General features: G+C 64.0%; 58 protein-coding genes, 2 tRNA genes, 1 other RNA gene and 1 pseudogene (2 of these 62 running past the window's edge). 41 read left to right on the top strand and 21 right to left on the bottom strand.

The genetic code is table 11. The features are described from left to right. On the top strand, positions 1-176 hold the final stretch of the coding sequence (locus CH286_RS24690; protein ID WP_032403099.1) for a YlbL family protein. Its footprint begins 850 nt before the window's first position; only the last 176 of its 1,026 coding nucleotides appear in the window; its start codon lies beyond the left edge, outside the window; its stop codon occupies positions 174-176. A 6-nt stretch (positions 177-182) separates the two neighbouring features. On the opposite strand, the gene CH286_RS24685 is transcribed toward CH286_RS24690, so the two are convergent. Beyond that, the gene (locus CH286_RS24685) at positions 183-761 is read right to left on the bottom strand and encodes a PPA1309 family protein (protein WP_094610664.1); all 579 of its coding nucleotides are present in this window, start codon (positions 759-761) and stop codon (positions 183-185) included. 276 nt (positions 762-1,037) lie between these two features. On the opposite strand from CH286_RS24685, the gene CH286_RS24680 reads away from it, so the two are divergent. Further along, positions 1,038-3,998, top strand: coding sequence for a UPF0182 family protein (locus tag CH286_RS24680; protein WP_176457632.1), 2,961 nt, complete (start codon positions 1,038-1,040; stop codon positions 3,996-3,998). Between the two features lie 104 nt (positions 3,999-4,102). On the opposite strand, the gene CH286_RS24675 is transcribed toward CH286_RS24680, so the two are convergent. Continuing rightward, positions 4,103-4,660: a transglycosylase family protein gene (locus CH286_RS24675; RefSeq protein WP_032376935.1), complete on the bottom strand. Its 558-nt coding sequence runs from the start codon at positions 4,658-4,660 to the stop codon at positions 4,103-4,105. Between the two features lie 502 nt (positions 4,661-5,162). Between CH286_RS24675 and CH286_RS24670 the strand changes: the two genes are divergently transcribed. Continuing rightward, positions 5,163-5,239, top strand: a tRNA-Met gene (locus CH286_RS24670). A 56-nt stretch (positions 5,240-5,295) separates the two neighbouring features. Next, the gene (locus CH286_RS24665) at positions 5,296-5,811 is read left to right on the top strand and encodes a putative immunity protein (RefSeq protein ID WP_094610593.1); all 516 of its coding nucleotides are present in this window, start codon (positions 5,296-5,298) and stop codon (positions 5,809-5,811) included. Positions 5,812-5,819: 8 nt separating this feature from the next. On the opposite strand, the gene CH286_RS24660 is transcribed toward CH286_RS24665, so the two are convergent. Then, on the bottom strand, positions 5,820-6,425 hold the full coding sequence (locus CH286_RS24660) for a hypothetical protein (protein WP_217902949.1): 606 nt from the start codon (positions 6,423-6,425) through the stop codon (positions 5,820-5,822). A 7-nt stretch (positions 6,426-6,432) separates the two neighbouring features. After that, a complete protein-coding gene (locus CH286_RS27935) occupies positions 6,433-6,603 on the bottom strand; it encodes a hypothetical protein (RefSeq protein WP_165430209.1) in 171 nt (56 codons plus the stop codon). A gap of 69 nt (positions 6,604-6,672) precedes the next feature. Between CH286_RS27935 and CH286_RS24650 the strand changes: the two genes are divergently transcribed. After that, positions 6,673-7,218: a GNAT family N-acetyltransferase gene (locus CH286_RS24650; protein WP_094610591.1), complete on the top strand. Its 546-nt coding sequence runs from the start codon at positions 6,673-6,675 to the stop codon at positions 7,216-7,218. On the opposite strand, the gene CH286_RS24645 is transcribed toward CH286_RS24650, so the two are convergent. The 4 genes from CH286_RS24645 to CH286_RS24630 form a co-directional block, all read right to left on the bottom strand. After that, positions 7,191-8,468: an RNA polymerase sigma factor gene (locus CH286_RS24645; RefSeq protein ID WP_255182759.1), complete on the bottom strand. Its 1,278-nt coding sequence runs from the start codon at positions 8,466-8,468 to the stop codon at positions 7,191-7,193. The two genes, CH286_RS24650 and CH286_RS24645, sit on opposite strands and share 28 nt — an antisense overlap. 16 nt (positions 8,469-8,484) lie before the next feature. Next, a complete protein-coding gene (locus CH286_RS24640) occupies positions 8,485-8,829 on the bottom strand; it encodes a YciI family protein (RefSeq protein WP_032376940.1) in 345 nt (114 codons plus the stop codon). Positions 8,830-9,014: 185 nt separating this feature from the next. Further along, the gene (locus CH286_RS24635; RefSeq protein WP_032403106.1) at positions 9,015-10,238 is read right to left on the bottom strand and encodes an acyl-CoA dehydrogenase family protein; all 1,224 of its coding nucleotides are present in this window, start codon (positions 10,236-10,238) and stop codon (positions 9,015-9,017) included. Positions 10,239-10,282: 44 nt separating this feature from the next. After that, positions 10,283-11,692 carry an acyl-CoA dehydrogenase family protein gene (locus CH286_RS24630; RefSeq protein WP_094610662.1) on the bottom strand — a complete coding sequence of 470 codons (1,410 nt, stop codon included), beginning with the start codon at positions 11,690-11,692 and terminating at the stop codon, positions 10,283-10,285. 142 nt (positions 11,693-11,834) lie between these two features. Here CH286_RS24630 and CH286_RS24625 point away from each other — a divergent pair, with 142 nt between their 5' ends. Further along, on the top strand, positions 11,835-12,203 hold the full coding sequence (locus CH286_RS24625) for a DUF1304 domain-containing protein (RefSeq protein WP_037155706.1): 369 nt from the start codon (positions 11,835-11,837) through the stop codon (positions 12,201-12,203). Positions 12,204-12,210: 7 nt separating this feature from the next. Here CH286_RS24625 and hisN read toward each other — a convergent pair whose 3' ends face one another. Together hisN and CH286_RS24615 are read right to left on the bottom strand one after the other, a co-directional pair. Continuing rightward, complete coding sequence (hisN, locus tag CH286_RS24620; protein ID WP_094610590.1) at positions 12,211-13,002, bottom strand: histidinol-phosphatase; 792 nt, start codon at positions 13,000-13,002, stop codon at positions 12,211-12,213. A 59-nt stretch (positions 13,003-13,061) separates the two neighbouring features. Beyond that, positions 13,062-13,553 (bottom strand): beta-class carbonic anhydrase, encoded by a 492-nt coding sequence (locus CH286_RS24615; protein ID WP_094610589.1) that lies wholly within the window; start codon positions 13,551-13,553, stop codon positions 13,062-13,064. A gap of 226 nt (positions 13,554-13,779) precedes the next feature. On the opposite strand from CH286_RS24615, the gene prfB reads away from it, so the two are divergent. The 19 genes from prfB (at position 13,780) to CH286_RS24520 (ending at position 31,504) form a co-directional block, all read left to right on the top strand. After that, complete coding sequence (gene prfB / locus CH286_RS24610) at positions 13,780-14,892, top strand: peptide chain release factor 2 (RefSeq protein ID WP_027496571.1); 1,113 nt, start codon at positions 13,780-13,782, stop codon at positions 14,890-14,892. A 5-nt stretch (positions 14,893-14,897) separates the two neighbouring features. Further along, positions 14,898-15,797 (top strand): mechanosensitive ion channel family protein, encoded by a 900-nt coding sequence (locus CH286_RS24605; RefSeq protein WP_032403110.1) that lies wholly within the window; start codon positions 14,898-14,900, stop codon positions 15,795-15,797. Continuing rightward, positions 15,794-16,240: a hypothetical protein gene (locus tag CH286_RS24600; RefSeq protein WP_032403111.1), complete on the top strand. Its 447-nt coding sequence runs from the start codon at positions 15,794-15,796 to the stop codon at positions 16,238-16,240. Before CH286_RS24605 ends, CH286_RS24600 begins: the two co-directional genes overlap by 4 nt. A gap of 86 nt (positions 16,241-16,326) precedes the next feature. Further along, positions 16,327-17,016 (top strand): cell division ATP-binding protein FtsE, encoded by a 690-nt coding sequence (ftsE, locus tag CH286_RS24595; RefSeq protein WP_027496574.1) that lies wholly within the window; start codon positions 16,327-16,329, stop codon positions 17,014-17,016. A gap of 63 nt (positions 17,017-17,079) precedes the next feature. Continuing rightward, complete coding sequence (gene ftsX, locus CH286_RS24590) at positions 17,080-17,985, top strand: permease-like cell division protein FtsX (protein ID WP_032403112.1); 906 nt, start codon at positions 17,080-17,082, stop codon at positions 17,983-17,985. Between the two features lie 83 nt (positions 17,986-18,068). After that, positions 18,069-18,542 carry an SsrA-binding protein SmpB gene (gene smpB, locus CH286_RS24585; RefSeq protein WP_032397704.1) on the top strand — a complete coding sequence of 158 codons (474 nt, stop codon included), beginning with the start codon at positions 18,069-18,071 and terminating at the stop codon, positions 18,540-18,542. Positions 18,543-18,550: 8 nt separating this feature from the next. Beyond that, positions 18,551-19,405 carry a DMT family transporter gene (locus CH286_RS24580; RefSeq protein ID WP_080737240.1) on the top strand — a complete coding sequence of 285 codons (855 nt, stop codon included), beginning with the start codon at positions 18,551-18,553 and terminating at the stop codon, positions 19,403-19,405. A gap of 31 nt (positions 19,406-19,436) precedes the next feature. Further along, entirely contained in the window at positions 19,437-20,897 is a 1,461-nt protein-coding gene (locus CH286_RS24575; protein ID WP_094610588.1) for an SDR family NAD(P)-dependent oxidoreductase, read from the top strand. 65 nt (positions 20,898-20,962) lie between these two features. Continuing rightward, positions 20,963-21,333, top strand: a transfer-messenger RNA (tmRNA) gene (ssrA, locus tag CH286_RS24570). Between the two features lie 119 nt (positions 21,334-21,452). Next, the gene (locus CH286_RS24565; protein WP_094610587.1) at positions 21,453-22,112 is read left to right on the top strand and encodes an alpha/beta hydrolase family protein; all 660 of its coding nucleotides are present in this window, start codon (positions 21,453-21,455) and stop codon (positions 22,110-22,112) included. Further along, a complete protein-coding gene (locus tag CH286_RS24560; protein WP_441347142.1) occupies positions 22,091-23,380 on the top strand; it encodes an NAD(P)/FAD-dependent oxidoreductase in 1,290 nt (429 codons plus the stop codon). The genes CH286_RS24565 and CH286_RS24560 overlap by 22 nt, the downstream gene beginning before the upstream one ends. Continuing rightward, positions 23,371-24,150, top strand: coding sequence for a DUF1365 domain-containing protein (locus CH286_RS24555; RefSeq protein ID WP_052058837.1), 780 nt, complete (start codon positions 23,371-23,373; stop codon positions 24,148-24,150). The genes CH286_RS24560 and CH286_RS24555 overlap by 10 nt, the downstream gene beginning before the upstream one ends. Beyond that, complete coding sequence (locus tag CH286_RS24550) at positions 24,147-25,460, top strand: SAM-dependent methyltransferase (RefSeq protein WP_255182758.1); 1,314 nt, start codon at positions 24,147-24,149, stop codon at positions 25,458-25,460. The genes CH286_RS24555 and CH286_RS24550 overlap by 4 nt, the downstream gene beginning before the upstream one ends. Next, the gene (locus CH286_RS24545; RefSeq protein ID WP_052077617.1) at positions 25,457-26,782 is read left to right on the top strand and encodes an SAM-dependent methyltransferase; all 1,326 of its coding nucleotides are present in this window, start codon (positions 25,457-25,459) and stop codon (positions 26,780-26,782) included. The genes CH286_RS24550 and CH286_RS24545 overlap by 4 nt, the downstream gene beginning before the upstream one ends. Further along, entirely contained in the window at positions 26,779-27,570 is a 792-nt protein-coding gene (locus CH286_RS24540) for a DUF1295 domain-containing protein (RefSeq protein ID WP_032403114.1), read from the top strand. The genes CH286_RS24545 and CH286_RS24540 overlap by 4 nt, the downstream gene beginning before the upstream one ends. Positions 27,571-27,656: 86 nt before the next feature. Next, entirely contained in the window at positions 27,657-29,297 is a 1,641-nt protein-coding gene (gene pgm, locus CH286_RS24535; protein WP_094610586.1) for a phosphoglucomutase (alpha-D-glucose-1,6-bisphosphate-dependent), read from the top strand. A gap of 77 nt (positions 29,298-29,374) precedes the next feature. Further along, positions 29,375-30,532 (top strand): MFS transporter, encoded by a 1,158-nt coding sequence (locus CH286_RS24530; protein ID WP_094610659.1) that lies wholly within the window; start codon positions 29,375-29,377, stop codon positions 30,530-30,532. A 25-nt stretch (positions 30,533-30,557) separates the two neighbouring features. Beyond that, positions 30,558-31,304, top strand: coding sequence for a DsbA family protein (locus CH286_RS24525; RefSeq protein ID WP_094610585.1), 747 nt, complete (start codon positions 30,558-30,560; stop codon positions 31,302-31,304). Positions 31,305-31,431: 127 nt separating this feature from the next. Further along, positions 31,432-31,504: transfer RNA gene (locus CH286_RS24520), tRNA-Ala, on the top strand. A 102-nt stretch (positions 31,505-31,606) separates the two neighbouring features. Here the strand turns inward: CH286_RS24520 and CH286_RS24515 are convergent. Beyond that, on the bottom strand, positions 31,607-31,951 hold the full coding sequence (locus CH286_RS24515; protein ID WP_094610658.1) for a histone-like nucleoid-structuring protein Lsr2: 345 nt from the start codon (positions 31,949-31,951) through the stop codon (positions 31,607-31,609). 519 nt (positions 31,952-32,470) lie between these two features. Between CH286_RS24515 and CH286_RS24510 the strand changes: the two genes are divergently transcribed. Both CH286_RS24510 and CH286_RS24505 read left to right on the top strand, forming a co-directional pair. Further along, positions 32,471-33,568, top strand: a complete 1,098-nt coding sequence (locus CH286_RS24510) for an N-acetylmuramoyl-L-alanine amidase (protein WP_094610584.1) — start codon at positions 32,471-32,473, stop codon at positions 33,566-33,568. An 11-nt stretch (positions 33,569-33,579) separates the two neighbouring features. Beyond that, a complete protein-coding gene (locus CH286_RS24505) occupies positions 33,580-34,623 on the top strand; it encodes a CobW family GTP-binding protein (protein WP_094610583.1) in 1,044 nt (347 codons plus the stop codon). 5 nt (positions 34,624-34,628) lie between these two features. Here CH286_RS24505 and CH286_RS24500 read toward each other — a convergent pair whose 3' ends face one another. Genes CH286_RS24500 through CH286_RS24490 form a run of 3 tightly spaced genes read right to left on the bottom strand, consistent with a single transcriptional unit; the run spans position 34,629 to position 37,232 of the window. Beyond that, positions 34,629-35,042, bottom strand: coding sequence for a molybdenum cofactor biosynthesis protein MoaE (locus CH286_RS24500; protein WP_094610582.1), 414 nt, complete (start codon positions 35,040-35,042; stop codon positions 34,629-34,631). Further along, positions 35,035-36,054, bottom strand: a complete 1,020-nt coding sequence (gene moaCB, locus CH286_RS24495) for a bifunctional molybdenum cofactor biosynthesis protein MoaC/MoaB (RefSeq protein WP_094610581.1) — start codon at positions 36,052-36,054, stop codon at positions 35,035-35,037. The genes CH286_RS24500 and moaCB overlap by 8 nt, the downstream gene beginning before the upstream one ends. Continuing rightward, positions 36,042-37,232 carry a molybdopterin molybdotransferase MoeA gene (locus CH286_RS24490; protein WP_094610580.1) on the bottom strand — a complete coding sequence of 397 codons (1,191 nt, stop codon included), beginning with the start codon at positions 37,230-37,232 and terminating at the stop codon, positions 36,042-36,044. The genes moaCB and CH286_RS24490 overlap by 13 nt, the downstream gene beginning before the upstream one ends. 180 nt (positions 37,233-37,412) lie before the next feature. Between CH286_RS24490 and moaA the strand changes: the two genes are divergently transcribed. Together moaA and CH286_RS24480 are read left to right on the top strand one after the other, a co-directional pair. Further along, entirely contained in the window at positions 37,413-38,474 is a 1,062-nt protein-coding gene (moaA, locus tag CH286_RS24485; RefSeq protein ID WP_373454586.1) for a GTP 3',8-cyclase MoaA, read from the top strand. Then, a complete protein-coding gene (locus CH286_RS24480; RefSeq protein ID WP_080730459.1) occupies positions 38,467-38,751 on the top strand; it encodes a MoaD/ThiS family protein in 285 nt (94 codons plus the stop codon). The genes moaA and CH286_RS24480 overlap by 8 nt, the downstream gene beginning before the upstream one ends. Positions 38,752-38,785: 34 nt before the next feature. Here the strand turns inward: CH286_RS24480 and nadE are convergent, their stop codons facing one another. After that, positions 38,786-39,631 carry an ammonia-dependent NAD(+) synthetase gene (gene nadE, locus CH286_RS24475; RefSeq protein ID WP_032403119.1) on the bottom strand — a complete coding sequence of 282 codons (846 nt, stop codon included), beginning with the start codon at positions 39,629-39,631 and terminating at the stop codon, positions 38,786-38,788. Between the two features lie 61 nt (positions 39,632-39,692). On the opposite strand from nadE, the gene CH286_RS24470 reads away from it, so the two are divergent. Then, the gene (locus CH286_RS24470; RefSeq protein ID WP_094610579.1) at positions 39,693-40,481 is read left to right on the top strand and encodes a fructosamine kinase family protein; all 789 of its coding nucleotides are present in this window, start codon (positions 39,693-39,695) and stop codon (positions 40,479-40,481) included. Positions 40,482-40,491: 10 nt separating this feature from the next. Here the strand turns inward: CH286_RS24470 and CH286_RS24465 are convergent, their stop codons facing one another. Further along, positions 40,492-41,091 carry a TetR/AcrR family transcriptional regulator gene (locus CH286_RS24465; protein ID WP_032376961.1) on the bottom strand — a complete coding sequence of 200 codons (600 nt, stop codon included), beginning with the start codon at positions 41,089-41,091 and terminating at the stop codon, positions 40,492-40,494. Between the two features lie 105 nt (positions 41,092-41,196). Between CH286_RS24465 and CH286_RS24460 the strand changes: the two genes are divergently transcribed. The 7 genes from CH286_RS24460 to nrdF all read left to right on the top strand — a co-directional run bounded on the left by CH286_RS24460 (position 41,197) and on the right by nrdF (position 47,876). Further along, entirely contained in the window at positions 41,197-41,763 is a 567-nt protein-coding gene (locus CH286_RS24460) for an NAD(P)H-dependent oxidoreductase (RefSeq protein WP_094610656.1), read from the top strand. Positions 41,764-41,806: 43 nt separating this feature from the next. Then, positions 41,807-41,929 (top strand): type B 50S ribosomal protein L36, encoded by a 123-nt coding sequence (ykgO, locus tag CH286_RS24455; RefSeq protein WP_027496600.1) that lies wholly within the window; start codon positions 41,807-41,809, stop codon positions 41,927-41,929. Between the two features lie 410 nt (positions 41,930-42,339). Then, the gene (locus tag CH286_RS24450; RefSeq protein ID WP_032403121.1) at positions 42,340-42,573 is read left to right on the top strand and encodes a redoxin NrdH; all 234 of its coding nucleotides are present in this window, start codon (positions 42,340-42,342) and stop codon (positions 42,571-42,573) included. 24 nt (positions 42,574-42,597) lie between these two features. Continuing rightward, the gene (gene nrdI, locus CH286_RS24445; RefSeq protein ID WP_032376963.1) at positions 42,598-43,059 is read left to right on the top strand and encodes a class Ib ribonucleoside-diphosphate reductase assembly flavoprotein NrdI; all 462 of its coding nucleotides are present in this window, start codon (positions 42,598-42,600) and stop codon (positions 43,057-43,059) included. A gap of 35 nt (positions 43,060-43,094) precedes the next feature. Continuing rightward, a complete protein-coding gene (gene nrdE, locus CH286_RS24440; RefSeq protein WP_032403122.1) occupies positions 43,095-45,260 on the top strand; it encodes a class 1b ribonucleoside-diphosphate reductase subunit alpha in 2,166 nt (721 codons plus the stop codon). A 66-nt stretch (positions 45,261-45,326) separates the two neighbouring features. Further along, positions 45,327-46,751, top strand: coding sequence for a DUF2252 domain-containing protein (locus CH286_RS24435; RefSeq protein ID WP_441347139.1), 1,425 nt, complete (start codon positions 45,327-45,329; stop codon positions 46,749-46,751). Positions 46,752-46,910: 159 nt separating this feature from the next. Then, on the top strand, positions 46,911-47,876 hold the full coding sequence (gene nrdF / locus CH286_RS24430; RefSeq protein WP_008717549.1) for a class 1b ribonucleoside-diphosphate reductase subunit beta: 966 nt from the start codon (positions 46,911-46,913) through the stop codon (positions 47,874-47,876). A gap of 24 nt (positions 47,877-47,900) precedes the next feature. On the opposite strand, the gene CH286_RS24425 is transcribed toward nrdF, so the two are convergent. The 4 genes from CH286_RS24425 to CH286_RS24410 form a co-directional block, all read right to left on the bottom strand. Then, positions 47,901-48,098, bottom strand: a complete 198-nt coding sequence (locus CH286_RS24425) for a hypothetical protein (protein WP_032376966.1) — start codon at positions 48,096-48,098, stop codon at positions 47,901-47,903. Between the two features lie 3 nt (positions 48,099-48,101). Further along, positions 48,102-49,019, bottom strand: coding sequence for an SPFH domain-containing protein (locus tag CH286_RS24420; RefSeq protein WP_176458335.1), 918 nt, complete (start codon positions 49,017-49,019; stop codon positions 48,102-48,104). 111 nt (positions 49,020-49,130) lie between these two features. Then, positions 49,131-49,604 carry an NUDIX hydrolase gene (locus CH286_RS24415; RefSeq protein ID WP_032403124.1) on the bottom strand — a complete coding sequence of 158 codons (474 nt, stop codon included), beginning with the start codon at positions 49,602-49,604 and terminating at the stop codon, positions 49,131-49,133. Between the two features lie 4 nt (positions 49,605-49,608). After that, on the bottom strand, positions 49,609-50,682 hold the full coding sequence (locus CH286_RS24410) for an iron-siderophore ABC transporter substrate-binding protein (RefSeq protein WP_094610653.1): 1,074 nt from the start codon (positions 50,680-50,682) through the stop codon (positions 49,609-49,611). A 313-nt stretch (positions 50,683-50,995) separates the two neighbouring features. Between CH286_RS24410 and ctaD the strand changes: the two genes are divergently transcribed. The 4 genes and pseudogenes from ctaD to yczE all read left to right on the top strand — a co-directional run. Beyond that, complete coding sequence (ctaD, locus tag CH286_RS24405) at positions 50,996-52,786, top strand: aa3-type cytochrome oxidase subunit I (protein WP_032403125.1); 1,791 nt, start codon at positions 50,996-50,998, stop codon at positions 52,784-52,786. Positions 52,787-52,928: 142 nt separating this feature from the next. After that, the gene (serB, locus tag CH286_RS24400) at positions 52,929-54,155 is read left to right on the top strand and encodes a phosphoserine phosphatase SerB (RefSeq protein ID WP_032403126.1); all 1,227 of its coding nucleotides are present in this window, start codon (positions 52,929-52,931) and stop codon (positions 54,153-54,155) included. Next, on the top strand, positions 54,152-54,973 hold the full coding sequence (locus tag CH286_RS24395) for a peptidyl-tRNA hydrolase (protein WP_080734607.1): 822 nt from the start codon (positions 54,152-54,154) through the stop codon (positions 54,971-54,973). The genes serB and CH286_RS24395 overlap by 4 nt, the downstream gene beginning before the upstream one ends. A gap of 80 nt (positions 54,974-55,053) precedes the next feature. Then, positions 55,054-55,635: pseudogene (yczE, locus tag CH286_RS28290) on the top strand (membrane protein YczE); the annotation flags it as partial. A gap of 11 nt (positions 55,636-55,646) precedes the next feature. Here yczE and glgX read toward each other — a convergent pair. After that, on the bottom strand, positions 55,647-57,671 hold the 3' portion of the coding sequence (glgX, locus tag CH286_RS24385) for a glycogen debranching protein GlgX (protein ID WP_037156182.1). It continues 123 nt past the right edge of the window; the window shows 2,025 of its 2,148 coding nt (coding positions 124-2,148); its start codon lies off the right edge, out of view; its stop codon occupies positions 55,647-55,649.

Genomic DNA, 57,671 nt, shown 5'->3' with positions numbered 1-57,671 from the left:
TGATCGCCGCCCGTGAAGCGGGAGCCACCACGTTCCTGGTTCCGGACGCGAACTGCGGTGAGGCGCTACAGAACGTTCCCGACGGACTCCGCCTGGTGCGCGTCGAATCACTGGACAGTGCTGTCGAGGCGTTGCAGGCGATCGGCTCAGGTGCCGACGCGCCGTCCTGCAGCTGACCCGGCTCAGTCGTCTTCGACGGTGTCGAAGGTGGCGTAGAGCCCGTGTACGACGTTCGGTGCCAGATTTTCTGCGACGCGAAGGTCGATCGGCGCGAAGGGGTCTGCGTCCTCGTCCGGGTGCAACTGCAGCAGTGTCAGCGATGGGCCGTCCTTGAGGACCGCGACGATCAACCGGGCATCCCGCTTCTCGGGATGGTTCTCGGCGGCCGAGCGCGCCGCTCGGTCCGCTGCGTCGGGATCGGCGAGCAACGGCATCAAGGCATCGTCGAGGGTCGACTCGGCGGCCGGGGGAAGTACGACGATCTCTTGCACCAGAGCGCATCCGACGACACCCTCGGGCCACGTCGAGGTGGCGAGGAATTCGTCCAGGGCCGGGGAGCCGCCGGTGATGTCCTCGGGGAGTGAGTGCTGCTGAATCGGAGTCAGAGCTGCGCCGTCGGCCAAGTCGTCGAGCAGACCGGGTTCCGCTGCTGCAAGAGTCGCTGTGGGTACCAAGGCGAACATCTGAGGCGCCTGGTGCCATCCGCCTGCGTCGACGAAGTCCGCCACTTCACGCGCGCACCGGGCCAAAGCCTGCGCCACATCCTGTCCACCCGACTCGGGGTCGAACTCGTCACCGAAATCGTCTCGGCCGGGCAGTCCGTCGCTGTCGTTGCTCACGGCACTATCCTCGCATCCGGATGGTTCTATGGATGCCGACCCTCCTGACCTGCGGTCGACAGTGGCCGCAGTACGGGCGTCGCAGCCGTAGGATCAACGTACGTACAGTAGGGCGAAACGGACATGCGGTGCACGGAATGTGCACCGCCTAAGTCATCTGCGGCGCCGTCGGCGCCGCCCGAAGTTGGAGTGTGGCTCGTGGGCATGAGGCCCCCCACCGGTATGCCGTCGTTGTCGCGGCGAAGCCGGATCTTGCTCGTACTGGCCTTGGTAGCAGCAGGTCTGCTACTCATCGGTCCCCGTCTGATCGACATGTACACCAATTGGCTGTGGTTCGGCGAAGTCGACTTCCGTGGCGTGTACACCACTACGCTGCTGACGCGCTTGGTGATCTTCCTCGTCGTCGCTCTGGTCGTCGGACTCATCGTGTTCGCCGCATTGTTGTTGGCGTACCGCAACCGTCCGGTGTTCGTTCCGGTGGCCGGTCCCAACGATCCGATCGCGCGGTACCGCACCACGGTGATGAGCCGGTTGCGCCTGTTCGGCATAGGAATTCCGGTCGTGTTCGGATTCCTGTCCGGCATGATCGCTCAGACCAACTGGGTGACCGTGCAGCTGTTCCTGCACGGCGGAGACTTCGGCCAGACCGATCCGCAGTTCGGCCTCGACGTCGGGTTCTACTCGTTCGACCTGCCCTTCTACCGATTCATCCTCAACTGGCTGTTCGTTGCCATCTTGGTTGCCTTCTTCGCGAACCTGGTGACGCAGTACGTATTCGGCGGGATCCGGCTCGCCGGGCGCGAAGGTGCACTCACCCGCTCGGCGCGAATTCAACTTGCTGTCATCGCCGGCAGCTTCGTTCTGCTCAAGGCCGTTGCCTACTGGTTCGACCGGTACACGTTGCTGTCGAGCGGTCGCAAGGAGCCGACATTCACCGGAGCCGGATTCACCGACATCAATGCCGTGTTGCCGGCAAAACTCATTCTGTTGGCCATCGCAGTGATCTGTGCGATCGCGTTCTTCTCGGCAATTTTCTTGCGCGACCTCAGAATTCCGGCGTTGGCCACGGCATTGCTGGTGCTCTCGTCGATCCTGATCGGTGCAGTCTGGCCGTTGGTGATGGAGCAGTTCTCGGTGCGTCCGAACGCGGCCGACAAGGAGAGCACGTACATCGAGCGCAACATCGCGGCCACCCGAGCCGCGTACGGGTTGACCGATGACGTGGTCACTTATCGGAACTACTCCGGCGAAGCGGCGTTGAGCCCCGGTGAGGTGGCGTCGGAGTCGGCGACCATGTCCAACATCCGTCTGCTCGACCCGAACATCCTGGCACCGACCTTCACCCAGCAGCGTCAGATCCGAAACTTCTACGGGTTCCCCGACACGCTGGCCGTGGACCGGTATCCGGATGCAGACGGCAACCTACGCGACTACGTCGTTGCCGCGCGCGAGATCTCACCGCAGACGCTCGACGCGAACCAGCGCGACTGGATCAACCGCCATACGGTGTTCACCCACGGAAACGGCTTCGTGGCAGCACCTGCCAACTCCGTCGACGAAGCCGTCGCCGACGAATCCAGCGGCGGACGGGGCGGTTACCCCAACTACCAGGTGAACTGGATCGAGAACGATGCCGAGGGCTCGATTCGCAAGGACGGCCCCGGCGACCTCGATCAGCCGCGCATCTATTTCGGACCGGTCATCGCCAACTCCGATGCCGACTACTCGATCGTCGGTTCCACCGGCGAGCCTCGCGAGTACGACACCGACAGCAAGAGCTACACCTACGACGGTGCGGCCGGGGTGAACATCGGCAATTTCTTCAACCGTCTGGTGTTCGCCAGCAAGTACGCCGAGCGCAACATTCTCTTCTCGAGTGTGATCGGTGACGAGTCGAAGATTCTGTTCAATCGCGATCCCCGTGACAGGGTCCAGAAGGTTGCACCCTGGTTGACCACCGACGGATCGACCTACCCGGCGATCGTCGAGGGCAAGCTCGTCTGGATCATCGACGGCTACACCACATTGGACAACTTCCCGTATGCCCAGCGGATGTCGCTCGAAGACGCCACCGCCGACAGCATCGAGTCCACTACGACGCGTGCGCTGCCGAGCCGGGAAGTGTCGTACATCCGGAACTCGGTGAAGGCCACTGTCGATGCCTACGACGGCACCGTCAAGCTCTACGAACAGGATGAGAACGATCCTGTGCTCAAGGCATGGGAAGGCGTGTTCCCCGGAACCGTCATCCCGAAGGATCAGGTGTCCGACGAACTTCGCGATCACTTCCGTTACCCGGAGGACCTGTTCAAGGTCCAGCGTGAGCTGCTCACCAAGTACCACGTCAACGATCCGCGAGAGTTCTTCACCAACAACGCCTTCTGGGAAGTTCCGACGGACCCGACGGCGGAGAACACCTCGGCCAAGCAGCCGCCGTACTACGTGGTCGCGTCCGATGTCTCCAACGAGGAGAACCAGGCGTCGTTCCAGCTGACCAGTGCGTTGGTCGGTTACCGGCGTGAAGTTCTCGGCGCGTACGTCAGTGCAGATTCCGATCCGGAAAACTACGGCAAGATCACCGTGCTGAGATTGCCGACGGATACATCCACTCAGGGTCCGAATCAGGTGCAGAACCAGATGACGACGACGACGGACGTGTCCGAGAGCTTGGGCATCGTGCGCCGTGAGAACACCGTCGAGTTCGGCAACCTGCTGACCCTTCCGGTCGGCAACGGTGGGTTGATCTACGTCGAGCCCGTGTACGCCTCGCGTACCAACGAGGCATCGGCGTACCCGCAGTTGATTCGAGTGCTGGTTTCGTACGAGGGTCGAGTCGGTTATGCCGCGACCCTGCCCGAAGCCATCGAGCAGGTGTTCGGAGCAGGCGCCGGACGGACCGTCACCGCACCCGGTGAGACCGACGGCACCACCCAGCCGGGTGCCGTGCCCGAGACGACGCCGTCCGACGGCGGCACGCCTTCGGCAACTCCGGCGCCGGCCACCGGTTCTTCGACGACCCGGGATGCGGCTGTCTCCGGTTTGAATTCTGCTCTCTCCGCTGTGCGCACCGCGCAGCAGAGCGGAAACCTGGCGGATCTCGGCACTGCACTCGAGAATCTGCAGACCGCCGTCGACGCCTACAACCGAGCAGGTAGCTGATCTGTTCGGTCGGGTCTCGCTGACATGAGCGAAAGAGCCGCCTCACCGTATCGGTGAGGCGGCTCTTTCGTTGTGAAGCTGCAGCTCGTGTGAACTGCTCGGGATCAGCGTCCGATGGGCGCGAGCACGGGGGAGTTCGCAGCGACGAGGTGCTGGAACTGAGTGCTCAGGCCGTACTGGTCGGCCAATTTGGATGCTGCATCGAATGCGCCCTGTGCAGCCTGTGTGGCGGCTGCAGCCTCCGGTGCGACGGCCGGTGCGGGTGCCGGAGCCGGAGCGGCCTTCGGCGCGGGAGCGGCTTCGGGTGCGGGCGTCGAGGTGCCGGTGGTCAGCTGCTGCCCGCATACGGGCCATGCGCCCGGTCCCTGGCTCTGCAGGGTGTTCTCCGCTACGCGGATCTGTTCTGCCTTGGATGCGTTGGCCGGCGATCCGGATCCACCGTTGGCCGTCCAGGTGCTCTGCGAGAACTGCAGGCCACCGTAGTAGCCGTTTCCGGTGTTGATGCTCCAGTTGCCACCACTTTCGCACTGTGCGACGCCGTCCCAGTTGTGGGTGGCTGCGCTGGCGGTTCCGGCAGAGAGGCCGAGGGGGATTGCTACGGCGGCACCTGCGATGGCGGCCAATCCGAGTGCACGCTTGCCGAAATTGTTCTGTGTGGTCATTCGGGGTGAATCCTCTCCGCGCTCGACTGGCGCGACTGGCCTGCAATCGTTTCGCCGGCGTTATGGCGAGAATGACCAGGCACTTCGTATCGTCGCGGCTCTGCCCCCGTACGTCTTGGGGACCACACCCGCGGGGCAGAGCGAAGGGAGCGGCGGGGTGGTGCAGGCCCAGCGGTTTAGGGCCGTCCGTGAAGGTAGTCGAGGATTCACTCATCGTCACGGAGCGAAAATGGGACGACGCGTGACCACATGGTGGGACGGTTGGGGGTCTTTTGCCAGCTCAGCCGGGCTCGTGGCGCTAATGTTTCCCCTTCGTAACCCGACTGTTATGTGACGTGAAACACGCATGAAAAGAGACGCGGAGCACTATTTTCTGTGGGCTTCGACGTGATAGACGCGGAGAAGGACTGCCTCGAATGCATGCGTTCGGCGGGCGTTGAGGCACGCGATTGTCACGTGATTTGCATTGGCCGTACGCGCGGGAGTAACTTCGTAGATGCATCGCGGGGTGGAGCAGCTCGGTAGCTCGCTGGGCTCATAACCCAGAGGTCGCAGGTTCAAATCCTGTCCCCGCTACCACTACGAAAGGGGCCCGAGACTATTGTCTCGGGCCTCTTTCGTGTTCTCATCGAGGCATGATTCTCCCGGCCGTCAGAGACCCACGGCTGATCACGGTGCACCGCGGCGGCTTGTTGTCCGACGCCGACCATCGAAGTCTCGCGCTGTGGGCCGCCGAGTGTGCGGAACACGTGCTCGGATTGTTCGAGGGGGCCGAGCCGTCCGATTCGCGGCCGCGTGAGGCAATCGAGGGCATTCGGGCGTGGATACGCGGTGAACTCGCGATGATGGCGACCCGCGCCCTCGGCGGCCACAGCATGGGTGCGGCACGGCCCCAGAGCGGCGCTGCACGCTTCGCCGCCTACGCCGCCGGCCAGGCCGCGTGTGTGGCACACGTACCCGAACACGACCTCGGAGCGGCTGCGTACGCGATCAAGGCGGCCAGGGCCGCCGCACCTACCGGCAGAGAGAAAGTTGCCGGGCGAGAGGAACTCCGGTGGCAGCGGGATCGACTGCCGGACAGTGTGCGTGAGTTGGTGCTGGAAGACCAGAAGAAGAGGAGCAGTATCTGCTGGTCCGTATTCGACGATTGACCGGTCGACTATCTCACCGACACCGTCAGGAACTTGTTCGGTGCGATCGTGGCGCGTACATCGTCAGCGGTCAGCGGTGACGCGGGAATCAGTGACGTGTCGGGTCGAAACCGGATGGTTGTGCCGGTGTGGTCGGTCGGTGCCGTGGACAGCAGCTCGGTGACGGGAACCCCGTGCTCGTATCGTCCGGTCCACGAATGATCGGTTCGTCGGTTGGTGTGTTCGAGTGCCTCGGACAGTGCCGCGACGGTCGACATCCCGCGGCGGGCATATCCGTCGGCCAGCAGGACGGGATGCGGACGGTCGAAGAAGCGGACGTCCTTCGTGCTCACAACAGGCTTGCGCACCGCGACTCCGTGGTCGTATCGCGTGTCGGTGCCCCGACCGAAATCCGTCACCTCGATCGTCCCGTCCGAGCCGAACGTGACGGTCGCGTGGCCGCCTCCCTGATCCTCGGCCTCGTCTACCGCGTACGCGAGGACCTCGAGTATCAGATGCAACATTCCACCCGGCGCGTACTCGCCGGGCCGAGCTCTGATGTTCGAGAGATGGTCTCGATCGACGTCCACCGACCAGTCGTGGGTTGTCGTGGACCACGTGTGTCGACTGGACATCGACGGTTCAGTCCGAAACCTGCTCGCGCCCATCGTCACTGGTGACCGTCTCGGACTCGTCGGCATCATCGGCGGTGAGGTCTACCGTGTCCACACCCTCGAGTGCCGTCAGTTCTTGCTCTGCCTCTGCGATGAGGCCCTTCGCGTTCTCTTCGATCTTCTTGACCCACTCGGCCATGACGGTCACACCCTTCGCTCGATCGTGTACCACCGGTCTACCAGACTTCGTTCCCTTAGGATCCACGGTGTGCGAACACGAACCTCGCGTCTCGATCTCGACGAGCCGGTCGTCACGGATCTCGATGCGCTGTACGCGATCTGCAGCGATCCGCAGTCGTGGACCCACTTTCCCAGCCTGCGGCACACCGATCCCAGCGCGACCGAACGAATGTTGCTGGGCTGGGTGGAGCAGTGGCGGCGGGATGGATTGGCCACGTGGATCATTCGTGAGCGCGGCAGCTGCACGATCAGTGGCTACGGCGGGTGCTCGAAGCGGCAGAACGCGTTCTGGAATCTCGGCTATCGCCTCCATCCCGACGCGCAGGGAAACGGGTACGCCGCGGAGATGTGTGAGATCGCAGTCGAGCGCGCGCACCGAACCGAGCCCGAATTGCCGATCGTGGCGTACCTCCTCGAACACAACGTCGCGTCGGCCCGAGTGGCCCAGCGCGCGGGCCTGGAGTTGATCACCCGTGGACCCGACGTCGGCAGTCCCGACGCCGACGCAGTTCGCCTGGTGTACGCCGATCGGCCGTTGAGCTCGACTCAGGTCGACTCCGTTCTGTCTGCCTGAGCGATGCCGTTCACGTCGGCCAAGCGACGCTGTAGCAGTCGCTTCTCCGGTGCGGTTCGTGCACGGTCCAGAGCCTGTCGATACTGCTCTGCCGCCTCGTCGAGCCGGCCGAGTCGGTGCAGCAGATCGGCTTTCGCCATCGGGTACGGGTGGTAGCGGCGCAGCGACGGCTCGTCGGCAAGTAGGTCCAGCTCGTGCAGGCCGGCTGCGGGACCGTCGCGCATGGCAAGAGCAACTGCTCTGTTCAATGCGACGATCGCATTCGGGCCCCGATCCATCAATATGTCGTACAGGGCAACGATTTGGTGCCAGTCGGTACTGTCGGTGTTCGGCGACTCGTCGTGCAGCGCGGCGATCGCTGCCTGCACCGCATAGGGTCCGCTCGGGCCGCCGCGGAGGGCGTCGACCACGAGTTCGGTCCCTTCGGTGACGAACTCGGCGTTCCACGATCGCCGGTCCTGATCGGCCAGCAGCACAATGTCGCCGTGCACGTCGATCCGTGCGCGGCGTCTGGCGTCGGTCAGCAACATCAACGCCAGTAGGCCGGTCACCTCGGACTCTGTCGGCAGTGCTGCGTGCAACAGTCGTCCCATGCCGATCGCCTCGGTGGTGAGGTCGATGCGCCCCACTCGGTCGCCCGACGTCGCCGAGTACCCCTCGGTGAAGATCGAATAGACGACTTCGAGCACCATCGGCACTCTGCCGGCCAACTCGTCCGAGCCCGGAACGCGAAAGGGTATGCGCGCGACGCGAATCTTGTTCTTGGCTCGCACTATTCGTTGTGCTGCCGTGGCCGGAGGGATGAGTAGTGCACGCGCGACCTCTGCGGTGGTGAGACCGGCCAGACACCGAAGGGTCAACGCGAGGCGGTCGCCGGCCGCAAGCGCCGGATGCGCGCAGGTGAAGAACAACTGCAGTCGGTCGTCGGGTAGATCGTCGTCTAGCGAACTCGGCGGGTGTGGTTCGCTGCGATCCGAATCGGCCTGCAGCACTCCGATCTTCGCGGCGAGCGTCTGATCGCGTCGCAGGCGATCGACCGCCTTTCGGCGGGCAGTAGTGAGCAACCAGGCTCCGGGCTTGGACGGTATGCCATCGATCGGCCAATGCTTCAGAGCCGCCTCGATGGCATCCGACGTCACCTCCTCGGCGAGATCGAGATCACGGTAGCGCTGAACCAACGACGCGAGCAGCATCGAGCGCTCGGCACGGAAGACCGAGTCGAGCGCCCGATGAACCTCGGACTCGCTCACCGAACGACCCCGTGGGTCAGAATTCTGCGAGCGGACGAACGATCACGGTGCCGCCGTCTTTCGATCCGGGGCATCGCGTCGCCCATTCGAGCGCGGAATCGAGGTCAGGAACGTCGATGACGTCGTAGCCGCCCAGTACTTCGTGTGACTCGGCGTACGGCCCGTCGGTGACGGTGCGTTCTCCGGTGGTGGCATCGACGCGCACCGCCGTGGCGGTGGTGAGGTCCGCCATCGCATGACCGGAGACGTAGACGCCCGCCTCCTTCATTTCCTTCTCGTAGGTCATCCAGTCCTCCACGCTGCTGCAACCCGGAGCTGCTCCCGGTGCGGTGTTTGCGTTGATCAAGAGGATGTACTTCATGGTGCGCTCCTGGGTTCGATACCTCGGTGTCGCGGCGTGAGTCGCCGTTCACGAAGACGACGCCCGAGAAGACACGATATCGACACCGGCGTCCGAAATTTTCCGCAGTGCACAAAAAAGCGGCATCGGACCGATGGTCCGATGCCGCTTTCGTCACCCTGTGGCTCGACTACGAGCCGGATGTGTCACTTCAGTTCTGCCGACGACTTTCCGAGTACGCGTCGCGCAACGATGAGTTGCTGGATCTGCTGCGTGCCCTCGAAGATGTCGAGAATCTTGGAGTCGCGGCTCCACTTCTCGAGCAGCGGGCGTTCGGAGTAGCCGTAGGTACCGGCCAGCTCGACCGCCTTCAGAGTGATGTCGACTGCCGAGCGGCCGGCCTTGGCCTTGGACATCGAGGCCTGCAAGGAGTTGGGCTCCTTGTTGTCGGCCATCCACGCTGCGCGCAGTGCGAGCAGGTGGGCAGCTTCCCAGTCCGCTTCGAGCCGCAGGAATTCCGCGGCAGCCGCGTGCTGGTTGTAGGCGGGGGTCTCGTACGAGATCTCCACTCCGGCGTCGACGAGGATGGACCGCAGCTCTTCGAGTGCCGCGCGTGCGACGCCGATTGCCATACCCGCGACCAGGGGACGCGTGTTGTCGAACGTCTGCATGACGCCGGCGAAGCCCTTTTCGACGTTCACCTCGGCGGTACCGAGCAGGTTGTCCTTCGGAATGCGGCAGTCCTCGAGCAGGAGCGCCGCTGTGTCGGACGCCTTGATGCCCAGCTTGTGCTCGAGGCGGGCGACCGACAGGCCCGGAGCGTCACGCGGGACGACGAACGATTTGATCGCTGCACGACCGAGCGACTTGTCGACCGTTGCCCACACCACGATGTGGGTGGATCGTTCACCGGCGGTCACGTAGATCTTCTCGCCGTTGAGTACCCATTCGTCGCCGTCGAGGACAGCGGTGGTGGTGACTGCTGCGGAGTCCGAACCGAAGCCGGGCTCGGTGATGGCCATCGAGGCCCATACCTTGCCGAAGCGCTCGAGCTGCTCGTCGGTGGACACCGCGGCGATCGCCGAGTTGCCGAGTCCCTGGTAGGGGATCGACAGGGTGAGGCCGACGTCGCCCCAGCACGTCTCGATCACATTGACCAGGGCAGACATGTTGCCGCCGTTGGAGTTCGCGGTCTTGCTCGGCTTGGGCGCGGACTCGCTGTCCTTCTCGCGGCCACCGGCTGCGCCGCCGATTTCGCCACCGGCGTCGGACATGCCTTCGACCATCGACGCCATCGTGTCGAGTTCCACCGGGTACTCGTGCTCGGCGAGGTCGTATTTGCGGGAAATCGGGCGGAAGATCTCGGCAGCGACCTGGTGAGCCTGATTCGCCTGCGCCCGAAGCTTCTTGGGAAGTTCAAGATTGATCATCGTGTATGTCCTTGGGTGAGTGCCATGGAATTCGGGGCGGCGAGCTAGATGAGAACGATGCCCTCGGCGACGCCGACGGACCGCAGATCGCGGTACCAGCGCTCAACCGGGTGCTCCTTGGTGAAGCCGTGACCGCCGAGCAACTGCACGCCGTCGGAACCGATCTGCATGCCCTTCTCGGAGGCGAGCCGACGAGCCAGCGCAGACTCACGAGTGAACGACAGCCCCTGCTCGGCGCGAGACGCACCACGCAGCGTGACCAACCGCATGCCGTCGAGCTCGATGGCGATGTTGGCGACCATGAAGGCCACGGCCTGACGGTTGCTGATCGGCTCGCCGAAGGCGACACGGTCGTTGACGTACGGAACGACGTAGTCGAGTACGGCCTGGCTGGTACCGACGGCAAGGGATGCCCAGCCGAGTCGTGCGAGGCCGATGGCTGCGCTGTACTCGGCGGCCCGCTGATCTGCATCACTGTCGCCGAGAAGAGCCGATTCGGGCACTGCGACGTCGGTCAGGATCAGACGGCCCAGACCTGCTGCGCGCAGACCCATGCTCGGGTCGGCTTCGACGACCAGGCCTTTGGAGTCGGATTCGACGATGAAGAATGCCGGGCGGCCCTCGAGCTCTGCGGCGATGACGAACAGCTCGGAGCTTCCGGCAGCAGGCACGAGACTCTTGACGCCGTTGAGCTTGTAGCCGCTGGGGGAGCGGACGGCCTTGGTCTGCAGCGCGTACGGGTCGAACAGGGCGCGGGGTTCGTTGACGACCACCGCGGCGTTCGGCACCTTCTCGCCGACGAATGCGGGAAGGTACGTCTTCTGCTGTGCGTCGGTGCCCCACTGGGTGAGAGCGACGGCGACACCGCTGGGCGCGAGGATGGGCAGTGCCAAGCCCATGTCGCCGTGGGCGAGCGCCTCGGCGACGAGGGAGTTGGTAACCGCGCCCCGCTCGGTGGCTGCGCCGTCGAGCTCCTCGGGAACGTTGATCAGCGTGATGCCGAGCTCGGCGGACCGGCGAACCAGATCCTCCGGTGAGGAGGCGTTGTGATCTGCGTCGAAGGCGGCCGGCCGGAGGATTTCCTCGGCGAACTCCTTGACCGTCTCGACGATCATGCGCTGTTCGTCGTCGGGCGTCAGGTCGAAGTAGCTCAGGTTCTTGGTGGCACCGTCGTCGAGACGCTTGGGCTTGCCGCCACCGGTGACCTTGGCGAACGTGCGATTGGCCGCACCGAGTGTCTTGAACCCGGTCTTGGTGCTCTCGTACGTCACCCGGTCGATCGTCTGGCGGAGGTTGTACTTCTCCGCCAGTTCCGATCCGGTGATGGCGGTCAGAACGCGCATCGCGGTTCCGATCGCATCTCTCTTGAACGGGTTGAGGCCAACCGCAGAAGTATCGCGGGGCACCTTCGGGCGCTTCGCGTCGACCACACTGTCTTGCTTGCTCATGATCACCAGTTCCTCGGCGTCGGTCACGGACTTCACAGATCTTACTCCCGAGTAAGTTAGCTGTCTACTGTCGAGTAAGTACCGGTGGTCCACGACACCCCAACAGCAGTTCGTATCCTGCGTCGTATCGATGTGACAGGCTGTTTCCGTGCATCTCACAGCTCAGATCTTCGCCGCCCTCGCCGCAGCCCTTCACGTCGTCATCTTCGTGATGGAGAGTGTGGTGTGGACCAAGCCTGCTGTGTGGTCCCGCTTCGGAGTCGCGAGCCAGCACGACGCCGACGTCGTGAAACCGATGGCCTTCAATCAGGGCTTCTACAACCTGTTTCTCGCCGTCGGAATCGTGGTCGGCCTCCTCGTCGGTGGATCCGCGGGCGACGCGATCGTCTACTTCGCGTGCGCGAGCATCGTCGGAGCGGCTCTGGTTCTGGCCACCGGTGGTGCCAAGTACTTCCGGGCCGCATTCGTTCAGGGCGTCACGCCGCTGATTGCGCTGGTTCTCGCTGCGGTTCTGTAGTCGTAATTCAGGCGTCGGGGGACAGTCGCTCGAGTACCTCGCTCTGCAGTAGGCCATTGGTGGCCACCGCGCTGCCGCCGTGCGGGCCTTCGGTGCCGTCCAGTGCGGTGAAGTCGCCGCCGGCCTCGCGCACGAGGACATCGAGCGCAGCCAGGTCCCACAGCGAGACCTCGGGTTCGGCCGCGATATCGACAGCGCCCTCTGCGACCAGGCAGTACGAGAAGAAGTCGCCGTAGCCGCGCACCCGCCAGACGGCATCGGTGAGATCGAGGAATCGGTCTCTGATACCGAGATCGGACCAGCCGGAGAGGCTGGAGAAGCTCAGACTCGACGACGCCAACGAATCGACCTTCGAGACCGTGATGCGGCGCGGAGTGCCCCCGTCCGAGGCCGTCCAGGCACCCTCATGATGTGAGGCCCACCATCGCCGGTTCAATGCAGGGGCGCTGACGACTCCTACTCGCGGTACGCCGTCGTCCAGCAGAGCGATCAATGTTGCCCAGACGGGCACGCCGCGCACGAAGTTCTTGGTGCCGTCGATGGGATCCACCACCCACTGGCGACCGCTGAAGGTCGCGGTGCCGCCGAACTCCTCGCCCAGCAAGGCATCGCCGGAACGCTCCGAACCGAGCTCGCTGCGAATCATCGTCTCGACGGCCAGGTCTGCGTCGCTCACCGGTGTGAGATCCGGCTTCGAGTCCACCGAGAGATCCATGGCCCGAAATCGTCGACGAGTGATGGCGTCGGCCTCGTCGGCGAGCCTGAGGGCAAGGGCAAGATCGGCGGAGTAGTCGGTCACCGGAGAAGACTATCGCCGCGCACGGGCTTGCACGTACGCGGCGATATGGGTGGCGGGGTCTATCCGGTGACTTCGTTCAGCTTCCCGGTTGCGACATCGAATACGAAGCCTCGAATGGATTCGTGCTTCGTGACGAACGGGCTCTGCTCGATGCGGGCGAGCGACTGGCGAACATCGCGGTCCAGGTCGGTGAACGACTCGGCAGCCCAGTTCGGCTTGATGCCCGTCTCGTGCTGCAGATCTTTCTTGAACTCGTCATCGGTGAAGGTGAGCATGCCGCAGTCGGTGTGATGGATCAGGATGATCTCCTTGGTGCCGAGCAGGCGCTGACTGATGGCCAGCGACCTGATCTCGTCGTCGGTGATCACACCGCCGGCATTGCGAATCACGTGGGCTTCGCCGTCGGCGAGACCGAGAATGCGGTAGACGTCGAGTCGGGCGTCCATGCACGCGACCACTGCCACGTGCTTCGACGGCGGCAGAGGCAGGGGACCGTCGAACTGGGCGGCGTAGGCCTTGTTGTTGTCGAGGTACTGATCGGTGACGGTCATACGACGCTCCTGTGTACTGCAGGTGTGGCCGACACCGGGCGGTGACAGGCATGTCGACATGCGAATATGTCGATGAGCCGAAAACTAGCAGTCGCCCGGTGGCCTGACGAGAGTTGAAATCAGCACGGTTCGAACCCTCGACGACGGTGTCGATTCGTCCAGGGCGGTCCCGTCCGGGTTCGGGGGCGGTCGGGCGAGGGTTCGGGTGCCGGTAACCTTGACTCTCGTGCATCCCGACGTTTCTGCAGACCTGGCCGAGCTCGACACCACTCTGTCCACTGTCGAGTCGGTTCTCGACGTCGAGGAACTGCGGCGACGCATCGACGAGCTGGAACACCAGGCCGCATCACCGGACCTGTGGAACGACCAGGAACACGCGCAGCAGGTGACCAGTCAGCTGTCCCACGCGCAGGCCGAACTGCGCCGCGTGGAGGAGCTTCGGCAGCGACTGGAGGACATGCCTGTTCTGTACGAGCTCGCCGAGGGCGAAGAAGGTGAAGCGGCCGCGTCGGCCACCGCCGATGCCGACGCCGAACGGGCATCCCTGCGTGAGGACATCGCAGCCATGGAAGTGCGGACCCTGTTGTCCGGGGAATACGACGCGCGTGACGCGTTGGTCAACATCCGTTCGGGTGCCGGCGGAATCGATGCCGCCGACTGGGCGGAGATGCTCATGCGTATGTACATCCGCTGGGCCGAGAAGCACGGCTACGGCGTCGAGGTCTACGACACGTCCTACGCCGAAGAGGCCGGAATCAAGAGTGCGACCTTCGCCGTCAAGGCTCCGTACACGTACGGGACGTTGTCGGTGGAGCAAGGTACGCACCGGCTCGTCCGGATCAGCCCCTTCGACAACCAGGGTCGACGCCAGACCTCGTTCGCCGAGGTCGAGGTTCTCCCGGTCGTCGAGACCACCGACCACATCGAGATCCCCGAGAACGACATTCGCGTGGACGTCTACCGCTCGTCCGGACCGGGCGGACAGTCGGTCAACACCACCGACTCCGCCGTTCGATTGACGCACATCCCGACGGGCATCGTGGTGACCTGTCAGAACGAGAAGTCGCAGTTGCAGAACAAGGTCTCTGCCATGCGAGTGCTGCAGGCCAAGCTCCTCGAGGTCAAGCGCAAGGAAGAGCGCGCCGAGATGGACGCGCTCAAGGGCGACGGTGGTAGCTCGTGGGGTAATCAGATGCGCTCGTACGTGCTGCATCCGTATCAGATGGTCAAAGATTTGCGTACCGAGTACGAGGTCAACAATCCGTCTACTGTTCTCGACGGGGACATCGACGGATTTCTGGAATCCGGAATTCGATGGCGAATGCGAGGGGAGCAGTAGATCTGATGGCAGGCTGGTTGAACCCGACGCTCGACCTGAAGCTGAACGCCCTCGGGATCGTTCTGTACATCCTCGGCGGAATGCTGGCCGCGCGGTTCGTCACCTGGACCGGGTCTCGCATCACTGCCCGCATCGATCAGAACTACCAGCACAGCGATGCACTCGTCCGATCCGAGGCCGCCAAGCACCGGCACGCCCTTGCCCAGGTCATCACCTGGGTCGTGGTCACGCTCATCTACATCCTGGTCACCATCGAAGTGCTGCGTCGCTTCGGATTCGGCGTCGGCGGGCTCGTGGCACCCGCGACGGTCATCGGTGCCGCACTCGGCTTCGGAGCTCAGCGCGTAGTGCAGGACATTCTGGCCGGGTTCTTCATCATCACCGAACGTCAGTACGGATTCGGTGACGTCGTGCAGATCGCCGTCAACGGGTCAGCCGAGGACGCCGAGGGCACCGTCGAGGACGTGACGCTCCGCGTCACACGGGTCCGCAGCGTCGACGGTGAGGTCATCACCGTCCCGAACGGGCAGATCGTCAAGGCGATCAACCTGTCGAAGGATTGGGCGCGCGCCGTCGTCGATGTTCCTGTCCCCAGCACCGCCGATCTCACCCAGGTCAATGCGCTGCTCCGCACAGTCGGCCGCGATGCGTTCGCGGACACCCGGCTGCGTCCGCTGTTGCTCGACGAACCGACCGTGATGGGCGTGGAGAGCATCGAGGTGGGGCAGGTCAACGTTCGCCTCGTTGCGCGAACACTGCCCGGCAAGCAGTTCCAGGTGGGACGAGAACTTCGAGTCCGGGTGGCTGCCGCGCTGCGTCCCGAGGGCATCAGCGTTGCTCCCGACGTCAGTACGGCCGGGGTCGCACCGGAATCGTCGGGTCGAGATCGGACGGAAGACCAGTGAGTTCACCTGATACCGGAACCGAACGCCCGCAGCGCAACTGGCGACAGTGGCGCATTCCGGCCAAGATCTACGGCCGCGTCCGCACGTCCACCGTGGCCTTCGGTATCTGCTTTGTGCTCACGGGCCTGCTCTACGGGCAGGTCAGCGCAGATATCGCCGAGAGGGACAAGCAACAGATCGAGGGCCCGGTCGCTGTCGATCCGTCCGAGCTCACCCCCTACAACCAGCCCCAGACCTCCGAGCCGCGATACTCGACAACCACGGTCTCGCCGACTCCGTCGGCCACCGTCGATCCGGAGCAGTCGGGAACCGTCGAGGAATCCGGACAGCAGGCCACCACAACGACAGTTTCGCCGACGACGACCGCGCCGTTCGGCGTGCAGATTCCGCCGGCGATTCAGTCGCTGATCCCCACCCAGCCTGCACCGACTTCATCGCGCTGACGCTGCCTTTACCGTCTCTCGGGACTCGCCGTGGTACCCGCACGGTTCCGACGGTTACCGGCGGGTAAGGACTACACTGGCGACCCGTGATCAGCACCTCGAATGTGTCCAAGTCCTACAAGACCTCCACCAGGCCCGCCCTGGACAAAGTGACGGTCTCCATCGACAAGGGTGAGTTCGTGTTCCTGATCGGCCCGTCAGGTTCGGGCAAATCGACGTTCATGCGGCTGCTGCTCAAGGAGGAGACGCCCACCTCCGGTGACATTCACGTTGCCGACTTCCACGTGAACCGATTGGCGGCCCGTCGCGTCCCACGGCTGCGGCAGAGCATGGGCTGCGTCTTCCAGGACTTTCGTCTCTTGCAGCAGAAGACCGTGGTCGAGAACGTGGCATTTGCGCTCGAGGTGATCGGCAAGCCTCGTTCGATGATCAAGCGCACCGTCCCCGAGGTTCTCGACCTGGTGGGACTCGGTGGCAAGTCCGATCGTCTGCCGAACGAGCTGTCCGGTGGTGAGCAGCAGCGTGTGGCGATTGCCCGAGCTTTCGTCAATCGCCCGCTGGTCCTGCTCGCGGACGAGCCGACCGGAAACCTGGATCCGGACACCAGCCAGGACATCATGCTGCTGCTCGAACGCATCAACCGCACCGGAACCACTGTGCTGATGGCGACCCACGACAACCACATCGTCGACTCGATGCGCCGCCGCGTCGTCGAACTCGACAACGGACGAGTCGTTCGTGACGAGGCCCGCGGGGTCTACGGCGTCGGGCGCTGACGACACCCGACCAGGACCTATCGGACTTCTCGACCGAACGAATCGAAGGGCTCGGATTCCGCGATGCGCGCAAGTTTCATCTTCAGTGAGGTCCTCACCGGACTTCGCCGCAACATCACCATGACGATCGCCATGATCTTGACGACCGCCATTTCCCTCGGCCTGTTCGGCGGCGGGTTGCTCGTGGTGCAGATGGCGGGAAAGACTCAGCAGATCTTCCTCGACAGAGTGGAAGTCCAGATCTTTCTCACGGACGACATCTCCGCAACGGATGCCGACTGCGCACAGGAGACCTGCGCCACCCTGCGATCGGATCTTGAGAACACTCCGTCGGTGGTCTCGGTGCAGTACCTCAATCGTGAGGATGCGGTGAAGGACGCAACCGAGCGAGTGTTCAAGGATCAGCCCGAACTGGCCGAACTGGTCAGTGCCGACAGCTTTCCCGCGTCGTTCAAGGTTCGCCTGAGTGATCCCGAGCGGTTCGGGGTGATCAACGACAACTTCCAGAATCGACCGGGCGTGCAGAGCGTGCTCAACCAACGCGATCTGGTCGAGCGATTGTTCAGCGTGCTCAACGGTGTGCGGAACGCTGCCTTCGCGATTGCCACTGTGCAGGCGATCGCCGCAATTCTTCTGATAGCCAACATGGTTCAGATCGCTGCGTTCACCAGACGAACCGAGGTCGGCATCATGCGGTTGGTCGGTGCCACTCGCTGGTACACCCAGCTGCCGTTCCTGCTCGAGGCGGTGGTGGCCGCACTGATCGGATCTGCGCTCGCCATCGCCGGACTGTTCACCGCGAAGAACATGTTCATCGACGATGTTCTCGCGGACGTGTATCAGGCCAACATTCTGGCCCGGATATCGAACAGCGACGTGCTCCTCGTCTCGCCGTTCCTCGCGCTGGTGGGAGTCGGCATGGCAGCGGTGACGGCCTACATCACGCTGCGCCTGTACGTGCGCGAATAAATTCGCTTGCCGTTCGGTTCTATGCTGGAGCGGTTGCCCATGGAACCGCTCCACGCGGCGAACGCTCGAGAAAGGGCCCTGCAGTGAGAGAGAAGGGCCGCAAGGCCATCGCGACCAATCGCAAGGCGCGGCACAACTACTCCATACTCGACGTCCTCGAGGCCGGAGTTGCCCTCGTCGGAACCGAGGTCAAGAGCCTGCGCGACGGCAAGGCCTCCCTGGTCGACGCCTTCGCGACCGTCGACGACGGTGAAATCTGGCTGCGCGGGCTGCACATCGCGGAATACACGCTCGGCAGCTGGACCAACCACGCACCACGTCGAAACCGCAAACTCCTCCTTCACCGTCGCGAGATCGACCGCCTTGCAAGCAAGGTCAAAGAGGGAAACCTGACGCTGGTGCCGTTGTCGATGTATTTCTCCGACGGCAAGGTCAAGGTCGAACTTGCCTTGGCCAAGGGCAAGCAGGACTACGACAAGAGACAGTCGTTGGCCAAACGCACCGCCGAACGCGAAGTGACTCGTGAGCTGGGGCGTCGTGTGAAGGGCATGCGCTGACCGCTGTCCTGCTCGCTCTGGTAGCCGCTGTGGGCTACGGGGTGAGCGATTTCGTCGGCGGTGTCGCATCCCGCCGGGTAGCGGCACTGCGCGTGGTCATCGTCTCGTACCCACTGTCGCTGGTGATCGTCCTGCTCGTGGCTCCATTCGTCGGCGGCACGATCGAACTGTCGGCGATGTTGTGGGGGTTGGCCTCGGGTGTTGCCGGCGGCGTCGCAGTGTGGTGGTTCTATCTGGCGCTCGCGGCCGGGCCGATGGCAGTGGTCTCGCCTGTCACCGCGGTACTGGTCGCCGGAATTCCAGTGCTGGTCGGTTTGTGGATCGGTGAGCGTCCGGGCGTCATCGCCTTCGTCGGCATTGCGGTGGCACTGGTGGCCGTGGTGCTCGTCAGCAAGGAGTCGCCCGACGAGGTGACCGGTGAAGTGGCAGGCGGCCGGGAGATGAAGTTCACCCGAACCGTGGCCTGGTTGACGGTCGGTTCGGGCGTGACGTTCGCTTTTGCGTTCATTTTTCTGCACCGGATCGGCGACGGCAGTGGACTGTGGCCGCTTGCCGCGTCGCGTGCGTCGGCAACCGCCGTGGTCTGGGTCGTAGCCCTGGCGTCCGGGCACTTCTCGCCCCCGCACGGCAGCGTGCTCAAACTTGCGGCGTTCGTCAGTGTGCTCGACGTGGTTGCCAATGCCGCCTTGATCTACGCCTATCAGGACGGTCTTCTCTCCTTGGTGAGCGTCATCGCCTCGCTGTATCCGGCAGCAACGGTGTTGCTGGCCATGGTGATGCTCGGCGAAAGAGTCGGCACCCTGCAGAAGATCGGAATGGCGTTGGCGCTCGGCGCGATCGCGATGATCGCCCTCGCAGGTTGAACTGGCCCGCTCGGGGGTAATGACCTCGTTTATGACAGCTTCCGATTCGCCGTCCGACATCCCCGTGGCTCAGGACGACGGACGCCCTCCCCGCGTTCTGGTGACCGGTGCCACGGGATACCTGGGCGGGCGTCTGGCACCGCGTCTGCTCGACGAGGGGTACCGGGTCCGAGTGCTGGCTCGTACCCCCGGCAAGCTCGACAACGTGCCGTGGGCGGCGGACGTCGAGGTCGTCAAGGGCGATCTGAGCGATCGGGAATCGCTGAAGGAGGCGCTGACCGGAGTCGACGTCATGTATTACCTGGTGCACTCGATGGGCACCGCAGGCCATTCCGATTTCGCCGATACCGAACGCGACAGCGCCGAGAACGTCGCGGCCGTTGCTGCCGAGTGCGGCGTCGGCCGGATCGTCTACCTGGGTGGCCTGCATCCGCCCACCGGAGAGCTGTCGCCACACCTGAAATCCCGCGCCGAGGTGGGTCGCATTCTGATCGAGTCGGGGGTACCTACGGTCGTGCTGCAGGCGGGTGTGGTGATCGGATCGGGTTCGGCGTCGTTCGAGATGATTCGCCACCTGACCAACCGACTTCCGGTGATGACCACGCCGCGGTGGGTGCACAATCGAATCCAGCCGATCGCTGTCCGCGACGTGCTGCACTACCTGATCGGGGCCGCGAGCGCACCGATCGCCGAATCCCGGACCTTCGACATCGGTGGTCCGGACGTCATGCAGTACGGCGAGATGATGAACATCTACGCCGACGTCGCGGGACTGCGCCAGCGTCGCATCATCGTTCTTCCGGTGTTGACTCCGCGATTGGCCGGCCACTGGATCGGGTTGGTCACACCCATTCCGCGCGGCTTGGCGATGCCGCTCATCGAATCGCTGCAGTACGACGCCGTCGGTCACGAGATGGACATCGACGCCGTCGTGCCCCGCCCGGACAACGGACTGACGGGCTACCGCGATTCGGTTCGGCTGGCGCTGCGCAAGATCGACGACGGCGAGGTCGAGACGCGGTGGACCGACGCCACCGGTACCGCGGCACCGTCGGATCCACTTCCGTCGGACCCGGATTGGGCCGGGGAAGTGGTGTACACCGACACTCGGGTCGCCAGAAGTACGGCGGAGTCGAGTGCGATCAGGCCTGCGTTGGAACGATTGGCCGACGCAGACGTGCTCACCGGCTGGCATCGCGACGCCACCGGACCCGACGCGTCGGCGTCGGGCACCGAACACACCACCCGGCTCAAGTCCTCGACCCGGCTGCCCGGCGAGGCGTGGCTGGACCTCACGGTCGGGGGAACCGCGAAGCAGCCGACGATCGAGCAGCGGTTGGTGTTCTTCCCGCGTGGACTGGCCGGTCGCGCAGTCTGGTACGCCTCGCTGCCTGCTCGGTTGGTCGTGGCGCGCCGAATGCTGCGCACAGTGGTGCAGCGGGTGGACGCGGATGCCGCATCGCACGCCACGGATCGCGGTGCGAGAAGTTAATGGGATGAATGTGTCCATGCGAGGCGTTACACTGAACAGCCCGGGCACAGTGTTCGGGAACATACGGGGCTGAACGGTTTCGACTTTGTATGTTGAGTCAGGGGAAGCGTGTCGGTGCAGGCGAGAGACCACCGTAAGCGTCATCGCAACCTTATAAGCGCCGATTCCAATCAGCGCGACTACGCACTCGCTGCCTAAGTAGCGACTGCGTGTCTGTCAGTCCGGGTTTGCCCTCGGCCCGGGTACTGGCATCAGCTAGAGGGCTCACCGATTCATCCGGCCGCGGGATGATGAGGAACATCAAACAGTGGCTGGGATCGTCATCCTGACTTGTTCGCGAGATCGGGAGATCCAAGTAGAGACATAGCGGACTGCACACGGAGAAGCCCTGGCAATGCAGCAGAGGACCCGGGTTCGATTCCCGGCAGCTCCACCGCAGAAGACCGGGCCGAGAGACACACTCTCGGCCCGGTCTTCTTCTCTGTGTCGGACAGGTCACAATCGCCCCGTCCGGACCGATCCCACCCGAAGCGGCCTCGGTGCCGAATAACCGGCATGAGCAACGAGCCGACTCCAGTACTGCGCACCGGCAGGCGGGTGTCCGACCCTGCACTGGTCGTGTTGGTCCTCGGCGGCGGCAAGGACGTGAGCCGGGCGCGCAGTCGGCCGTGGCATCTGGCCGGCCTGCGAATGTGGCCGTTCACCTGGATGCTTCGGCGCGTGGGACGCGAACGCGGCATTTCGGTGCAGCAATTGCAGTACCGGTTCCGCGGCTGGAACGCCCCCGAACGGTCTCCGGTCGAGGACGCCCGGTGGGCGCTGAACCGAATCCGCGCGGAGCATCCTGACGTTCATGTTGTGGTCGTCGGCCATTCGATGGGTGGCCGCACCGCCGCTGCCCTGATCGAAGACCCTTCTGTCGTGGGTGTCGTCGCCTTGGCCCCGTGGTGGCCGGAGGGTGTGGAAGCCGACGCATTCGGCGCGCATCATGCGTTACTCGTCGTACACGGCACTGCCGACAAGTGGACCGATCCGAGAACCTCGCGCCGTGCGACCGAGAGAGCAGCATCCAGAGGGGCGACTGCTCGCTACCTTTCCGTTCCGGGTGGGCATTTCATGCTCCGCAATCCGCGGGTCTGGTCGAGGGCCACGCGTGACTTCGTCCTCGGCATTGCCGCCGATACCAAGGCCGACTGCATGGGCAGGCAGTCGTGACGCGCCGTCGTATTGCGGTGGTCGGGAGCGGCATCGCCGGCCTGACGGCCGCATACGCACTGTCGAAGGACTCGTCGGTGACGTTGTACGAGGCGGATTCTCGGCTCGGCGGTCACGCGGACACGCACTATGTCCCCGGCCCCAACGGTCCGGTAGGCGTCGACACAGGGTTCATCGTGCACAACGACCGCACGTATCCGACGCTGCTTCGGCTGTTCGCCGAACTCGACGTACCCACCCAGGATTCGGACATGAGTATGTCCGTGCGCTGCGACGGGTGCGGGCTCGAGTACTCGGGCGGCCAGGGCATGCACGGAATCCTGGCGCAACGTACGGCGGTGTTCAAACCACGATTCGTGTCGATGTTGCTCGATGTCAAACGTTTTCATCGGCTGGCAACCGAACTTCTGGACAGCCCGGACTCGGCGGATTCCGAGATCACACTCGGTACATTTCTCGAAGACCATTCTTTCTCGGCATATTTCGAATCCCACTTCATGACGCCGTTGGTGTCGGCGGTGTGGTCGTGTGATCCGGACACTGCGCTCGCTTACCCGGCTCGCTACCTGTTCTCTTTTCTTCAGCACCACGGAATGCTCACCGTCACAGGATCTCCCACCTGGCGCACCGTCACGGGCGGGTCCATCGAATACGTTCGCCGGGTTGCTTCGCACATCGACGAGGTGTTGCTCGATACCCCCGTGCGCGCGGTCTACAGGTCCGAGGGCTCCGTGCAGATCCGGGACGCCCACGACAACCTGCGCACGTTCGACGCCGCCGTGATCGCGGTCCATCCCGGTGCCGCGCTGAAGATGCTCGCGGAACCCACTGCGCTCGAGCACAGCATCCTCGGAGCGATGCCGTACTCGGTCAATCACACTGCTCTGCACACCGACTCGTCCGTGTTGCCGAAGAACACCAGGGCGCGGGCCTCGTGGAACTACCACCTCCCGTCCTGTAGCGCCAGGCCCGATCGAGTTCTGGTCAGCTACGACCTGACGAGGTTGCAGCGGTTGGACGACACCGATCGAAGGATGCTGGTCACCCTCGGTGGAGCGGATCGCATCGACCCGAACACGGTGCTCGACGACATGACCTACGAGCACCCGCAGTACACTCCCGAATCCGTGGCAGCGCAGCGTCGTCTGCCCGAATTGGACACCGATACGGTTGTGTTCGCCGGGGCGTACCACGGCTGGGGATTCCACGAGGACGGCGCGTTGTCCGGAGCGCGCGCTGCGCAACGGGTGGGGGCCACGTGGCTCTGACGTCCGTTCTGCCGACCACCCGCGCACACGGAGCGGCGCTGTATCTCACTCGGATCGATCACGTGCGACGCGCGCCGATTCGAAACGCGTTCTCGTACAAGAGCTACAGCTGGTTCGTCGACCTCGACGCGCTCCCCGAGTTGCCGCGGATGTTGCGACGGCTGGCATCGTTCGACTCACGTGATCACCTGGGCGACCCCGACGCCACCATTCGTCAGAACGTCGATGCGTTCCTGGCGGAGAGCGGTATCGATCTGGGCGGCGGACGGATCACGATGTTGGCCAGCGCGCGGGTGTTCGGACACACGTTCAACCCATTGAGTGTGTACTGGTGTCACGACCGCGCGGGAGACCTCCGCTGCGTGGTGGCCGAGGTGCACAACACCTACGGCGAGCGATACCGGTATTTGCTGCACACCGATCGGCGCGGCGCAGTACGGACGACCAAGGAGTTCTACGTCTCGCCGTTCAACGACGTCGACGGCGAATACTCCATGCAGCTGCCCGAGCCGGACGCCGCGCTCCGCCTGTCGATCGTCCTCGAACGTCCCGGTCAGCCTCCGTTCGTGGCGACCGTCGTCGGCCGTCGACGCGAGGTGACGACGCGGTCGATTCTTCGCACCGCACTCGAGATCCCGATTGCGCCCGTGCGAGTGGTGATACAGATCCGCTGGCAAGGCATTCGGCTCTGGGCGCGGGGTCTGAAGATCGTGCAGAAACCTGCCCCTCCGGGGGAACGAAGAATTCAGAAGGAAGGGGCCCACAGATGACAACTGTGTCGAAAGCCAATTCTGTGTCGAACCCGTACGGTGGTTCCGCTGTCGGTCCGCGCCCGTCGGTCGATGCGCGGGTCTGGCCTCAGATCGCCAGTGTTCCCGGTGGCATGAAGGTTGCAGCCGCCGCGCCCGTCGCCGACTTCCTCTTCCGTCGTGCGGTCGCGGGATTGCAGGTCCGGGTCGCGATGCCCGACGGCGAAGTGATCGGGGCCGGCTCGGCCGACGCACCGTTGATGACCGTCTATCGGCCACACGACTTCGCCGCACGGGTCGGCGACAGTGGACTCATCGGATTCGGTGAGGCATACATGGCCGGAGACTGGGATGCCGAGGACCTCACTGCAGTGCTCGAGGTCTTCGCCCGACGAATGGCGTCGCTGATTCCGAAGTCTTTGCAGCGCCTCCGAGGGCTCTACATTCCCAAACCTCCACGGAGCGAGCGGAATACGACCAAGAACACGCGATCGAACATCTCACGGCACTACGATCTGTCGAACGACCTCTTCGAACTCTTCCTCGACGAGACGATGACCTACTCGAGTGCGTTGTTCGCCGGAGCGGGAAGCGACAACGACAGTGAGGAGCTCGCCGACGCTCAGCGCCGAAAGATCGACCGGCTTCTCGACCGCGCGGGCGTCGGCGATGGAAGCCGGGTTCTCGAGATCGGCACCGGATGGGGCGAGCTTGCCATCCGTGCGGCCGCTCGTGGTGCGACGGTACGGTCGGTGACATTGTCGACCGAACAGCAGGAACTGGCGCGGAAGCGTTGTGCCGCTGCGGGTTACGGAGATCGAATTCAGATCGATCTCCTCGACTATCGTCTGGTCGACGGCGAGTACGACGCGATCGTGTCGGTCGAGATGATCGAGGCCGTCGGTCATCAGTACTGGGGAACCTACTTCGAGACGATCGACTCGTTGCTTGCGCCGGGTGGGCGGGTTGCCCTCCAGGCCATCACGATGCCGCACGATCGAATGCTGGCTACCCGAAACACGTACACCTGGGTACACAAGTACATCTTTCCCGGCGGGTTCCTACCGTCGGTGCGGGCCATCGAGGAGGTGACCGAGCAGCACACCTCGCTCAGGGTTCGCGAGCGCTTGTCCATGGGCGACCACTACGCGCGAACCCTCGCTCTGTGGGACAGTCGATTCCGTGAATACCGCAGCGAGGCATCCGATCTCGGTTTCGACGAGGTGTTCGCGCGAATGTGGCACTTCTACCTGTGCTACTCGGAGGCCGGATTTCGATCCGGGTACCTCGATGTTCAGCAGATCGTGCTCGACCGAAGGGACAACCGATGACCACCTCGACACTTTCCGTGGACCGGACCCATCGCAGTGGCGGTGTTGCGCATCGGATTGCCGAGTTGATAGAACCCCTGGTGGGTGGCCCGCTTCCCGTCCGGCTGCAGGCGTGGGACGGATCCGTCGCAGGCGATGACTCGGCACCGAGAGTGCTGTTGCGGAGCCCGAGCGCCCTTCGTCGATTGCTTTGGAGCCCAGGCGAACTCGGTGCTGCGCAGGCGTACGTCACCGGGGAGTTGGACGTCGACGGGGATCTTGCCGCGGCTCTCGATCACGTCTGGGGTGTGGTGCGTGAGCGCCGACTCTCGGCCGTCCGACCGGGGCCGGCGTCGCTGCTGCGGTTGGCAAGACTGGCAAAGGATCTCGGAGTGTTCGGCCGCCCACTACCGCCGCCCGTGTCGCAGGCCGCGGTGAAGGGGCGGCTGCACTCGATGCTCCGTGACCGCGCTGCGATCAGCCACCATTACGACCTGTCCAACGACTTCTACGAGCTGGTCCTCGATTCGCACATGGCGTACTCGTCGGCGTACTGGACCTCGGATGCGCCGGACTACACCCTCGATGACGCCCAGCGCGACAAACTCGACCTCGTGTGTCGAAAGATCGGGCTCGACAAGCGCGCAGGGCAACGCTTTCTCGACGTCGGCTGCGGCTGGGGGTCCCTGAGCCTGCATGCGGCTCAGGAGTACGGAGCGCAGGTCGTCGGAGTGACCATCTCGCGCGAACAGAAAGCCTTCATCGACAAGCGAATCGCCGACCGGGGACTGCAGGGCAACGTCGAAATCCGAATCCAGGACTACCGGGAGATTCCGGACGGTCCGTTCGACGCGGTGGCGTCGATCGAGATGGGCGAGCATGTGGGGGAGGCCAACTACCCGACCTACACCGCCGCACTGCATGCCAATGTCAAGCCCGGCGGCCGCGTGCTGATCCAGCAGATGTCGCGGAGGGAAGGCGACAACCCCGGCGGCGGAGCATTCATCGAATCGTTCATCGCGCCGGACATGTACATGCGCCCGGTCGGGCGGACCGTCGCAATGATCGAGGAGGCCGGCCTCGAGGTTCGCGACGTCCACGCGCTTCGGGAGCATTACGTGCGAACCGTCGACGTCTGGACCGAGCGCTTCGAGGCGCGCTTCGACGACGTGGTGGGGATGGTCGGGGAAGAGGTCGCCCGCGTGTGGCGGCTGTATCTCATCGGCGGCGGAATGGCATTCCGCGACAACAGGATGGGCGTCGACCAGATCCTGGCGGTCAGGTCCGAGAACGGACCGTCCGACATGGAACCGGTGCGGCCGACCTGGACGACCACCGGATGAACTGGTCGGACTTCCTGGCCGTATCGCTGGCGAGCCTCGGCGGAACCGCTGTCCTGATGATCGTCACCGCCCTCATCGGCGCGCGTATCGGACGGCACAACGTCGTGGACGTGACGTGGGGCGGCGGCTTCGTTCTGATCGCGCTGATCTCGGCTGCGACCGGAACAGGTGAACTATGGCGTCGAGTGCTTCTGCTCGCGCTCGTCGGCGTATGGGGACTTCGTCTTGCACTGCATGTCTTTCAGCGCTCACGCGGGCACGGTGAGGATCCGCGCTACACCGAACTGCTCTCCAAGGCCACCGGAAACGAAACCTTGTATGCCCTGCGCAAGATCTATCTGACGCAGGCAATTGCATTGTGGTTCGTGTCCCTGCCGTTGCAGGTATCCGCTGTCGCACACGGATCGGTCCCCACCGTCGTCGTACTCGGCGTACTGGTCTGGATGCTCGGATGGACGTTCGAGGCAGTGGGCGATGCGCAGTTGAAAGCCTTCAAGGCCGACGCGTCGAACAAGGGCAAGATCATGGATCGTGGTCTCTGGTCCTGGACGCGGCACCCCAACTACTTCGGGGACTCGGCAGTCTGGTGGGGGCTGTTCCTCGTTTCGGCATCGGCGTGGCCCGGAGTGTTCACACTGCTGTCGCCTATCGCGATGACGTACTTCCTGGTGTTCGCCACAGGTGCACGGTTGCTGGAGCGCAGCATGGAGAAACGTCCGGGGTATCGCGAATACCAGCAGCGGACCAGCTATTTCCTCCCACGGCCGCCGAAAGGACCCAGCAAGTAGCTCGCGGGTGGGTCAGCGGCGCTAGGGTTGTCGAGGAGTTCGATTCATCGATCGAGTTCGGTTCGACCACAACGAGGAGGCGCATCGTGGCGCACGAGAGAGCTGGAACCACTGCACTGCCGGAGGATCTGGTGGATCTTTCGCAACTCGTGACGGCGTACTACTCGCGGGTTCCGGATGTGTCGGACCCGAGTCAGCAGGTGGTCTTCGGTACGTCCGGACACCGAGGGTCGAGCCTGGACTCGGCGTTCAACGAGGCCCACATCGTGGCGACGACGCAGGCGATCGTGGAGTACCGCGCTGCGCAAGGCATCACCGGGCCCCTGTTCATCGGCCGGGACACCCACGCGTTGTCCGAACCGGCCTGGACGACTGCTCTGGAAGTGTTGGCCGCCAACGACGTCGACGTACTGGTCGATTCGGGGGACCGGTACACGCCCACCCCTGCCGTCAGTCATGCCATCCTTCGCTACAACGAGTCGGGCCCGGCGGCGAAGGCCGACGGCATCGTGGTGACTCCGTCCCACAATCCGCCTCGGGACGGCGGCTTCAAATACAACCCTCCGCACGGCGGACCGGCCGACAGCGACGCGACGTCGGTCATCGCTGCCCGAGCGAACGATCTTCTGCGGGAGGGCATCTCGGGCATCAAGCGTGTGACGCTGGCGCAGGCCTTCGCGGGCAGCGTCTCGCGGTACGACTTCCTCGGCACCTACGTGGACGACCTGCCCAACGTCGTCGATCTCGATGCGATCCGCGCGGCCGGTGTTCGGATCGGTGCCGATCCGCTCGGCGGTGCCAGTGTCGACTACTGGGACGCCATCGCCGAGCGACACAACCTCGATCTGACGGTCGTCAATCCGTTGGTGGACGGCACGTTCCGCTTCATGACGCTCGACACCGACGGCAAGATCAGGATGGACTGCTCGTCGCCGAACGCGATGGCGTCGCTGATCGCTGCACGCGATCGATTCGACATCTCCACCGGCAACGATGCCGATTCCGATCGGCACGGCATCGTCACTCCCGACGGTGGCCTGATGAATCCCAATCACTACCTCGCAGTTGCCATCGACTACTTGTTCACTCATCGGCCGGGGTGGTCGCCTACGGCGGCGGTGGGCAAGACCCTCGTGAGTTCGTCGATGATCGACCGCGTGGTGGCCGGCCTCGGCCGTCGCCTGCTCGAGGTGCCGGTGGGATTCAAATGGTTCGTACCCGGACTACTCGCCGGCGATCTCGGATTCGGCGGGGAAGAAAGCGCCGGTGCGTCGTTCCTCCGACACGACGGTCGCGTCTGGACCACCGACAAGGACGGCATCATCCTCGCGCTGCTGGCGTCGGAGATCACCGCAGTCACCGGGTCTACACCGTCTCAGCGTTACGGGGAATTCACCGCGAAGTTCGGCGATCCCTCGTACGCCCGCGTCGACGCACCGGCCACGCGCGAGCAGAAGGCCGTTCTCGCCAAGCTCTCGCCCGACCAGATCACCGCCACCGAATTGGCAGGCGAACCGATCACGGCAACGCTGACCGAGGCTCCGGGCAACGGAGCTGCCCTCGGTGGCCTGAAAGTGACGACGGAGAGCGCCTGGTTCGCTGCGCGCCCGTCCGGAACCGAGGACGTGTACAAGATCTACGCGGAGTCGTTCCATGGCAAGGAGCACCTCGCCGAGGTCCAAGATGCAGCACGTGCATTGGTGTCGTCCGCTCTCGAGAGCTCGTGACCGACTCGTCCCAACCCGACCACGACAGCTCGGCCTCCGAGCCGGCATTCCAACCCGGAAGCAAACTCCCACCGGAGATCTGGGTACTGGTATCGGCGGCGTTCGTCATCGCCCTCGGATTCGGCATCGTTGCGCCTGCCCTGCCACAGTTCGCCCGAGAATTCGGTGTCGGATATACGGCCGCATCGGCAGTGATCAGTGCTTTCGCTCTCATGCGGTTGCTGTTCGCACCGGCCAGTGGCGCTCTGGTTCAGCGGCTCGGCGAACGACCCGTGTACCTGATCGGACTGCTGATCGTCGCGGTGTCCACCGGCGCGTGCGCTCTGGCCCAGACGTACTGGCAACTGCTGGTGTTTCGCGGACTCGGCGGAATCGGGTCGACGATGTTCTCGGTGTCGGCTCTCGGACTACTGATCAGAATCAGTCCACCGACCAGTAGGGGCCGCATCTCCGGGCTGTACGCGACCGCCTTCCTGTTGGGAACCATCGGTGGTCCACTCGTCGGCGGTGCGCTCGTCGGTTTCGGTCTGCGGGTGCCGTTCGTCATCTATGCCGTGGCTCTCGTGATCGCTGCCGGCGTCGTGTATTTCACCCTCGGCAACTCCGAGCTCGTCAAACCGGAGAGGGGCTCGGCACCGCCGACGATGTCGCTGCTCGCTGCTCTCCGAATCCCGTCTTATCGGGCCGCGTTGGCTTCGAATTTCGCCAACGGTTGGGCAGTGTTCGGTGTTCGGGTGGCGTTGGTGCCGTTGTTCGTCGTCGAGGCGATGCAGCGATCCGAGGTGTTCGTCGGTATTGCTCTGACCGTGTTCGCAGTGGGAAATGCTCTGGTTCTCACCAGTGCCGGTCGCCTGTCCGACGTACGCGGACGCAAACCGTTCATGCTGGGCGGGTTGGCGGTGTGCGGCCTGGGCACCGTCGTGATGGGTTATGTGCACGATCCGGTGTTGTTCCTCGTGGTGTCGTTGATCGCCGGAATCGGATCGGGCCTGATGAGTCCTGCCCAGCAGGCATCGGTCGCCGACGTGATCGGCTCGAAGGCGCGCGGAGGACCCGTACTGGCTGCCTTCCAGATGGCGTCCGACGTGGGTGCGGTGATCGGCCCGATCGTGGCCGGGATGATCGTGGAGCGGGTCTCGTTCGGCCCGGCTTTCGCCGTGACCGGTGCGCTGCTTCTGGTGGCCGGACTCTGGTGGTCTCGCGTACCCGACACCCTCGAGCGCGAGCGCACCTGACAAGCACATCCGTAGTATTCGCTCTGTGAGCCAGAAGAAGACATCGAGCACGAAACACACGCCACAGGCGACGTCCAACACAGTGACCTACGTATTGGGCGGTATCGCATTCTTGGTGGTGGTGATAGTCGTCGTGGTCGCGATCATGTGGCAGAGCGGAAGCGACGCCCCACGCAACGACGGCTACGGAACCGTGAAGAATCCCGAGGTCGAATTGTCGTTGCCAGGTGACGGCGTGGTGCAGCTGGCGCGTCCGGGAGCGCAGCGTGTGATCGATGTCTACGAAGATCCGATGTGCCCGTTCTGCGGCGACCTCGAAGCTAAGCACGGCCAGGAGTTGGCTCAGAAAATCGACGATGGCGTTGTCTCGGTGAATTACCACCTGGTCAATTTTCTCGATCCGTCGTCGGCCTCGGGTGACTATTCGACGCGTGCCGTCGCGGCGTCCCACTGTGTGGCAGCGACGGAGAACGCCCGGGTCTACGCCGCTTTTCACGGCGGGTTGTTCGACTCCGAATTCCGCCCGGTCGAAGGCGCAGACTCGGACAGAACCGATGCGGAACTAGCGGAGCTCGCTCGTTCCTCAGGAGCGAGCGAGCTGGCAACGGAGTGCATTGCCAGCGGAACCGAACGAGATGCCGCGGTGGCGGACGCGAACACCGGACGCGACGCTCTGGCGGCGTCGGGAGCGCGCGGGACGCCGGGGGTACTGGTCGACGGACAGGTGGTCGACGCGCTCGGTGACTCGGAATGGCTGGCCTCGATCAACTGATCCACTCCCGTGGGTGCGGCCGGTGGTCGAGTTCTCGGTACCGGCCGGACCAGGTGATTTGTTGCTGTTACGACCGATGGTGTAACTTCGTTCGAGCAACCGCATGAGCGGTCGCACGCAGTAACTCGGGGCTATGGCGCAGCTGGTAGCGCACCACACTGGCAGTGTGGGGGTCAGGGGTTCGAGTCCCCTTAGCTCCACCGAGATCGTCAGCTCCACCGACGTGATCTGTTTCAGGAAACGAAAAAGCGCCGCTCTCGACCGGCGCTTTTTCTTGTTTCGGTGCTGTAGGTCAGCGGTGACTAGTGGGCTGCGTCGAAGGCCTGCTCGACCTCGGCGGGAATTCTGCCTCGCGCGGAGATATTGTGGCCGTTCGCCTTGGCCCATTCTCGGATGGCTTTGGTTTGATTGGCGTCGCGCTTCGCACCGGTTGCAGAGGTACTCGACTTCTTCGTCCGCTTTCCACCGACCTTGGTGGAGTGTTCGATGTAATAGTCGAGCTTGCGATGAAATTCCTTGGCGTTCTTGTCGCTCAGGTCGATTTCGTAGCTGACCCCGTTGACCGAATAGGTTATGTGTTCGCCACCGGATTCGATCGGTTCTTCGTCGATGTCGTCGACCAATTGCACATAGACTTTTCTGGCCATGCTGAAGCTCTCCAATGGTGCAGGGGATGATGCGGGGATGTCCAGATCGAACTGAGACGACTATACGGCCGAACAATGTGCTTATCCACGCAGGCCGGGGAATTGTTACGCGATTCGCAGAATTGTCGGGAATCGGATCGGGCGGTCGCCGAAACGCAGAGGTATAAGCGAGAACATTGTCCCGATACGATCTCGGTCCTTATCGAAATCAAAGACAGACTGGCCGGTTCGTAGGCGCTTTTCCATCTCCGAGTCGGTTCGCGGTGGTTCGAGTGGGGGAGCCGGCGTATCGATGTACGACGTGGCGGCGCGTTCGCAACGGATCGATTACGGAACGCACTCATTTCACTAACGAAAGATCATCCGAGGCGCGTCGATGACGACATCTGGTTCACTTGAGGCGCAAGTGTCTGCTGTTTCGTGTGTGTCCCGTGGTGTCGGCGACTCGCTCCGATCAGCGCAACCGAGGGGCCGAGAGGGGAGTAGCGCCACCAGTCACTCCGGTGCGCTCGAGAGCATATGAAATCTGCACGAATCACCAGGTCGGCAACAGCGGCTCTGATATGCGCGGGAATGCTCGGTGCGGGTGTGATCGTCGCCGCTCCTGCCATGGCTGCCCCGTCCACCCCGTCACCGTCGACTACCGGTAGCGAGTTGTCGGGTAAGACGGTTTTCCTCGACCCGGGTCACCAGGGCACCGCACATTCGGAGAACCTGCAGCGTCAGGTGGACGACGGACGCGGCGGGACGAAGGATTGCCAGACCACCGGAATGACCACCGTGGACGGCGTGCCCGAACACACGATCAATTGGAAGGTCAGCGAACTCGTTCGGTCCAGTCTGGAGAGCCTGGGTGCCACGGTGAAGACGAGCCGTGCCGACGACTCTGGGTGGGGCGGATGCGTCGACGACAGGGCGCGCGCAGCGAGCGAGTCCGGAGCCGACGTCGCGGTGAGCATTCACGCGGACTCCACGAGCACGGCAACCGATACCGGTAAGCACGGATTTCATCTGATCGTGCCCACGTTGCCGATTCCGAACGCAGCGGCCGACACAGCCCAGTCCGAAGGAGGACGTTCGGCGTCGAAGCTGATGCGAGACTCGTACGTTCGGGCCGGCTTCGCCCCGGCGAACTACGCAGGCGTGGACGAGGGAATCCAGGAGCGCTCGGATGTGGCCGGGCCGGCATTGACCACAGTCCCTCTGGTGTTCGTCGAAATGGGTAACGGATCCAACCCCGACGACGCGGCCCTTCTCGAGAGCTCCGACGGTCAGTTGAAGCACGCGATCGCAATTTCGACCGGAGTGATCGACTATTTGCTCGGTGCAGAGGCTCAGTCCACCCCGGCCGCGGAAGATGCGACCGCCCCGACGACGACTGCAGCCGCCCCTGCTGCGAAGGCGACCGACACTGCTGCGCCAAGCACGTCTTCGACCACCGGAACGAAGACCGCTGTCGAGGGCCGTAGCGCGCTCTCGCGATTGCTCGAAAGCGTCTCTCCGTACATCGAGACGTTCGGAGTGGACGGTTTGAAGGGGCTCGCGACCCCGGAGAACGTCAGCAGTGTGTCCACTTTCGCGCAAGGCCTGCTGAAACAGATTCTCGCTGCCCGGTAGTCTCGGACGCCGTGACGCGTCGAAGAATTCCGGTGGTGATAGTCGCGGGCTTCCTCGGCGCGGGCAAGACGACTCTGCTCAATCACCTGTTGCGTAACGATGCGGGGATTCGAATCGGCGTCGTGGTCAACGATTTCGGAGCGATCAATGTCGACTCCATGCTCGTGGCGGGACAGGTCGACTCGATGGTCTCCCTCGGTAACGGATGCATCTGTTGCGCGGTCGACATCAGCGACATGGACGCGATGTTCGGCGCTCTCGCGCATCGCCGTTCGGCGATCGATGTCATCGTGGTGGAAGCCAGTGGCCTCGCCGAACCTCGCAATCTGATCCGAATGGTCCGAGGCAGCGCGAACGAGTTCATCGTCTACGGCGGGCTCGTAGGGGTGGTCGACGCGGTGGAATTTCCGCAGACCCGCGTACTGCATCCCGAGATCGACCAGCATCTGCAGTTGGCAGATCTGGTGGTGTTGAACAAGTCGGATGTGGTCTCGGAGTGCGGCCGCTCCGCGGTCGTGTCCACCGTGCGGTCCATCGTGGGGGACGTCCCCGTAGTCCCTGTCGCGTTCGGTCGAGTGGATCCGCTGCTGCTGTTCGACCGTCGGGACGACCTGTCTGTCGAATCGGCGATCCCCGTTCAGTTGTCGTTCGACGAGCTCCTACGGGAGAACCACAGCGACGACGACCATGAGCATCACCTGCATGCCCAGTACTCGCACACCGAGTTCGTCAGCACCGAGCCCATCGAACCGCGACGAATGATCGAGTTTCTGGAGAATCCCACCGGAAACCTCTACCGCATCAAAGGTGTCGTGCATTTCGCCGTACCGGGCTATTCGCAGAAGTTCATCGTGCACACCGTTGGTCGACACATTCGGTTCGAAGCGACGTCGTGGGCGCGCGGTGAGGCCGAACAGACATCACTGGTGCTGATCGGTACCGACCTCGATGCAGCGGCCGTCGAGAAACGACTACGCGCGTGCGTGCGAGAGCCCAACGAGCACTGCGATGCGTCGTCGATGCTCCCCGTCCACCGCTACCTGGACGCCGGGTAGAACTCCTACAGTCCGACCCACTCGGTGCGTCCGCCCTCGAATCCCTGCCGCTTCCAGATCGGGACCTCGGCCTTGATGCGTTCGACCAATCGCGCGCAGGCCTCGAACGCTTCCGCGCGATGGGCCGATCCGACGGCTGCCACGAGCGCGAGGTCTCCGACGCGCAAGTCTCCGACGCGATGTACCGCAGCGACCTCGAGGCCGGTCTCGGCGGAGACCTCGGAGCAGCATCGGTTCAAGAAACGTTGGGCGTCGGGATGGGCGCGGTATTCGAGAGTTTCCACCGCCTGGCCACCATCGTGGTCGCGGACGATCCCGCTGAACAGAACTACTGCACCGTGGCGTGAATCCTGTACGGCTGCCTCCACTTCGGCGGTGCTCAACGGTTCACTGGAAATTCGTGCGACGAGTTCACTCATCGTGGGGTCCTCCTCCGGCGATCTGGGCCAACACATGGTCGAGTAGTGGATCGAGAACCGCGAGACCGTCCTTGACGCCACCCGGCGAGCCCGGCAGATTGACTGTCAGCGTGCGGCCGATGAGCCCCGAAACGCCTCGGCTGAGCACCGCGTGTGGCGTCGCGGACGTTCCGCGGGTGCGGATCGCGTCGGCGATCCCCGGCATGTCGATGTCCAGGAGAGCGGCAGTTGCCTCGGGAGTCGCATCGGTGGGGGATACACCGGTGCCACCGGTGCTGACGATCAACGACGGTTCGCCGCGCAACGCGTCCTGCAGGCCCACTGCTATGTCGGCGTCGGCGTACACCAGCGGACCGCGCACGGTGAAGCCTCGATCGGTCAACCAGGACGCGATGGTGGGGCCGGTGGTGTCCGGTCGAGTTCCGTTCGCGCCGCCGGTGGAGGCCACCAGCACCACTGCGGATCGCGTCGTGTCGAGCGTCGGGGCAGCGTCGGTGGCGGGAGTGACCGGTTCCCCGTCTCGCTGCCAATGGCCATGCTTGCCACCGTCTTTGGTGATCAGTCGGACGCCGTTCATCGTGGCACCCGGGTCGACGGCCTTGACCATGTCGTGCAGCGTCAGTCCGGCGACCGCGACCGCAGTCAGGGCCTCCATCTCCACCCCGGTTCGTCCGGTGGTGCGCGCCGTGGCCTCGACCGTGATGGACGAGTCGGTGAAACCGAACGAGATCTTCACCGACGAGAGTGCGAGCTGGTGGCACAGCGGGATCAACTCCGACGTCCGCTTCGCCGCCGAGATGCCCGCGATGCGGGCAGTGGCGAGTACATCGGCCTTGGGCATGTCGTCCGCGCGCACGAGCGCGATGACCTCGGCGGTGGTGACGAACTCACCGGCGGCGACGGCCGTACGCGAGGTCTCCTTCTTGTGTGCCACATCGACCATGCGAGCGCGGCCCTCATCGTCGAGATGAGACAGATGGGTGTGCGGGGCGTCGGTGGTCACAGCGGCCATACCTCCACGTGGGATCCTTCGGCGAGTTCGGTTGTCTCGGAGTCGATGTCGATCAGAACGTCGGCCCATGCCAGCGCCGCGACCAGATGGGAGCCCGGGCCTGCCACGAGCTGTACCCGGCCGTCGTCTCGCAATCGGCCACGGAGAAGCTGTCGACGGCCCGGCGGTGACACGATGGATTCGTGCAAGATCGCTGTGCTCGGAAGCACCGGTGGAAGACCGGCTGCTCGCCGAACTATGTTGCGCGCGAACATGATGTACGAAACAACGGTGCTGACGGGGTTGCCGGGGAAGCTGAGCACAGGAATACCGTCGAACAAGGTCATGCCCTGCGGCCCGCCCGGCTGCATGCGGACCGACCCGAAGGTGCCGCCGAGCGGCCGGAGTACGTCCTTGACCACCTCGAAGTCGCCCATCGAGACGCCGCCGGACGTGATGATCAGTTCCGCCGATCGTGTTGCCTCGTCGAGGACCTCGCGAAATCGCCTCGGATCGTCGGAGCTACGCGTAACCGCAATCACTTCCGCGCCACTGGCCCGCAGATGCGCCGCGAGAGTGATGCCGTTCGAGTCGTAGATCTGGCCAGGAGTGAGAGTCGATCCGGCATCGACCAGTTCGGCACCGGTGGTCACGACGGCGACGCGAGGGCGCGAACGCACGGCGACCTCGGCAAAACCGACAGCCGCGAGAACGGAGATGTGTCGGGGTTCGAGTACTCGCCCGGCCTCGACCAGAACTGTTCCGACGCGGACGTCGCTTCCCTGTTCACGAACGAATTCACCTGCGCCGCGGCCTCGTTCGATCGTCACCGAACCTTCCGACGGTATCGTGGTGTCCTCGACGGGGACGATGGTGTCGGCCCCGTCGGGAATGGGCGCGCCGGTCATGATCTTCGCCGCGCTACCTGCAGCGAGAACTGCCGATTCAGTAGGTCCTGCGGCGATGATCGTCGAAACCTCCAGCGTCACCGGGGTCGTGGCGACGGAACGAGAATCGACTGCGTAGCCGTCCATCTGCGAATTTCGGAACAGCGGTAGGTCGACCGGCGACCGCACATCCTCGAACGAGACTCGTCCCAGGGCCTCGGCCAGGGGGATTCGCTGCGCAGTTCTGGTGCCCAGCGCCGCGAGAAGAGTCTCGACCGTGGCGGCGTGCTCCTCGACGGATACGGCGCTCACTGCGCTGGTCCGGTGATCGCGCGCTTGTGCTCAGCAGTCATGGGTGCCAATCCTAAGCACGCCGACAACGCCGGCGAGTGTGGGCTGCGGCATACTGGGTAGACACGTCTGCGACAGGCGTGATCGAGATCGACGAAGGTGAGGTTCGAGGTGACGGTGGACAGTGTCACCTCGCTGGGCATTCCGGTGTTCGGCGGTGCTGCTCCGACCGATCGGTCGCCGCAGGTGAATTCCGTGGCGGATCGGCCGGATGTACCCCATCTGATCGACCGCTTCGGCCGAGTCGCGCGCGACCTGCGTATCTCCATCACCGAGAAGTGCTCGTTGCGGTGCACCTACTGCATGCCGGAGGAAGGGCTTCCGGCCATTCCTGCTGCGAACCTGCTCACGCCGGCCGAGATCGCGCGAGTGGTGTCGGTGTCCGTGCGGCTGCTGGGTATACGCGACGTGCGGTTCACCGGTGGCGAGCCCCTCATGCGCCGCGACCTCGACGAGATTCTGCGACTGTGCTCCGATGCCGCAGCAGGTGTACCGCTGTCGATGACCACCAACGCTGTGGGTCTGGAGCATCGGGCCGCGGCATTGGCCGATGCCGGGCTCACCCGGGTCAACGTCTCCCTGGATTCGGTCGACCGCGAAGATTTCGCGCGACTGACCCGACGCGACCGACTGCCCTCGGTGCTGGCCGGCATCCGAGCGGCGAAGCGAGCGGGCATCGGTCCGGTGAAGATCAATGCAGTTCTGATGCGTGACACGCTGTCCGGCGCGGTCGATCTACTGCGCTGGTGTCTCGACGAAGGGGTGGCCCTCCGCTTCATCGAGCAGATGCCTCTCGATGCCGACCACGAGTGGGCTCGCGCGAACATGATCGACGCCCAGACCTTGCTCGACGAGCTGTCCACCGAGTTCGACCTGCGTGAGGTGGGGCGCGCCGATCCGTCGGCACCGGCCGAGGAATGGAGCGTCGACGGCACCGACGCCACCGTCGGAATCATCGCGTCGGTGACGCGCTCGTTCTGCGGGGATTGCGACCGCACGAGAGTGACCGCCGAAGGAACCATTCGGTCCTGCCTGTTCAGCGACGACGAGACCGATCTGCGCGCGGCGCTGCGGGGCGGTGCCACCGACGACGAGTTGGCCGCCGTGTGGCGGGGGGCGATGTGGAACAAATGGGCCGGACACGGTATCGACGCCGAGGGGTTCGTGCCGCCGACCCGCAGTATGGGAGCGATCGGTGGTTGACGTGCAGTCGAACGGGGACACGGGGTCCTCGACCGAGGTCGAAGTGCGGTACTTCGCCGCCGCTGTCGACGCGTCGGGGTGCGACTCGGAGTACGTCACCGTGCCCGTCGGAGCCACCCTCGCAGACCTGCGAGAGGTGATCCGGTCCCGGCACGGCGCGCCGATGGACCCGATCCTGCGAGTGTCGGCCTATCTCGTCGGAGACGATCTCACGCGCGATCTGGGCCGTGCGATCGGCAGCAGGGTCGACGTGCTGCCGCCGTTCGCGGGCGGCTGATCGTCGGGTTCGGCTCGGCGTCCGATCGCCCGGCTCAGTGGGAGCTCCTCCACCAGTCGTCGAACGGGGTCACCGGCACCGCACGCTTGTGGCGGGTCGCCATGAACATCTTCTCCAGCTTGTCGGCGACGTCGTCGGATACGTCCTTGCCCTCGAGATAATCGTCGATCTGCTCGTACGTCAGGCCGAGTGCTTCCTCGTCCGGCAGTGCAGGACGATCGTCCTCGAGGTCTGCAGTGGGGACTTTTCGCCACGTGCTTTCCGGCGCACCGAGTTCACGGAGCAGAGCGGCACCCTGACGCTTGCTCAGGCCTGTGAGCGGAGTCAGGTCGACACCGCCGTCACCGAATTTGGTGAAGAACCCGGTGACGGCCTCGGCAGCGTGGTCGGTACCGACCACGACGTAGCCGAGTTCTCCGGCGATGGCGTACTGCGCGACCATGCGCTGGCGAGCTTTGATGTTGCCCCGAACGAAATCGCGGACCTCGGTGGTGCCCAATGCTTCTGCCGTGGCGGCCGCCGACGCGTCGGCAGCAGCCTTGATGTTGACCGTCACGGTTCGATCGGGGTCGATGAACCGCAGCGCGATCGACGCATCGTCCTCGTCGGCCTGTACGCCGTAGGGGAGTCGAACGGCGACGAACTCGGCCTCGTGGCCGTCGGCTCGCAGCTCCGTCACGGCTTGCTGGGCGAGCTTGCCGGTGAGTGTGCTGTCCTGTCCGCCACTGATACCGAGCACGAAGCCCGTTGCGGGGGTCGACGACAGGTAATCCTTGAGGAAATCCACCCTCCGGCGAACCTCCGTGACCGGATCGATGGTCGATTGCACTGCCAGCTCACGCGTGATGCTCGTGCGCACTTCCGAGTTGATGAATCCCATCAGCTCATACTAACGACGTCGGCAGGTCTGCGGCCGTGCGCACACGCCGTGCGTAGGGTCGATCTTCGTGAGTGGACCCTCCGATACGTTCGTCAAACGAAACCCCCAGGCGCATCCCGACTTCTTTGCCGCCGAGGCAACCGGGCTCCACTGGCTCGGCGAGGCGGGCGCGCCCGTTGTCCGAGTCCTCGGGCACGGGCCGACGCACATCGAACTCGAGCGCCTGATCGCGGCGCATCCGACGCTGCCTGCGGCAAGAAGATTCGGTCGAGTGTTGGCGCGAATGCACAACGGTGGAGCTGCCGGATTCGGGGCACCGCCCGTCGGCTCCGACGGTGCGCCGTTCCCCGGCCGATTGTTCATCGGGGCTCGGCCCATGAGCAATTCGGTGCACCGGACGTGGGGTGAGTTCTACGCAGCCGAACGGGTACTGCCGTTTCTGCGAATCGCCGTCGACGCGGGCACCGTGACGCCTACGGAGGCTGCCACCGTCGAATCTGCATGCCGACGCGTCGCGGGCGGGGACTTCGACGATGCGGAGCCGCCGAGCCGAATTCACGGAGATCTCTGGAGCGGCAACGTGTTCTGGACCGAGGCAGGCGTGGTGATGATCGACCCGGCTGCGCACGGCGGGCACCGTGAGACCGATCTGGCGATGTTGGCGCTTTTCGGGTGCCCGTTCATGGATGGCATCGTCGACGGGTACGAGACGGTACATCCGGTGCGAGCAGGGTGGCGAGAGCGGATTCCACTACACCAATTGCACCCACTCGCCGTCCATGCAGCGGGGCACGGGCGCTCCTACGGTGTGGCGTTGCACACCGCGGCCGTGGCGGTCGAGAACATCTGAGTCGGGCGAGCTACCGAGGGCGAGTTGCTCTGCGTACCAAGTCTTCCCAGCCGTCGGCCAACCGGTCCATCGGCATTCCGAGATCGCGGTACTGGTGTAGCACCAGGGTGGCTTCGAGTGGTGTGAGCAGCCAGTGCGTCAGCAGTGGGAGATCCCCGTCCACACCGGCTGCGCGGAGCAGCGAGAGGACGTGAGTGAAGTTGACCATGTGCGCCGGAGCGGAGTAGCGCGCGTCGGCCGATGTCTCGGCAGCGCGCAACACCTCGCCCTGAACGTTGACGAACTCGAGCCGAGCCCGGCCGAAGGCGACGAGTCGGTCGATCGGATCGGCCCCCGGACCGAGTGGTGGATCGCCGAACATGAACGAGCGTTGCAACTTCTGCTCGGTGTGATCGAGAAGCGCTCGCATCAGCCCGGCGCGGTTGCCGAAACGGCGGAACACGGTGCCTTTGCCCACTCCGGCCTTGGTCGCCACCGCGTCCATGGTGATGGCGTCGGCTCCGATGGTCGCCACCAGATCCGCCGCGGCGTCGAGCAACAGCCGACGGTTGCGTGCTGCGTCGCATCGTTCGGAGTCCTCACCCGCAATGGGCAGCATCGGGCCGGTCACGGGATTCAGCCTACCCTGCCGGGGAACATAAGTGGACCATGGTCCGTTTGAATGGTATGAATTGACGTGACGATCACGTCATCCGAACTTTCGAAGGAAGATCTCATGTCAGACGCTCACGTACTCGTTCTCGTCGGAAGCCTGCGCGCCGAATCGGTGAACAAGCAGATTGCCGAGACTGCTGTCACCGTGGCACCCGCCGGTGCCGAGATCGTGGTCTACGACGGACTCGGAGATGTCCCCTTCTACAACGAGGATATCGACGTCGAAGGTTCCGCGCCGGCTGCCGCGCTCGCTCTGCGGGCTGCTGCCGAGAAGGCGTCGGCCCTGCTGCTGGTCACGCCCGAATACAACGGCACCATTCCTGCCGTGCTGAAGAACGCCATCGACTGGCTCTCGCGTCCCTACGGTGCAGGTGCCATGGTCGGCAAGCCGGTCGTCGTGATCAGCGCATCGCCCAGTGGCAACGGTGCCAAATGGGCGCACGAGGACACGAGCAAGGCCGTTCGCATCGCCGGTGGGTCGGTGCTCGAGGACGTCCAGCTCTCCATCGGCGGCACCATGGACAAGTTCGGCTCGGCTCACCCGAGCGAGAACGCCGAGGTGTCCGGAGAGATCGGACACGTGGTGGCCGAGTTGGTCAAGGCTTCGAACGACCTCGTGAGCGCCTGATCCCTATATGGTATCGGTAATCGTTTTCATGTAGAGTGGGTTCATGAAGGTGAGAAACTCTCTGAAATCGCTCAAGAACAAGCCCGGTGCGCAGGTGGTCCGCCGCCACGGGGTGGTGTTCGTGATCAACAAGAAGGAACCGCGATTCAAGGCGCGCCAGCGCTGACTGTCGGTGGATCTGCGACGCGGGGCCCTCGGAACGATCCGGGGGCCCCGCGTCGTGCGTCCGGTCGCTTCGTCGTTGGCGCGCGCCATCGAGATGGTGATCGGCCGTTGTGACGAAGAACATGCCGGCGGTGTGACGTGCGACACGCCGAACGAACTCGTTTTTCGGCTGTCGGCAAGGCCGTGACCAGCGAATACCAAGCATGTTGTTCGCAACATCTCGTGTTGTAGTCAGATGTCGGACACTAGGTGTAGTGTTTGTCCGACCGAGAGGCCACAACTCGAAGAACCAGCGAAAGCGGGTTCGAGCAGGTCGAAGTCGCCCTGAGCGGGAGATGTTCTCGGTGCCATACGCAGAGCACATCGGTCGCCCTCGGTGCACCCGATGGCGACAACGGAAAGAGGGACACCATGAGCATCACCGTTTACACCAAGCCCGCCTGCGTTCAGTGCAATGCCACCTACCGCGCTCTCGACAAAGCCGGCATCGAGTACTCGGTCGTCGACATCTCGCAGGACCCGGAGGCGCGTGATTACGTCATGGCTCTCGGCTACCTGCAGGCTCCTGTCGTCGTCGCCGGTGACGATCACTGGTCCGGCTTTCGTCCGGATCGCATCAAGACCCTCGCAGCGAACGCTGCTTGAACAGAACGAGAAAGTGAGTGAGCGGTGAGTTCGCAACCGCAGTCTTCCCACTCACTGGTGTATTTCTCCAGCGCATCCGAGAACACGCATCGCTTCGTCTCGAAGCTGGACATCCCCGCAACGCGCATTCCGCTCCGTGATCCCGACGGGACGTTTCGAGTCCATTCCCCCTACGTTCTCGTCGTTCCGACGTACGGGGGAGGGACCACCTACGCCGGGCGAGATACCAACTATGTCCCCAAGCGTGTGATCAAGTTCCTCAACGACGAGCACAACCGATCGTTGATACGAGCGGTCATCGCTGCCGGAAACACCAATTTCGGTGATTCGTTCTGCTTTGCCGGAGATGTCATTTCGCAGAAATGTGCGGTTCCGTATCTGTACCGATTCGAGTTGATGGGCACCCCCGAGGACGTAGTGCGAGTCCGCGAGGGACTGGAAGACTTCTGGGAACGTGAAGTCCGACGCGCCGCCCACACGCACTAGAGCACCACCCACCACATACCAGTAGGAGCATCGCCGTGGCACCGACCATCACCGACGCAGCACCCGCGCCCGCAACCATTCGCGGCGACGGCGACATGGACTACCACGCCCTCAACGCGATGCTCAATCTCTACGGCCCCAACGGCGAGATCCAGTTCGAGAAGGACCGCGAGGCTGCCAATCAGTACTTCCTGCAGCACGTCAACCAGAACACGGTGTTCTTCCACGACCTGGACGAGAAGCTGGACTACCTGGTCGAGGAGAACTACTACGAGCCCGAGGTTCTCGATCAGTACTCACGTGAGTTCGTCAAGTTCCTGATCAACCACGCGTACTCGAAGAAGTTCCGATTCCCCACGTTCCTCGGTGCATTCAAGTACTACACCTCGTACACGCTCAAGACGTTCGACGGCAAGCGCTACCTCGAACGCTTCGAGGACCGCGTGTGCATGGTGGCGCTGACACTCGCAGCCGGTGACGAAGCCCTGGCCACCGATCTCGTGGACGAGATCATCGCCGGCCGTTTCCAGCCCGCGACGCCCACCTTCCTCAACTCCGGCAAGAAGCAGCGCGGTGAGCCCGTGTCCTGCTTCCTGCTACGCATCGAAGACAACATGGAGTCCATCGGCCGCTCCATCAACTCTGCTCTGCAGCTGTCCAAGCGCGGCGGCGGAGTTGCCTTGCTGCTGAGCAACATTCGCGAGGCCGGCGCGCCCATCAAGCGCATCGAGAACCAGTCCTCGGGTGTCATCCCGATCATGAAGCTGCTCGAGGACTCGTTCTCGTACGCCAACCAGCTCGGTGCTCGCCAGGGCGCGGGCGCGGTGTACTTGCACGCGCATCACCCCGACGTCTACAAGTTCCTCGACACCAAGCGTGAGAACGCGGACGAAAAGATCCGCATCAAGACGTTGTCCCTCGGAATCGTCATCCCCGACATCACGTTCGAGCTGGCGAAGAAGAACGAGGACATGTACCTGTTCTCGCCGTACGACGTGGAGCGCATCTACGGAGTGCCGTTCGCCGATATCGACGTCTCCGACAAGTACTACGAGATGGTCGACGACAAGAGGATTCGTAAGACCAAGATCAAGTCGCGTGAGTTCTTCCAGACTCTCGCCGAGCTGCAGTTCGAGTCCGGCTACCCGTACATCATGTACGAGGACACCGTCAATCGCGCGAACCCGGTCAAGGGCAAGATCACTCACTCCAACCTGTGCTCGGAGATTCTCCAGGTCTCGACGCCGTCGACGTTCAACGACGACCTCTCGTACAGCCATGTCGGCAAGGACATCTCGTGCAACCTCGGCTCGCTGAACATCGCGAAGACGATGGATTCACCCGATTTCGGTAAGACCATCGCCGTGGCCATCCGCGGTCTGACCGCGGTCTCGGACCAGACGCACATCTTCTCCGTGCCGTCGATCGAGCAGGGCAACAACGATTCTCACGCGATCGGCCTCGGGCAGATGAATCTGCACGGCTACCTCGCCCGTGAGCGCATCCACTACGGATCCACCGAGGGAATCGATTTCACCAACATCTACTTCTACACCGTGCTGTTCCACGCGATTCAGGCGTCGAACCAGCTGGCGAAGGCACGCGGCCAGTACTTCAAGGGCTTCCCGGATTCCAAGTACGCGTCGGGCGAGTTCTTCGACAAGTACACCGACCAGGTCTGGGAACCCGCTACGCCCAAGGTCGCGAAGTTGTTCGCCGACTCCGATGTCACCATTCCGACGCAGGCCGACTGGTCCGCGCTGAAGGCGTCGGTGCAGGAGTACGGAATCTACAACCAGAACCTGCAGGCCGTTCCGCCGACCGGATCCATCTCGTACATCAACAACTCCACCTCGTCGATTCACCCGGTGGCTTCGAAGATCGAGATTCGCAAGGAAGGCAAGATCGGCCGCGTCTACTACCCGGCACCGTACCTCGACAACGACAACCTGGATTACTACCAGGATGCGTACGAGATCGGCTACGAGAAGATCATCGACACCTATGCTGCCGCAACACAACACGTCGATCAGGGCCTGTCGTTGACGCTGTTCTTCAAGGACACCGCCACCACTCGCGACATCAACCGCGCGCAGATCTACGCATGGCGCAAGGGCATCAAGACGCTGTACTACATCCGTCTGCGTCAGATGGCCCTCGAGGGCACAGAGGTCGAGGGTTGCGTCTCCTGCATGCTGTAGGCGATTCGGTCGGTCGACCTGTGGCGATACCGTGATGTCAGGGCGCGATGCGGACCATAATCAGGTATGGGCATCGAAGCGGACGGCGAGGTCGAATCCGACGTCGACGTGACGATGGCTCGGAAGGACTCGGTTCCTTCCGGGCCATCGCCACGTGGTCGACATGCTCGCCGTCGGGTACCTCGACGCGGATTGGCGGCATGGGATCCCGACACGCGCGGCCACGATGCGCTCGAGACAGTTCTTGCGCAGAACGCGATACGGGTTCAGGAGTTGCTGCCGATCCGGTACGCCCGGATGTCCGCATCGCCGTGGACATATTTTCGCGGTGCCGCCGCCGTGATGGCCGCGGACCTCGCGTCGACCCCGCACACCGGCATCGAGGTGCAGTTGTGCGGTGACGCTCACGTGTTGAACTTCGGATTGTGGGCGACGCCGGAACGAAACCTCTATTTCGACCTCCGCGATTTCGACGAAACTCTGCCCGGCCCGTTCGAGTGGGACCTCAAACGACTTGCCACTTCCCTTGTGGTTCTCGGACGCGAGAACGGTGTGGCCTTGCCGCGTTCCGATCGTGCGGTCGCCGCGATGACGGCGTCGTACTGCCGAAAGATGCGGGCGTACGCGCACATTCCCGAGATCGACATCTGGTACGACCGGATCGACGTGGCAGGTTTGCTCGGGCATTTCTCCTCGGGCATCGCTCGACACGCCGAGAAGCTCATCGAAACGAAGGCCGAGCGTCGCACCAGTCGTGGGGCGTCGCGCAAATTCACCGAGACGAGGGACGGCCGTCGGCGAATTCGCGAGGACCCCCCGTTTCGCACTCATGTGGGAGATTCTCAGATCGATCTGGTGCAGGCGGTGATCGCCGGCTACAGCGAATCGGTCGACGATCACATCTGGAGTCTGCTGTCCAGATTTCGAGTTCTCGACGTGGTTCGCCAGGTGGTCGGCGTCGGGAGTGTCGGAATGCGGGTCTATCTGGCCCTGTTGGAGGAACGGCGGACTCGCGATCCGTTCTTCCTGCAGATCAAGCAGGCAGGGCCGTCGGTGTTCGAGAAGTTTCTCGAGCCGAGCGCGTACGACAATCACGGTGCCCGGGTGGTCAACGGGCAGCGAATGCTGCAGAGCGCCACCGACATGTTCGTAGGGTGGACGTCGGTGCCGGGAAGGCCGGAGGCCGGTCGGGGGGAGCAGTCGATGAATTTCTACGTTCGGCAGTTCCGGGACATGAAGGTCATTCCCGACGGCGAGATCATCGGGCCGTACCTCACCGAGTTCGCCACGGCATGCGGTGAGGTCCTCGCGCGGGCGCACGCTCGAAGTGGTGACGCAGAGGCGATAGCCGACTACCTCGGCCGCGGAGACAACGTCGATCGGGCGATGGTGGAGTTCGCCCACGCCTACGCCGATCAGAACGAGCGCGATCACGCGCAACTGGTCGGTGCCATCGAGGCCGGAACGGTCCCGTGCTCGGTGGGGTGGTGACCGTTGACCGGTGAGATCACGGTCGTTCTCGGGCAACACTCCGAGCACACTTTGTAGTGCCTCCCTTAACTGTCGGACACAACGGGTAGTGTTCGTGTCAGCGACTTTTCACGTAGCTTCGTCCCCACTTCTCGCTCATCGACCTGTAGGTAGGCACCCATGGTAAAGCTCATCGATCGTGTCTCCGCGATCAACTGGAATCGGGTCCAGGACGACAAGGACTCCGAAGTCTGGGAGCGTCTCACCAGTAATTTCTGGCTGCCCGAGAAGGTGCCGGTGTCCAACGACATCCCGTCGTGGGCAACTCTGACCGCCGTCGAGAAGCAGTTGACGATGCGCGTGTTCACCGGATTGACGCTGCTGGACACCATCCAGGGCACCGTCGGTGCCGTCAGTCTCATTCCCGACGCGATCACTCCCCATGAGGAAGCGGTGTACACCAACATCGCGTTCATGGAGTCGGTGCACGCGAAGAGCTACAGCTCCATCTTCTCGACCCTCAGCTCCACCCGCGACATCGACGATGCGTTCCGCTGGTCCGAGGAGAACGTCAACCTTCAGCGCAAAGCCGAGATCGTGCTGAACTTCTACCACGGTGACGATCCGCTCAAGCGGAAAGTTGCTTCGACACTGCTCGAGTCGTTCCTGTTCTACTCCGGGTTCTACCTGCCGATGTACTGGTCCTCGCGAGCCAAGCTCACCAACACCGCGGACCTGATCCGGCTGATCATCCGTGACGAGGCCGTGCACGGGTACTACATCGGATACAAGTACCAGAAGGGCCTCGAGAAAGTCAGCGAGGCTCAGCGCGAAGAGCTCAAGAACTACACGTTCGAGTTGCTGTTCGAGTTGTACGACAACGAGGTCGAGTACACCCAGGACCTCTACGACGAGATCGGTCTGACCGAGGACGTCAAGAAGTTCCTGCGATACAACGCCAACAAGGCGCTGAACAACCTCGGCTACGAGGGTCTGTTCCCCAAGGACGAGACGGATGTGAACCCGGCGATTCTGTCGGCACTGTCACCGAACGCAGACGAGAACCACGACTTCTTCTCGGGTTCGGGTTCCTCGTACGTCATCGGCAAGGCCGTCAACACCGAAGACGAAGACTGGGACTTCTAGAGGCCCCTTCGCGCGCCGCGCCGCTCACTCTTTCGGTGGGCGGCCCGGCGCGCGAATATCTTTGGCTTCCTTGGGCATTCGACCCTGATCGCTCAGTGCCCTTCGCAGTAGGAACTCGATCTGAGCGTTGGTGCTCCGGAGTTCGTCGGAAGCCCAGCGGGCGAGGGCGTCGTGTACCGCCGGGTCCAGCCGAAGCAGTATCTTCTTACGCTCGACGGTCATGGCTCACTGGTACAGCGATCCGGTATTGACGACGGGTTGCGTGTCGCGGTCGCTGCACAGCACGACGAGCAGATTCGACACCATGGTCGCCTTCCGCTCCTCGTCGAGTTCGACCACATGCTTCTCCTCGAGCTTCGACAGCGCCATCTCCACCATGCCGACCGCGCCCTCGACGATCTGCTGACGCGCCGCGATGACCGCTCCCGCCTGCTGTCGCCGCAGCATGGCTTGCGCGATCTCCGGGGCATAGGCAAGACGGTTGATTCGGGTCTCGATCACCTCGACGCCTGCCGACCGCACCCGCGCATGCACCTCCTCCGACATCGCAGCGGTGATTTCGTCGGCGTTCTCTCGCAACGACATTCGGCCTTCGGCGTCGTACGGGTAGCTGCCGGCGATATGACGGACGGCCGATTCGGTCTGGACGGCGACGAACTCCTCGTAGTCGTCGACCTGGAAGGACGCGAGGGCCGTATCGGCAACCTGCCAGACCACGATGGCGGAGATCTCGATCGGATTGCCGTCGGCGTCGTTGACCTTCGACTGGCCCGTCTCGTGGTTGCGGATTCGCGTCGAGATGGCCCTGCGGTACGTCAACGGATTGGTCCAGCGTAGCCCCGGTGTACGCAGCGTCCCGCTGTACGAACTGCCGAGTAGCTGCAGAACGCGAGCTTGATTGGGTTGCACCAGAGTCAATCCCATGAGTGCCGGCAGTGAGAGCGCGAACAGCACCACTCCGCCGACCACAAGCCCCACCACGGAGAAGACGAGTCCGAGAGCGAACGCGGCGATTCCGCCGAGAAACAGCGCGAGACCGACGCCGAGCATCGACCAGCCGGGCAGATCCCAACCGGTGCGCTCGGCGATGGTCGTGGTCGGTGTACCCGTCGGCTTCTCGGCGACGGTAGCGGGTGCGGACATGAGAACCTCCCTCTCGATGTTGATACTAAAGTGATATCACATTATGGATCGAAAAGGGGCGGTTCGGTGGAGTGGTGTCCTCGGTGCGGTGTCCTCGGTGCGGTGGGGGAGTCAGCGCCTGAACCACGCCGACGGGTCGTCGGCGATGGCTTTCTCGATTCGCAATCGTGAAGTGGCCGTGAGGTTGTCGGGTAGCCCGTCGAGCGCGAACCAGGCTACGTCGAGATTCTCGTCGTCGGCGACATGTGGGGTGCCTCCGATGTAGCGGGCGAGGAACGTGATGTCCAGGTACTGCGCGACGTCGCCGTTGGGGTACGTGATCGGCTCCGTCACGTCGACACTCGTCAGCCGCTCGATCGTGGCCTCCACGCCGGTCTCCTCGCGGATCTCTCGAAGCGCGGCCGGTGCAGGTTCTTCGCCGGGCTCGAGGATTCCGGAGACCACGGCCCAGGTGTTGTTGTCTGCTCGCAGAGTAAGCAGCACTCGACGGTCGTCGTCGAGAACGACCGCACTGACACCGGACAACCACAGCGGTGACGTACCGACGACGCTGCGGAGAGCTTGCACGAATTCTGGAATGGGCATTGCGTCAGGACACGTAGGCGTTCAGGGAAGCGGACAGATCGGCAAGGATGGCGCGCGCCGCGACAACTCCACTGCCGGACCAGACCGTGTCGTTCACCGCGAACACTCGCCCGTCGGTGACCGAGCCGAGAGCGTGCCATGCGTCGCTGTCCATCACCTCGCGGCCGAAGGTCTCGCCATCGGGGCCTGCGAATCGCACGTACACGATGTCGCCTTCGACCGAATCGAGGTCGTCCGACGCTACGGAGAAATCGGCATCGCGCTGGCTTTGGGGTCGCGCGACACCCACCTCGGCGAGGACCTGGCCGGCAAAGGAGTTCGGACCGTCCACCTCGATGGTGTCCGCGCCGAACCGGATGACCGACGCCTGTGTCTGAGTGGAGTCGATCTCACGACCGACCCGCTCGGCATCCGCAGAGAACGATGCGAGCTGTTCGAAACCGGCTTGCCCTCGACCCAATGCTGCCGCGGACTGTAGAAAGGTGTCCTTCCAGCCCTGACCGGTCCCGGTGAACACGGTCGGCGCAATGGCGTTCAGGGAGTCGTAGGTCTCGGTGCCGAGAGAATCGGCACCGAGGATGAGGTCGGGGTCGAGCGCGGCGATCGCTCCGAGGTCGGGAGCTCCGACCGGGCCGACCGACGGAACGGACGCCAAGCCCGTACCCAGGTACAACGGTTGGTCTCCGTCTCCACGGAAATCGGGGTCGAGCGTCGCCGCGCCGACGACGCGTTCCCAGATCCCGACCGCGCAGCTGGCGTCGAGGCCTGCCGCGTCGAGAACGACGATGCGCTGTGGATCGGCAGGGATGGCGCTGATTCCCTCGGCGTGCCCGACGGGGCGGGTATCGCCTTCGACTCCGGTCCGGTCCAGTGGGGCCAGTGCCGGACACAGTCCTACGGTGTCCCGGTTGTTACCGACCACTCCCGCTCCGGCGATGTTCGTGGTGCTCCGAACGATGGTGGATGCGTCGTCCTGTGCCTCGGAATCGGAACAGCCGACCAACGTCACAGCCACGGCGAGGCACGCCGCAACGACAGCGCCGCTCCTGCGCGGTGCATACGAACGGGGGACTCGCAGATGGAGTGGCAACGCGGGACTTCCTTCGACGGGTCGGGTGGTCTCACACAGTATCGGAAGGCCGTTCTCGCAGAACACTCGAACGGGCACCGGCGAGGCCACGGAATGGACCGCGTTCGCACCGTGCCCGCTGCGGCGGAAAGGCCCACAGCGCAGGCAGATCGCCCGATCCGGGCGGTGTCGAATCTGCCCAATACGACACACGGTAGGACCGGTTCGGCAAGTGTCGGTCCGACGGTCTACGATTCGAGGAGCGCACGACTAGATGACGTCGCCTCGTGGTTCGGGGTCGGACGCGCAATCAGGAGGATCTGTGACTGCCCTAGCGCCTAGGCCCGCTCCCGCGGTGGATGCCGCTCGGCCGTTCCCGCCGAGGATGGGACCGAAGGGTTCGTTCCTGCACAAAGCGGTGACGACGACCGATCCCAAGGTCTTGGGGATCATGTACATCGCGACCTCGTTCGCGTTCTTCCTCGTCGGTGGACTGATGGCGCTGCTGATGCGCGCCGAGTTGGCCGTGCCGGGAATGCAGTTCCTGTCCAACGAGCAGTACAACCAGCTGTTCACCATGCACGGCACCATCATGCTGCTGCTGTACGCGACGCCCATCGTGTTCGGGTTCGCCAACTACATCCTCCCGCTGCAGATCGGTGCACCCGACGTCGCGTTCCCACGGTTGAACGCGTTCTCGTACTGGCTGTACCTGTTCGGTGCCTTGATCACCACAGCTGGCTTCATCACTCCCGGTGGCGCAGCCGACTTCGGTTGGACCGCGTACACCCCACTCACCTCGGCTCTGCATTCGCCGGGTGTCGGCGCGGACCTGTGGATCATGGGTCTGGCCGTCGCCGGTCTCGGCACCATCCTCGGTGGCGTCAACATGATCACCACGGTGATCTGCCTGCGTGCACCCGGTATGACGATGTTCCGCATGCCGATCTTCACCTGGAACATCCTGGTGACGTCGATCCTGATCCTGCTGGCCTTCCCGCTGCTGACGGCGGCGCTGCTCGGCCTGGCGGCCGACCGCCACCTGGGTGCGCACCTGTTCGATCCGGCAACCGGAGGCGTGCTGCTGTGGCAGCACCTGTTCTGGTTCTTCGGTCACCCCGAGGTGTACATCATCGCGTTGCCGTTCTTCGGAATCGTCTCCGAGATCTTCCCGGTCTTCTCCCGTAAGCCGATCTTCGGCTACTCGGGACTGATCTACGCGACGATCGCGATCGCAGCCCTCTCCATTGCGGTGTGGGCGCACCACATGTACGCCACCGGTGCAGTGTTGCTGCCGTTCTTCTCGTTCATGACGTTCCTGATCGCGGTGCCCACAGGTGTGAAGATCTTCAACTGGGTCGGCACCATGTGGCGCGGTCAAGTGACGCTCGAAACACCGATGCTGTTCGCGATCGGGTTCCTGATCACGTTCGTCTTCGGCGGATTGACGGGCGTTCTGCTGGCGTCGCCGCCGATCGACTTCCAGGTCACCGACACCTACTTCGTCGTCGCGCACTTCCACTACGTGGTGTTCGGCACGGTGGTGTTCGCAACGTACGCCGGCATCTACTTCTGGTTCCCCAAGATGACGGGCCGGATGATGGACGAGGCCCTCGGCAAGTGGCACTTCTGGCTGACGTTCTTCGGCTTCCACGCCACGTTCCTCGTCCAGCACTGGCTCGGAAACGAGGGAATGCCGCGTCGCTACGCCGACTACCTGCCTTCCGACGGATTCACCGAGCTGAACATCATCTCCACCATCGGTGCCTTCGTCCTCGGTGCGTCGACCTTGCCGTTCGTCTGGAACGTCTTCAAGTCCTACCGCTACGGCGAGGTCGTCACGGTCGACGATCCGTGGGGCTACGGCAATTCGCTGGAATGGGCTACCTCGTGCCCGCCGCCGCGGCACAACTTCACCGAGCTGCCTCGTATCCGGTCCGAGCGTCCGGCATTCGAGTTGCACTACCCGCACATGGTCGAGCGGATGCGCGCGGAAGCTCACGTGGGGCCGGGTGCGCACGGCGGTAAAACGACTGCTGTCCTCGAGCAGGCCCGCCGGGCTCCGATCGCCACCAGCGATCACGAAGGGTCCGGAGACCCCGACCCCAGGTAGTCACAGCACAGCGAGAGCCCCTCCCGGCTACCGGGTGGGGCTCTTCGCTTGCGACAATCTCGTGGCGCGGTCGGGTTCGCCCGTCCATCGCGAGGTGACAACAAGACGTATCCGGCCGGTGGCCGAGTGAAAGGGAGATCCGGTGAAGTCGAACGACACCGCAGTGCTGGTGACGGTGACGGGACCCGACAAGCCGGGCGTCACCTCGGTGCTCTTCGCGGCATTGTCTCGGCACGAGGTGAGCCTTCTCGACGTGGAGCAGGTGGTCATTCGCGGCAGGCTGACCCTCGGTGTCCTGTTGACCTGTCCGCGCGATCCCGAAGCGCTGCAGGAGGAGCTCGAGGACGCCATGGCCACGGTCGGGGTCCATGTGGACGTCGAGATCGGCGCTGCGCAGAGTGGTGGTCGGAGTTTGGGAACGCATGTCGTCGTCGTTCTCGGGCGACCCGTGACCGCGCGAGCGTTCAGCACCATCTCGCGCGAGTTGGCCCGCCAGGGCGCGAACATCGACTCCATTCGCGGAGTTGCCGACTACCCCGTGACGGGGCTCGAACTGCAGGTGACTGCAACCGACACGTCGCCGGACGCCGATGTCGCACTCCGTACCGGTCTTGCGGCGATCGCAGCGGGAATCGGTGTGGACGTCGCGGTGGAGAGGGCCGGCATCGCGCGTCGATCGAAGCGGCTCATCGTGTTCGACGTCGACTCCACGCTGGTCCAGGGCGAGGTCATCGAGATGTTGGCTGCACGTGCCGGCCGCGAGGACGAGGTCAGGGCTGTCACCGAAGCGGCGATGCGCGGCGAGATCGACTTCACGGAGTCGCTCGAACAGCGGGTCGCCGTTCTGGCCGGTCTCGACGAATCTGTCATCGACGAGGTGGGAGAGAGCCTGGAGCTGACGGCGGGGGCACGGACCACCATTCGGACTCTTCGGCGACTCGGGTTCGCGTGTGGGGTCGTCTCCGGAGGTTTCCGGCAAGTAATCGAGGGTCTGGCCCACGAGCTCGAACTGGATTACGTCAAGGCGAACACTCTCGAGATCGTCGACGGCAAACTCACCGGCCGGGTGATCGGTGAAGTGGTCGACCGAGCGGCCAAGGCGACAGCACTCCGCGAATTCGCAGCGCAATCGGGAGTACCGATGGAGCAGACGGTGGCGGTCGGCGACGGAGCCAACGACATCGACATGCTCACTGCGGCCGGCCTCGGCGTCGCCTTCAACGCCAAGCCTGCCTTGCGCGAAATTGCCGACACCGCCATTTCGCATCCGTACCTGGACGCGGTGCTGTTCATCCTCGGCGTCACTCGCAACGAGATCGAAGCTGCGGATGCTGTCGACGGGGGAGTCCGTCGCGTCCCGATCCCATGATCGGCGAGCACCCGGCCGGCAATCCCGAAGTCGGCAATCCTGCAGTCGAGGGCGCAACAGGTGAGGTGACCGGCGAGAACGATGCCGAGGTGTTCTCGGCCGAGAACACGTTCGACTCGCGTCACGCCGAACTCGCCCGTGGGTACGGGGGAGCCGAGGATCCATCGGACCCGGCGGATGTACTGGCCATGCCGTTGGTCCTGCACATCCCGAAGACGGATCCGCCGTTGCGCAGCGAGTTGCTCGAGGCAGCCGCCCGGGCCACGGTGATGCTGTGCCTCGACCCGCGTGTGGGTTCGGGTGCCTCGTGGCACGATGCCTTCACAGAATGGACGTCGGCTCGAATTCGCAAAGTTGCCCGTCGGGCACGGGGTGCGCAATGGACTGCCGCACAGGACGTCCCGGGGGTCACGGTCGATGTGGGCGGTGCATCGGCACGGGCATTGGTTCCCGGTCGCGTCGGGGATCTCGATCCGAGGATCAAACGCCTGCAGATCGGTGGCACCGACGTTCCATCCGACGAAGCACCGTCGCCCGCGGCGGGTCCGGTGCTGTGGGTCGATGCTTCGTTGTCCATGACGGTGGGCAAGGCTGCCGCTCAGGTGGGGCATGCCTCGATGTTGCTGGCCGGCGCGATGAGCGTGGAGGAGTGCCGAGAGTGGGCGTCGGCAGGCTACCCGTGCTCGGTGCGTCCGGCCGATCCGCAGCAGTGGGCCCGTGCACTGGACCAGGTTCGGGGCGGGCGTGCCGTCGCGGTGCGGGATGCGGGCTTCACCGAAGTGGCCCCGGGCTCGACGACGGTGATCGCCGTTCGCTGAGTCGGCGTGTTTCAGTTGGGGGTCCACTGTCGCGGAACTGGCTATCCATAACGTATCCAGTACTGCCGGAGACTGGGAGCATGTTCACCTCACCACTTCGCGCAGTCGTCGGCCGTCGTCTCCCGTCCAGGTTGGCTGCCCTCTACGTCGGGCTGTGGCTGTACGGGGCGTCCATGTCCTTGATGATCGCCGGTGGTCTCGGTGTCAATCCCTGGGATGTGTTTCATCAGGGCCTCGAAAGCCACGTCTCGCTCAGCTTCGGAACCATCACCGCGATCACCGGAGTGGCCGTCTTGCTGATGTGGATTCCGCTGCGGCAACGTCCGGGTCTGGGGACCGTGAGCAACGTCGTGGTGATCGCAGTGGCCGTCGATGCGACGTCGGCACTGTTACCGCATCTCGACGGACTCGTGATTCGATCGCTGGCCATGGTGTCGGGAATCGTGGTGAACGCCTTCGCCACGGCCCTGTACATCGGTGCCGGAATGGGCCCGGGCCCACGTGACGGTTTGATGACCGGTCTGGTGGCCAGAACCGGGTGGTCGATCCGGCTCACCCGTACCGGAATCGAGTTGACCGTCGTGCTCACCGGCTGGCTGCTCGGCGGCACGCTGGGGCTGGGAACGGTGCTCTACGCCCTCGGGGTCGGTCCGCTCGTGCAGCTGTTCATGACCTACCTGCCCGCGCTGCGGAACACCAGCACCGTGGAGCCGGCCACCGATATCGTCGAACCTGCCTCCAGCGCAGCCGTATTCGACGGCACTCCGTCCGGGAACGAGGAGTCGAGTACCGGGACGAACCGGGACGTCGACCAGCTCGGGCAGGCAAGGGTGATCTCAGCGGGTCCGCCCGAGTGGAGGATCAATAGCGAACTCGCATCGTCGACCTGCCCGCCGTCCGAGTCGTAAGAGCGGACGTCGGAACCGTCGACCCACGCCGTGATCGTGCGTACCGAGTCGTCGTTCCACCGATCCGTATCGAATTCCCTACCGGCAGAGTCGAACCACACCAGGTCCGGTCGACCGGTCGGAGTGGCGCGGCCGGTGAAGAATTCCTGCTGTCTCAGCGTCGGAGCGCTCGCTCGGACACGGAGCAACCGACCGACGAATCGAATCATGTCCTGATCGGCGCTGTTCCAGTCGATCGCCCAGGAGTCCTCGATCGGTGAATCCTGGGGAACGCAGTACGCGTTGTTGTTGCCGGACTGCGTGTGGCCCAGTTCGTCGCCGGCCAGCAGCATCGGCGTGCCGGTCGAGAGGGTCAACGTGGCCAGGAGAGCGCGCACGTGGCGACCACGCGCGTCGAGTACGGACGGATCGTCGGTCTCGCCCTCGACACCGTGGTTGACCGAGGAGTTGTTGTCGGTTCCGTCTCGGTTCTCTTCGCCGTTGACTCCGTTGTGCTTTCGTTCGTACGACACCAGATCGCGGGCGGTGAATCCGTCGTGTGCGGTGACGAAGTTGATCGACGCCCACGGCAGTCGGCGGCTACCCGCGAACAGATCCTCGGAACCGGCCAGGCGGGAGGCCAGTTCACGGACGCCGTGCTGGCCCGCCCAGAAGCCTCGAACCGTGTCGCGGTAGCGATCGTTCCATTCCGACCACGCCACTCCGAAGTTTCCGACCTGGTAGCCGGCACCGGTAGCGTCCCAGGGCTCGGCAATCAGCTTGACCTGGGCCAGAAGGGGATCCACGGCTATCGCGGTCAGTAGCGGTGCGCGAGGATCGAATCGCCAACCACCGGGCCGGCCGAGAGTACTCGCGAGGTCGAACCGGAACCCGTCGACGCCCATCTCGTCGACCCAGTAGCGCAGACTGTCGCACACCATGCGCACGACCGCGGGCGACGCCGAGTCGAGAGTGTTGCCGCAGCCGGTCAGGTCGACGTCCGATCCGCGGCCGTCGAGAAGGTAGTAGCCGGGAGCATCGAGGCCGCGCCAACTGATCGACGGCCCGTCGACCGAGGACTCGCACGTGTGGTTGTAGACGACGTCGAGGATCACCTCGATCCCCGCGCCGTGCAACGCGTCGACCATGGTGCGGAACTCGTCGACCTCGTCGCCGGGAACTGCGGCGAACCGTGGATCCGGCGCGAAGTACGCCCCCGTCGAGTAACCCCAGTGGTTCCGCATTCCGCGGGCGCGCACACCGGGCTCGGTGAAGGTGGTGTGGACCGGTAGCAGTTCGACGGACGTGATGCCGATACGCGCGAGATGTTCGAGCACCGCGGGGTGAGCGAGTCCCAGATAGGTGCCGCGAAGATGTTGGGGGACAGCAGGATTACGAGCAGTGAACGATCCCACGTGCAGCTCGTAGAGAACGGTACGGTCCCAGGGCACGGACGGGCGCGCCGGTCGGCCGGCGTGAGCGAGAGGTGCGCGAACCACGGCGAGGGGGAGGTGCCCGAGCGAATCACGAGTGCTCGGCACCCCGAACGGATCGTCTTCGTAGGCCAACAGAGCCGACGGGTCTCCGAATTCTCCGCTGACCTGACGGGCGGAGGGGTCGAGCAGAATCTTCGCACCGTTGAATCGACGCCCCGCGTGCGGATCCCACCGGCCGTGCGCTCGGAAGCCGTATCGGTCCCCGGGTCGAACGCCCGGAACGAAGCCGTGTCGAACTCCGAACGTGCTGGTCGTCAGTTCTACTCGCCGTTCGCCGCCCTCGGGATCGATCAGGCACACCTCGACGCCGTCGGC

Origin of the sequence: Rhodococcus sp. WWJCD1, assembly GCF_002258735.1 — a bacterium.
Taxonomy (GTDB): domain Bacteria; phylum Actinomycetota; class Actinomycetes; order Mycobacteriales; family Mycobacteriaceae; genus Rhodococcoides.
Note: the sequence above shows the minus strand (reverse complement) of the source record. Positions and strands in the feature narration are given on the sequence as shown.

Coding starts and splice junctions, on each gene's coding strand:
- CH286_RS24675 (WP_032376935.1), bottom strand. CDS start 4,660: ATGACCACACAGAACAATTTCGGCAAGCGTGCACTCGGATTGGCCGCC.
- CH286_RS24665 (WP_094610593.1), top strand. CDS start 5,296: ATGATTCTCCCGGCCGTCAGAGACCCACGGCTGATCACGGTGCACCGC.
- CH286_RS24660 (WP_217902949.1), bottom strand. CDS start 6,425: ATGTCCAGTCGACACACGTGGTCCACGACAACCCACGACTGGTCGGTG.
- CH286_RS27935 (WP_165430209.1), bottom strand. CDS start 6,603: ATGGCCGAGTGGGTCAAGAAGATCGAAGAGAACGCGAAGGGCCTCATC.
- CH286_RS24640 (WP_032376940.1), bottom strand. CDS start 8,829: ATGAAGTACATCCTCTTGATCAACGCAAACACCGCACCGGGAGCAGCT.
- CH286_RS24635 (WP_032403106.1), bottom strand. CDS start 10,238: ATGATCAATCTTGAACTTCCCAAGAAGCTTCGGGCGCAGGCGAATCAG.
- CH286_RS24615 (WP_094610589.1), bottom strand. CDS start 13,553: ATGACCGTCACCGATCAGTACCTCGACAACAACAAGGCCTACGCCGCC.
- CH286_RS24605 (WP_032403110.1), top strand. CDS start 14,898: ATGGCAGGCTGGTTGAACCCGACGCTCGACCTGAAGCTGAACGCCCTC.
- ftsX (WP_032403112.1), top strand. CDS start 17,080: ATGCGCGCAAGTTTCATCTTCAGTGAGGTCCTCACCGGACTTCGCCGC.
- CH286_RS24575 (WP_094610588.1), top strand. CDS start 19,437: ATGACAGCTTCCGATTCGCCGTCCGACATCCCCGTGGCTCAGGACGAC.
- CH286_RS24565 (WP_094610587.1), top strand. CDS start 21,453: ATGAGCAACGAGCCGACTCCAGTACTGCGCACCGGCAGGCGGGTGTCC.
- CH286_RS24550 (WP_255182758.1), top strand. CDS start 24,147: ATGACAACTGTGTCGAAAGCCAATTCTGTGTCGAACCCGTACGGTGGT.
- CH286_RS24545 (WP_052077617.1), top strand. CDS start 25,457: ATGACCACCTCGACACTTTCCGTGGACCGGACCCATCGCAGTGGCGGT.
- CH286_RS24540 (WP_032403114.1), top strand. CDS start 26,779: ATGAACTGGTCGGACTTCCTGGCCGTATCGCTGGCGAGCCTCGGCGGA.
- CH286_RS24515 (WP_094610658.1), bottom strand. CDS start 31,951: ATGGCCAGAAAAGTCTATGTGCAATTGGTCGACGACATCGACGAAGAA.
- CH286_RS24510 (WP_094610584.1), top strand. CDS start 32,471: ATGAAATCTGCACGAATCACCAGGTCGGCAACAGCGGCTCTGATATGC.
- CH286_RS24500 (WP_094610582.1), bottom strand. CDS start 35,042: ATGAGTGAACTCGTCGCACGAATTTCCAGTGAACCGTTGAGCACCGCC.
- moaCB (WP_094610581.1), bottom strand. CDS start 36,054: ATGGCCGCTGTGACCACCGACGCCCCGCACACCCATCTGTCTCATCTC.
- nadE (WP_032403119.1), bottom strand. CDS start 39,631: ATGGGATTCATCAACTCGGAAGTGCGCACGAGCATCACGCGTGAGCTG.
- CH286_RS24460 (WP_094610656.1), top strand. CDS start 41,197: ATGTCAGACGCTCACGTACTCGTTCTCGTCGGAAGCCTGCGCGCCGAA.
- ykgO (WP_027496600.1), top strand. CDS start 41,807: ATGAAGGTGAGAAACTCTCTGAAATCGCTCAAGAACAAGCCCGGTGCG.
- CH286_RS24450 (WP_032403121.1), top strand. CDS start 42,340: ATGAGCATCACCGTTTACACCAAGCCCGCCTGCGTTCAGTGCAATGCC.
- CH286_RS24435 (WP_441347139.1), top strand. CDS start 45,327: ATGGGCATCGAAGCGGACGGCGAGGTCGAATCCGACGTCGACGTGACG.
- nrdF (WP_008717549.1), top strand. CDS start 46,911: ATGGTAAAGCTCATCGATCGTGTCTCCGCGATCAACTGGAATCGGGTC.
- CH286_RS24425 (WP_032376966.1), bottom strand. CDS start 48,098: ATGACCGTCGAGCGTAAGAAGATACTGCTTCGGCTGGACCCGGCGGTA.
- CH286_RS24420 (WP_176458335.1), bottom strand. CDS start 49,019: ATGTCCGCACCCGCTACCGTCGCCGAGAAGCCGACGGGTACACCGACC.
- CH286_RS24415 (WP_032403124.1), bottom strand. CDS start 49,604: ATGCCCATTCCAGAATTCGTGCAAGCTCTCCGCAGCGTCGTCGGTACG.
- CH286_RS24395 (WP_080734607.1), top strand. CDS start 54,152: ATGATCGGCGAGCACCCGGCCGGCAATCCCGAAGTCGGCAATCCTGCA.